The sequence below is a fragment of the Corynebacterium maris DSM 45190 genome (assembly GCF_000442645.1).
GTDB classification, from domain to species: Bacteria; Actinomycetota; Actinomycetes; order Mycobacteriales; family Mycobacteriaceae; genus Corynebacterium; species Corynebacterium maris.
In genome coordinates this window covers 1,134,324-1,191,994 of record NC_021915.1, presented here as the reverse complement: position 1 = coordinate 1,191,994, position 57,671 = coordinate 1,134,324, and the positions used below count along the sequence as shown (strand labels likewise).

Genomic DNA, 57,671 nt, shown 5'->3' with positions numbered 1-57,671 from the left:
GAATCATGGCCGAGGATCATGGAAAAATTCAAGCAGCAGGTGCCTCGCACCGGCGGACCTGACCTTGCTTCCCCACCATTCATCGTTCCGACGACAACAAGAGGAGCCCGGGCAGGCTTCGGGTGCCGTGAAAAATCTTCTTGTAGCCCATCAGTGCGGGAAAGAGTATAAATCCTAGGAATTAGATTCATTCCCTCCAGTGCTAAAGCCAGCCCCCCGCCCAGCCCCACCGCTGAGGGTGGGAAAATTCAGAGGCGCAGCGCGGCAGTCAGCCTCTCAAAAACTCGCCGTTCCCGCACATGAGACCGGCAAAGCAAAGACGAAATAAGGTGTACGCTGGAAGAATCACAGATGTGGTCTGCAGCCATACCGTCCCCACGATTCACCGGCGATCACCTCTCAGATATTTTACCTTGGCACATCAGTGCGTTTCCTTTAGGTGACATTATTGTTACGGTTCTTAGGTTCCTATTTGAGATATTTATTAGATAGAAGGGACCTATTTATGGCTTCCACAGAAGTGGCCCACAAGCGTCGCCCCCCGCTGGATTTTCGCGGTTACGCGGCCATCGTCATGGCAGTGTCGCTCTCTTTCGCCTACGGACTGCAGATGTATGCCACCGTTCCGGCGTTCGGGATACTCCAAGAGGAATTTTCCCTTGATCTGACCCAGATCGGTCTTCTGGTCTCCATCTGGTTCCTCGGCTACGCCGTCGCCCACGTGCCCGCCGGTTTCGCGGCAGCGGCCTGGGGCGTCAAACGGGTCGCCGTTTGGGGCGCATTTGCGCTGGTGATCTCGACGCTCCTGTTCGTCGTCGCCGAAAGCTACACCATGATGGTCATCTCCCGTGGCCTCGGCGGCCTCGCCATGTCGTTTATGGCTGGCGCGGCCTTCCCGTTGGCGACCGCCTGGGCTCCGCCCCAGCACGCCCGCCTCGTCGTGGGCGGGCTCGTCAACGGAGTCGGCTTCACCGGCGGCTCCGCCCTGGGCCTTTACCTCTGGACCATCCTCATCGACTCCTACGGGTGGCGCCAGAGCACCCTGATCGCCGGTGTGATCAGCTTGGTCGTCGCCATCGCCGCAGTCTTCTTCGTCAAGACCCCGGACTATGTCAAGGGGCTCGACGGCGGCCACTTCAGCTGGGAGTCGACCGGCGAGGTGTTCCGGTCCCGCTCCATCTGGGCGATCGGCATCGGCAGCGTCTGCGGCTACGGCGCTCTCTTCACCGTCTCTCAGTTGGGCCCCGGCTATGTGGAATCCGAGTTCGGCTTCTCCGCTGAGTCGGCTGGCCTGCTCGGCGCTTTGATGCTGATTCTCGGCATCCCGGCGGCGCTGGTGAGCGGAGTCATCGCGGACCGTGCCCGTTCCTTCCTCCCCACGTTGTGGGTCCCCGCCGGCCTGCTGGTTCTCCTGCTGCTGGTGCTGCCGTTCATAGAGGGCAGCGCATTGTGGGTTGTTCTCCCGCTGATCGGCATTCTGGGTTCGATGTACTTCTCCCCGGCCACCGTCGCCCACGCCGAATACCCGGACGAGATTTCTCCTCAGAACTACTCCACTGCTTTTGGTCTGGTGTTGTCGCTGGGCAACGTCGGCGCCTTCGTCTTCCCTTACGTTTATTCCGTGAGCGCCGGTTACGTGGGCGAGAGGTGGAGCTGGATGGTGCTGGGCGCCATCTCCGCAGTCGCTTGGTTCGGCTTCTTCTTCGCCAAGGAGCCCCGCGGCGGCAAGCAGAAAAAGATCACTATCGTCGGCTCCACCAAGGCGCCAAAAACCCCGTAGTAGGAGGGTTTCCATCTCCGCCATTGCCTACCGGACATGGCGGGGCACACGTGAAAGCCGCACCGATGTATCTCGGTGCGGCTTTCCGCGACTCCGCCCCGGGAATCGCCGGGCGCGGCCTCTGTCAGCCTTCCAGGGCCAATAGATCGTCGACCGTCTGGCGCCGCAGCATGAGTGTGGCCTCGCCCGCGCGCACGGTGACCACGGCGGGTTTGCTGAAAGCGTTGTAGTTGGAGCTCATCGCGTAGGAATACGCCCCGGTGGCGGCCATGGCGAAGTAATCTCCGGTGGTCACGTCCGCGGGGATCTGCGCGTCGTCGATCAGGATGTCGCCGGATTCGCAGTGCGAGCCCACGACACGAGAGGCGACTGGTTCTTCATCTGTGAAGCGGGAGACGACCCGTCCGTCGTATTCCGCGTCGTAGAGTGCGGGACGGATGTTGTCGCTCATTCCGCCGTCGACGGCGAGGTAGCGACGGGTGAAGTTTTCGCTGACGTCGACGGTTTTGATGGCGCCGACCTCGTAGACGGTGACTCCGGCGGGGCCGGCGATGGCGCGGCCCGGCTCGACGAACACGGCCGGGGCGTCGATGCCCAGGTCGGCGGCGGTCTTGCCGACGGCGGTGAGCAGGTCGTGGGCGACCTTGTCCACGTCCAGGGGGCGCTGCCCCTCGGTGTAGGCGATGCCGTAGCCGCCGCCCAGGTCGAGCTCCGGCAGGCTGACCCCGAGTTCGGCGTGGATGCGCGAGTACAGCTCCAGCACGCGTTCCGAGGCCAGGGCGAAGCCCTCGGCGTCGAAGATCTGGGAGCCGATGTGGCAGTGCAGCCCGACGAGCTCGAGGTTTTCGGCGGTGATCGCGGCGCGCGCCGCATCGAAGGCTTCCCCGGTGGCCAGGGAGAAACCGAATTTCTGATCCTCGTGGGCGGTGGCGATCTTGGCGTTGGTGCGGGCCTCCAGGCTGGGCTTGACGCGGACCATGACGCGTTGCACGCGGTGCTCGCCGCGGGCGACGGCGTCGAGCAAGACGAGTTCTTCGGCGTTGTCCAGCACGACGTGGCCGAGGCCGTCGGCGCCGGCGCGGACGCAGTCGCGCAGGAAGTGCACCGATTTATTGTTGCCGTGGGCGGTGATCCGATCGGCCGGGAAGTCGGCGCGCAGCGCGATCGCCAGTTCGTTGGCGGAAGCCACGTCCAGGCTCAGGCCTTCTTCGTCGACCCAGCGGGCGACCTGACGGGTCAGAAAGGCCTTGGAGGCGTAGTGCACGCGTTCGGGCCCGCCGAAGGCCGCGGCCATGTCGCGGCAACGGGTGCGGAAGTCATCTTCGTCGATGACCATGACCGGGGTGCCGTAGTCTTCGGCGATTTCGGGCAAGGGTACCCCGGCGACGGTGACCACGCCGTCTTCCTGGCGCTGGGCGTTACGCGGCCAGACGTGCGCTGGCAGGTCGTTGAAGTCAGTCATATAACGAGGGGAACCTTCCTACATGCGCTCCGGTGCAGAGACACCGAGCATGCCGAGCGCGTTGGCGAGGGTCTGGCGCGACGCGGTGGCCAGGGCCAGGCGCGCGGAGTGGATGGGGGCGGCCGTCTCCCCTGCCTTGGGCAGGATCTGGCATGCGTCGTAGAAGCGGTGGAACACGCCGGCGAGTTCCTCCGCGTAGCGGGCGACGCGGTGCGGTTCGCGCAGCTGCGCGGCGGTGGTGACCACGCCCGGGAATTCGCCGAGGGTGCGGATCAAGTCGCCTTCCCGCTCGTGGGTGAGCAGGGAAAGGTCGGCGCCGTCGACGTCGACGTCTGCCTCGCCGGCCTTGCGCGCGATCGAGCAGAGGCGGGCGTGGCCGTACTGGACGTAGTAGACGGGGTTGTCGGAGGACTGCGACGTCCACAGCGCCAGGTCGATGTCCAGGGAGGAGTCGACGGAGGATCGGACCAGGGAGTAACGGGCGCCGTCGATGCCGATGGCTTCGACGAGGTCGTCGAGGGTGATGACGGTGCCGGCGCGCTTGGACATGCGTACGGCCTCGCCGTCCTTGAGCAGGTTGACCAGCTGCCCGATGAGCACCTCGACGCGGTCGGAGTCGTAGCCCATGGCGGCGGCCGCGGCCTTGAGGCGCGCGATGTAGCCGTGGTGGTCGGCGCCGAGCATGTAGATGGCCAGGCTGTGGCCGCGGTCGAACTTGTCGGCGACGTACGCGATGTCGCCGGCGATGTAGGCGGCGTCGCCGTCGGACTTGATCACCACGCGGTCCTTGTCGTCGCCGAAGTCGGTGGACCGCAGCCACCAGGCGCCCTCGGATTCGTAGAGGTTGCCGTTGTCCTTGAGCTTGTCGACGGCGCGCTCCACCGCCCCGGACTCGAACAGCGAGTTCTCGTGGAAATAGACGTCGAAGTCGACGCCGAATTCGTGGAGGGAGGTTCTGATGTGCTCGAACATCATGTCCACGCCGGCGGCACGGAAGGTCTCCTGGACGGTGGCGGCGTCGCCGTCGAGGGCGCCCGGCTGCTGCTCGACCACGCGGGTGGCGATCTGTTCGATGTAGTCGCCGCCGTAGCCGTCTTCCGGCGTCGGCTGGCCTTGGGCGGCCGCGACCAGGGAGCGGGCGAAGCGGTCGATCTGGCCGCCGTGGTCGTTGAAGTAGTATTCGCGGGTGACCTCGGCGCCGGCGGCCTCGAGGATGCGGCCGAGGGAGTCGCCGACGGCGGCCCAGCGGGTGCCGCCGAGGTGGATCGGGCCGGTCGGGTTCGCGGAGACGAACTCCAGGTTGATCTTCTCATCGGCGTAGATCTCGGAGGAGCCGAAGTTGTCGCCGGCGGCGATGATTTTGCCCACGATGTCGCCCTGCGCGGCGGCGGCGAGACGGATGTTGATGAAGCCCGGTCCGGCGACGTCGGCGACGTCGATGGCGTCGTCCTTCGCCAGCGCCTCCGTCAGCCAACCGGCGAGCTCACGGGGGTTGACGCCCGCCTTCTTGGCCACCTGCATCGCCAGGTTGGTGGCGTAATCGCCGTGTTCAGGATTGCGCGGGCGCTCCACCGTGACGGCGTCCGGGACGACGCTGGAGTCGAGGTCGTGCGCTTCGAGCACCGCGGTGGCGGTCTCCTTGATCAGTGTGGCGAGGTCTGCAGGTGTCATGGGGCAAAAGTCTAGCGCTCCCCTGGCCTCGACGGTATTTGAGGCCGTCGCCCGCGGCGCCGGGTGCCTCGGCCGGGAGGAGAGGTCAGGATCAGCCGAGGTAAACAGACACCAGGCAGATCGTGACGATGGCTCCGACGAGGTAGTTCAGCCACAGGAACACCCGCCAGGCACGGTTGACGTCCTCGCAGGTCTCGTCGGTGATGTTCCAGAACCGCAGGGTGTTGGCCACGTATCCCAGGCCGGCGACGCCCACCACCCAGGCCGGGGGCGGGATGAAAAAGACGAGCACCGCCGCCACCAGATACGCCGCTGCGGACAGCCGGGTCGTCAGACGGGCGCCGAGGACCGTGGCGATGGAGCTCAACTCGCCCTCGCGGTCGGCCTTGACGTCTTGGACCGCGCCGAGGGCGTGACTGGCCATGCCCCACAGGAAGAAGGCCACGGCGCCGAACCAGAAGTAGAGGCTGACCTCTCCGGCGGTGATCGTGGCGCCGACCAAGGCGGGGGCGACGAAATGTGTCGAGGACGTCACCGAATCCAGGACGGGGCGTTCCTTGAAGCGCAGGCCCGGGGCCGAATAGGCGATGACCGCAGCCATGGCCACGGTCAGCCAGACCGCGGAAGACACGGTGCCGGCCGCATACATCGCCACGAGGAAAGGCACGGTCGTGAGCACGGAGGCCCACAGTAACGGCGCGTGCATCTGCTTGGGCAGCACCGCGCCTTCCACGCCGCCCTTGCGTGGGTTGCGGATGTCGGACTCGTAGTCGAAGACGTCGTTGATGCCGTACATGGCGATGTTGTACGGGATCAGGAAGAACAGGACGCCGACCCAGAACAGCCAGTCCAACGAGCCGCCGGAGAGCAGGTAGGCCGCACCGTAGGGAAAGGCGGTGTTGACCCAGCTGATCGGCCGAGAGGCCGAGAGGACGCCGGAGATGAGGTTCACGAGTCGGCCTTCTTTCTGTCTGGTTTCCGACCCGGCCAGAACGCGGGGACGATCAGCGCGACGAAGACCGGGTAAAAGAAGTCCTCGACGGGCACGAGACCGATCTGCAGGCCGAGGCGCTGCGCGTCGCCGTAGCCGACGAGCTCGGCCCAGATCATGAAGTTGTCGAAGATCGCGGTGAGTACGAGCAGGACCGTCGCGACGATCGCGGTGACCGGCAGTTGTCGGGGCGCAGTGTGGCGCCGCAGCACCCACAGCACCACGGCGACGAAGAGAAAGGGCAGGCTGATCAGCAGATAGGTCATGCGTTCCGCCTCTCACGGAAGTCGAGGATCATGCGCGCACCCGAGGTGAGGTTGATGGTCAGATAGGTCAGGAAAAACAGGAAGATCGGTTCCTCGATCGGCATTTCCGGGGCCAGAATGACCCCCGTCATGTACTCGGAGCCGCCGCGGAAGAAAGAGCCGGTCATGATGCCGAAGGCGTCCCACAGCAAAAACGCCGCCACCATCACGATCGACAGCACCGTGGCGCGGCGGGCGTCGAGAAAGAAGGCGAGTTTCCAGCGCCAGTCGCACAGCACCATGCAGCCGATCGTGACCAGCAGGATGATGAGGTAAGCAAACGGAAGGAGGGACTCAAGCACGGGCGACTCCGTTCTCCGGGAGCGGCCCCGGGCTGGTGTCGCCGTTGATGCGTTTGAGCACGTTTTCCGCGGAGATCAAGCACATGGGGACGCCGACGCCGGGCACCGTGGTGGCGCCCGCATAGTAGAGGCCGGCGACCTTGCCGGAGACGTTCTTGCCGCGGAGAAACGCGGACTGACGCAGTTCGTGGCCCGGCCCGATGGACCCGCCGCGCCAGGCGTGGTAGCGCTCGGCGAAATCCGCCGGTCCAAGAGTTTTCTTGACGACGATGCGCTCCGCCAGGTCCGGGACGCCCGCCCAGTCGGCCAGCTCCGCGATCGCGGCCTCGGCGATGGCGTCGACACGCGGCGAGGCGCCCTCCCGGTAGGCGTCGCCGTGGCCGATCTGCTCCTCTGCGGGAACGGGCACGAGGATGAAGAGGTTTTCGTGGTCTTCCGGGGCGACGTCCGGGTCAGTGGCCGAGGGCATGGAGACGTAGATCGATTGGGAGGCGTCCAGCGGTCGACTGTCGACCGGCCCGTCGAAGACGGCTGCGAAGTCCTCGGACCAGTCGCGGCTGAACAGCAGGTTGTGATGCGCCAGCTGCGGGAGTTTGCCCTTCACGCCCGCCATGACCAGCACCGTGCCCAGGCCCGGGTCGCGGGTGGAGAACCACTTCTCCGGGTAGGTGCGCAGCGCCGGCGGCAGCAGGTGGGTTTCGGTGTGATGCAGGTCCGCCCCGGAGACGACGATGTCGGCGGTGATCTCCTCCACGGCGCCGTCGGCACGCCGCACGCGCACGCCCGTGGCCCGCGCCTTGCGCCCCTCTGCGACGGTGGTGATCGCGGTGACCTCGGTGTCGAGCTGGAAGTGCGCGCCCTGCTCGACGGCCAGCCGGTGGAAGGAGTCGACGACGGCGGTGAACCCGCCGAGCGGGTAGCGCACGCCCTGGACCAGATCGGTGTGGCTCATCAGGTGGTACAGCGACGGAATCTTCTTCGGCTGGGAGGACAGGAACACCGCCGGGTACGTCAGGATCTGCTGCAGGCGATGGTCGGTGAAGCGTTCATTGACGAAGCTCTCCAAAGAACGGGTCAACAATTTGGCCAGCGAACCGAGCCGTTCGCGCACGTCGCGGTGCAGGAGCGGAATCGGCGTGGAGAAGGTCGTGTATAAAAAACGCTCGAGCGCGATGCGGTACGTGTCGCCGGCGCTGTCCAGGTACTCGCGCAGCTTCTGCCCCGCCCCGGGTTCGATGGATTCGAAAAGCGCCGCGGCCTCCTCGACGCCGCTGGGCACGTCCACGGGTTCGTCGCCCTCGGGAAAGAGCCGATACGCCGGGGCGAGGTCCACCAGGTCGAGCTCATCGGCGGTGGTGGTGCCCAGCAGGCGGTAAAAATGGTCGAAGGCGTCCGGCATGAGATACCAGGACGGCCCGGTGTCCCAGCGGAAACCGTCGTGGCCGTCAATGTCCAGGTTGCCGGAGCGGCCGCCGACGGAATCGCCGCGTTCGACGACGGTCACCTGTATGCCTTGCTTACCGAGCAACGCCGCCGTAGCTAAGCCGGCGACGCCGGCTCCGATCACGACGGCCGTGCGCGGGGTGTTCTTCGTCATTGTCTTATCGTCCTTTGGGTGGGGTGAGGCGGGGCGCGGTGGCTGCGGCGCGGGCCAGCAGCACCGCCTTGGTGGGGCCGGGGACGCTGACGCGACGTTCGCTCAGCTCCGCGGCGGGAAGTGCGTCGATGCGGTCGGTCAGCTCGCGGAAAAGCTCCGTGGCTGCGAGGACGCCGATGCGGGCGGACATGGGCAGCAGCGGAATGACCGCGCGGGCGTCGGCGAGGTCCTGGCGGATGTCGGCGACCAATTCGACCTTGCGTTCCTCGGTGAGTTCGCGGCCCTCCAGTCCGGGAAAGTACGTCCGCCCCAGCACGTCGGTGTCCTCGGCCAGATCGCGCAGAAAGTTGACCTTCTGAAAGGCCGCGCCGAGAGAGCGGGCGCCGGCGGTCAACCGCGCGCGGTCTTCGTCGGTGACCGGGTGGTCGGCCAGAAACACCGACAGGCACAGCAAGCCGATGACCTCGGCGGATCCGTACACGTAGTCGTCGAACCCGCCCTGGTCGTAGCTCGCCTGATTCAGGTCGCGGCGCATGGATGAGAAGAAGGCGGCGACGTGGTCCGGGTCGAACCCGCAGCGGCGGGCGGTCGCCGCATAAGCGTGCAGGACCGGGTCGGTGTGGAAACGCTTGCCCGGCGCGGCGAGCACGGCGCGTTCGTAGGCGTCGAGTTCCGCGCTGATGTCCTCGTGGTTGATGTCGGCGGCTGCGGCGGTGCCGTCGACGATTTCGTCCGCGATGCGCACCATGGCGTACAGGTTGCAGATGTCGATCCGGACTTGTTTTGCCAGGGCGCGGGTGGCCAGGGAGAAGCTGGTGGAATACGCGAGGATGATTTCCTGGGCGGCCTTGGCGCAGGCGTGGTCGTAGCGGGAGAGGTAGGCCTCGAAGGCGTCAGGCATGGGCGCGCAGCATCCTTTCTATCTTGTCGGCGACGGAGTGCAGGCCCGTGCGGATGGCGGGATCCAGCTCGGCGCGGTCGATGTGGCTGCGGGCCTCGGCCAGGTGGGTGTCGCCCTCGGCGATGACGTCGTCGACGACGTCTCGGACTCGGCGGGGGTCGTTGACGGCGTCGCCGGTCAGCCGCATGGTCATCAGCGTGTAACGGCCGTGGATGACGTCGCCGGCGGCTTGTTTTCCGGTGTCGCGGCTGTCGCCGATGGCGCCGGCGATGTCGTCGGCGGCTTGGTAGGCGCAGCCGAGCGCCTGCCCGATGGGTTTCATCGGGGCGGTGTCGCGGCCGGCGGCCAGCGCCCCGAGTTTCAGGGGGACTCCGAAGCTGTATTCGCTGGTTTTGAGGTGGTTGCTCAGCCGTACGCTCTCGAGGTCCGGGGCGGGGTTAGCCAAGTGGGCGATGTCGAGGATCTCGCCGGTGAAGGTTTCGTGGGCGGCGGCGGTGAGCAGTCGCAGGCCGTGGCGCACGGTGGCGTCGTCGAGGTCTGAGTCCGACAACAGCCGGAGGGCACCGTTGACGCCGAGGTCGCCGGCGACGATCGCCACGGACGTGCCCAGGTGCTCGTCGCCGAATTCGTCGCGGATGCGGGCGTGGATGGTGCGTTGTCCGCGGCGCATGTCGTCGCGGTCGATGATGTCGTCGTGGATGAGGAAGGCGCCGTGCAGCAAGTCGACGCAGGCGCCGAAGACGGTGGCGGCGTACAGGCCGTCGTCGTCGACGTCGCCGGCGGAGATGTGCACCAACCTGGAGCGCAGGTGTTTGCCGCCGAGGGCGAAGGAGCGCACTCCTTCGTAAGAGATGTCGAGCAGCGGCGATTCCGTCGGCGTTTCCTGCCCCGAGCGGGTGAGGAACTGCGCGATCAGCTCCAGGGAGTCGGAGACGCGCTCGTCGACCCCTTTACGCATCCCGTTGTGCGTCGCATTCATGGTCACATCGCCTCCTTCAGAGTTTTTCCGAGCCGGCCGCGGCGGGCGAGGCGCCGGTGCGGCGGATGGTCCTGCCAGTTACGCACCATCGTATAAAATCCCCGGTAGAACCGTACGGTGATTTGGCGGATTCCACGCAGCGCGCGGTCGTCCATGCCGACGACGAGGTCCGGTTGAAACCAGATCGTCTCGTCTTCGCCGACGGCGAAAGACAGGTGCATGTCGTCGTGGACCAGGGTGTCGCTGAAGTCGACGTCCTCGCGCACCCTCGCCCACCAGTCCGCGCGGATGGAGCAGTTGGTGCCGTAGAGGGGGTGGTGGCCCAGCGCGGAGCCGACTGAGGCCCGGTAGGCGCCCAAGTAGGCGGAGCTGGCGAAGTCTCCGGCCGGGCCGTCGAGGTCGAAGCGGGCGGAGCCGGTGACGCCGACGACGCGGCGACCCGGCGAGGAGTCGGCGGCCTGCCAGACGTCCTGCAGTTTCTGCAGGTAAGCGGGCTCGACGTGGACGTCGGCGTCGACGCGGACGAAGACGTCGCTGACGGCGGCGTCAAATCCTGCTTTGGTCGCCCAGGTGATGCCTTCGCGCGGCTCGTCGACCACGCGCGCCCCGTGCCGTAATGCGACCTTCCGGGTGTGGTCGGTGCTGGCGTTGTCGACGACGATGATCTCGTCGGCGGGGCGCAGTTGGGCGGCGAAGCTGGCCAGACACCGGTCCAGCAGTTCGGCGTCGTTGCGGCACGGGATGACGACGCTGAAGGTGGGGCCGTCGGTGCGGGCGGACTGGTGGGTCATGTCGTGCCGTCCCGTCGTGTGGTCGTGCAGTGGGCGTAGAAGAGCAAGGTGAGTGGGGCGCTTTCGTTCGAGCGGGAGAGGTTGAGGGCTCCCGGGTCATCAACTTAGTTAGCCAGGCTAATTAAATTCTGTCCAGCTCGCCGGATACTCCCTGTGGGGCGGGGGTAGCCCCTCCCCCGCGATAGGGGCGGTTTTACGGCGCCGCCGCGTCCGGCACGGCCAGCCAGCTCCACTTTTCACTGTTTTTGCATGCAAAATATCTAGCCAGACACGGGGGTATCGCGGTCGGGGAAAACTAAGACGAGCGTTCAGGTAACTGTCATTTCTTAACAAAACCCTGTGTAGGCTCAACGGCACGCGGAGCTGGATTTTGGCGCCCCGCAGTTTCCTGATTCTTTTCCGAAAGGCCTTCGACATGCGTACATTCACTAAAATCGCCGCCGCCGCTTTCGCGGCGGCGTTGCTTCCCGCCACCCTCACCGCCGGCGCCCAAGACCTGACCGACGGTGGCCGCGCCTCCAGCATTTCCGCGGACGTCCTTCCCGCCGGCTCCAGCTTCGGCCCCGAGCTGTCCCAGGTCGACTACGTGGATCCGGAAAAGTACGTGGGCGATTGGTACCAGGTGGCGGCCGTCCCGCAGCCCTACACCCTGCAGTGCACCAACGACACCACCGCCGAATACGAGCTGATCGACGACACCACCCTGTCCGTCGTCAACTCCTGCGGATCCCAGATCAGCTCCGACTCCGTGATCGAGGGCACCGCCACCATCCGAGACACCGACACCAACGCCTCTCTGCGGGTGAACTTCCCCGGCGTCCCCTTCCAAAACGAGGACGGCCCGGTCAACTACCGGATCACCTACCTCGCCGACGACTACTCCCTGGCCATCGTGGGCGACCCGCAGCGTCGCTCCGGATTCGTCCTCAGCCGCACCCCGGCGCTCGACGCCGAGCAGTGGAACCTGGTGGAGACCACCGTCTCCGACCGTGGGTACTGGTCCTGCTCCTTCCTGACCACCCCGATGCAGGAAGGCCGCCAGGACATCACCCCGCTCTGTCTGCTGTAGACGACTCTCCCGGTCCCCGGCGCGCGGCCGCGAGAATGTTGCGCGCCATCACCGGGAACACAAAGGCGTGGAAGGGCGCCACCGACCACCAGTACAGCCGGCCGACGAGTCCGGTCGGGGCATACACCGCCCGCTGAGTGTAGGTGCACCCCTTCTCCGTGTCCTCCACCTCCAACGACAGCCAGGCGCGCCCGTCGACCTTCATCTCGGCTGCGAGCACCAGCCGGCGTGGGCGGTCGAGCTCGGCCACCCGCCACCAGTCGACCCGGTCCCCGGTAGACAGCCGGTGCGGATCGCGGCGCCCGCCCAGCCCGGGGCCGCCGATGAGCTTGTCCAGCACCCCGCGAATCCGCCACAGCGCAGGGGCGGAATACCAGCCGTTGGCGCCGCCGATACCTTCGATGACCTCCCAGACCTTCTCTGCGGGTAGGTCGCTGTCGCGCGAGCGCACGTCCTGATAGACGGACGTCCCCGCCCATTCCGGATCGGTGGGCAGGCTGTCCGCCGCGTCCTGGACCTCGGTCCAGCTGCGGTCCCAGGACGTGGGCACACCGCGTTCGCGTTCCGCTTTGATGGCCAAGCGCACGGCCTCCGGGTACGCGATGAGCCCGCCCGGCGGATCCGGGATGACCGCTTCGATGTCGTGTTCCTCGGTGACGGCGTCCTCCGCCATGGACTGCGCCAGGGGCACTGCCAGCTTCGCGGGCACCGGCGTGACCAAGCCGATCCAGCCGCCGGAGAGCTTGTCCATGGGCAAAGGCAGCGGCAGCGAGAAGATCCAGCGGCGCAGCCCGTGTTCTTTCCCGTACATCTTGAGCAGATCGGCGAATTCGTAGGTGACGCCGCAACCGACGTCGAAGGCGCGATTGACCGGTTCCGCCAGGTCCGCCGCCGACACGAGGTAATACAACGCGTCGCGGATCGCGAGCGGCTCGATCTGGTTGCTGATCCACTGCGGCGCCACCATCACCGGCAAACGTTCCGTCAGGTGCCGGATGATCTCGAAGGAGGCCGACCCCGAGCCGATGAGCGTCGCCGCACGCAACACCAGCGCGGGGGTCTCGCTCCCCAAGAAAATGCGGGCGACGTTTTCCCGGGAACGCATGTGCTTGGACAGCTCTTCCAGGGGTTTGTCCTGCGGGTGCAGCCCCGACAGGTACACCATCTGGCGCACGCCGGCGGCGTCGGCCGCGTCAGCGACGGTCCGGGCGGTGCGCTTTTCCGCCTCTTCGAAATCCTCACCCTTGTCACCCATCGAGTGCACGAGGTAAAAGACCACGTCCACGCCCGCCATGATGCGGGCGACGTCGTCTTTCTCCCCCAAGTCAGCCTCGACGAGTTCGGCCTGCTCACTCCAGTCGAAGCGGCGCAGGCTGTCGACGTGGCGGGAGGACGCCCGCACCTTAAAGCCCGCGGCGAGCAGCTCCGTCACGAGGCGACCGCCCACATAACCGGAGGCCCCGGTGACCAGCACGGTGCGGGAGGGATGGCGGGCGGTGTAGTCCAGCGTGGTTGGCACGACGGTAGGCATGGGCCCCACAGTAGAGGCGAAAACTACTTTTTGGTTCCCTCATAAGCCGCCAACGCCATTTCCCGGCTTTCTTTCAGGTCGACGATGGGCTCAGGGTAGGAATCGGTGCCGTGCTCCGGCACCCATCGGGCGATGTAGACGCCTTCGCCGTCGAAACGCTTCGCTTGGGTCTCCGGGTTGAAGATCCGGAAGTACGGGGACGCGTCATCTCCGCTGCCGGCGACCCACTGCCAGTTGAAGGCGTTGCTCGCCGGATCCGCGTCTACGAGCGTGTCCCAGAACCATTCTTCGCCGTGGCGCCAGTGGATGCCCAAGTTCTTGCACAGGAAGGACGCCACGACCATGCGCACACGGTTATGCATGTGGCCGGTCTGCCACAGTTCGCGCATGCCGGCGTCGACGAGCGGGATGCCCGTGGTCCCCGCCCGCCACTCGCCGAGATCGCCCAAAAAGCCCTCGGCGTTCACTGCGCGGCGACCGTCCCTCCCGCCGGCCATGCCCGCAGAAAATTCTTCCGGATCCCACGGCCAGGGGAAGGCGTCGAACTCCTTCCGCATGTTCGTCGTGGCCAGGTCCGGGTGGTAGTAGAGCCGGTGCCACGCGAAGTCGCGCCACATCAGCTGGCTCTGGAAGACGGTCCCGTCCTCGCCGGCGTCGTCGAGTTCTTCGATGGCCGCCCACACCGCGTGCGGGCTGATTTCCCCGAAACGCAGATGCGGAGACAGGCTGCTGGTGGCGGACACCGACGGCACGTCGCGACCGGCCGCGTAGCCCGGGTCGTCGTCCACGCCGTTGATGCGTTCGAGAAAGTCAGCCAGGCGGCGCCGGGCGCCGTCCTCACCCGGTTCCCACACCTCAGCGAGCTTGGCGGTCCAATCCGGATCCCGGCGCGCGGGATGGGACGGCAGCAGGGCCAGTTCAGCCAGGTCGGCGCGGGTGCACTCCAGATCGGCGCCGGGGCCGCGCAGAGTCCGAGGAACCCCGGTCGGCGGCACCAGCCCTTGGACGAAGCTGTTCTCGACGGCGGCCCGCAGTCGGCGCGAGAACGGCGTGTAGACCTGATACGGCCGATCCTGCGAGTTGACCACGTCCGACGGCTCCGCCAGCAGGTGGCCGGCGAAGCTGTGCGCCTGGACGCCTTGCGCACGCAGCAGCTTTTTCAGGGAAGCGTCGAGATCGCGCTGCGGCTGGTGGTAGCGGCGGCTCCAGGCGACATAGGGGGCGCCGATCTGGCGGGTCAGCTCGGGGATCAGCCGGAGCGGATGGCCGTCGAGGACGATCAGCGGCACGTCATGCTCGGCGAGCGAGGCCGCGAGACGCTCCAGGCTGTGGTGCAGCCACCACTGCGTGGCCCGGCCGAGCGCACGTGCCTCGGTGGTCTCCGGGTCTTCCCGCACGTAGACGGCGACCACTGGACCGTGCTCGGCGGCGGCCGCGAGGGCGGCGTTGTCGTGCAGTCGCAGGTCATCGTGGAACACCATGACCGCGGGGCGCTGAGCTGGCAGGTCAGGAAATTTCTCAGTCAGTCGTCCCAGGGTTCGGCTGTTGCTCGTGTCGCTGTCAATCATACCGCCCAACCTAACGCGGTGCGTCCGTTTCCCGCCACGACGCGACCCCGTGATTTTCCCTACGCTGGCGACCAGGAGGTAACCGACATGTCCCACGCACAGACTCAGACCACGCACCCGCCCGCCGCTGACCGCTCGACCGGCGCCGAGACCGGATGGGCGTTACCGGTCATCACGCTGATCGGCACCGCCGTCGCCATCGCCGCCGCTTTCTTAGGCAGCGGCGCGTTAGGCGGCACCCCCATCGCCGAGGCCGCCGGCGGCGCACTGTCGGCCGACGCCACGCCGCTGGCCCCGGGCAGTCCCGCCTTTCGCATTTGGAGCGTGATTTACCTAGGCCTGATCGCCTACGCTATCTGGCAGCTCTTCGGGGTGGCTCGCCGCTCGCCGCGGCAGGCGCAGTTGCGGCCCTGGGCGCTGGCGTCCATTCTGCTCAACTCCGTCTGGATCTGGATGGTCCAGCTCGGTTCCCTCGTCGCCTCCGTCGCGGTGATCCTCGTGCTCTTGGCGGTGCTCATCCGCATCATGTATATCCTCGGCCGCGAGCGGACCGGCGGCTGGGTGGAGTGGCTGGTCAGTGACCTGACCTTCGGCCTGTACTTCGGTTGGGTGCTGGCGGCCACCTTCGCGAACACGTGGGCCTGGCTGGCGGACGCCGGCGCGGACGTCTTCCTCGAAATCCCCATGGGTGTGGTCGGCATTGTCGTGGCTGCGCTGATCGCCGTGACGGCGGCGGTGCTCGACGGCGGCCGGGTCGCGCCAGCGCTGGCCACGGCCTGGGGCCTGGGGTGGATCGCGGCGGCTCGCACGGAGGGCCAGTTCGAGTCCGAGACCCTGGTGTGGGCGGCGGGCGTCGCCGCTGTCGTCGTGCTCCTCTCCCCTGCCCTGGGGCTGCTGCGTCGACAGGGACGGAACACGCAGACGAGCGTGTGACCCAGTGGCGGGAAGCCACGTGATTTCCGGGCATTTCCCGGCGCGCGGCAAGTTTTCTCCCAGAAACCTTCCGTGGTGATCTATCCTCGAGCTGGCCGTCTAATACTCATCGGTTCCGCTGGCCGAATCTTGTCGCCGCCGCGTCGAGGGATGCCCGGAAGTTTGGAGAACATCACTGTGACCACAGTTTTTACCCGGTTACGCCGCGCGGGCGCCGTGACCGCAGCCGCTTTGGGCGCCGCCGCCCTGCTGGTCGCCCCGGCGGGCGCACAAGACGGGGCGGACCCCCTCGCCCCGGACGTCACCTGGGAGGACTGCCCGATCCAGGTCGTGGACCCCGCCGCCGAGTGCGGCCGTATCGAGGTCCCCCAGGAGTACTCCGACCCGGACGACGGGACCATTTCGGTGGGCTTCGTCCGCTACCCGGCCGCCAAGCAGAACGCCAAGCGGGGCACCGTCTTCGGCAACCCGGGTGGCCCGGGCGGCGACGCCTACGGCTACTTCAGCAGCGGCGCCGGCTTCGACTGGCCGCAGGCCATCGTCGACGAATGGGACCGTGTCGCCGTCCAGCCCCGGGGTCTGCAAGGCTCCACGCCGCTGGACTGCACCACCCCGGGCCCCAACGCGGCGGTGGACTACCACTTGTCCTCCGGCGCTTTCCTCCAAGACTCCTGCGAGCAGGCCGACCCGGGCTACACACAATCCGTGACCACCTCGAATACGGCCGAGGACTGGGAGATGGTGCGCCGCGCCCTGGATCTGGACGAGATCTCGATCATCGGGTTGTCCTACGGCACCTACCTCGGCAGCCTGTACGCCACCCGTTACCCGGATCGGGTGGACCGCCTCGTGCTGGACTCCGCGATGGACCCGGCGATTGGCTGGCCGCAGCTGCTGGCCGACCAGAAACCCGGTTACACCCAGGCGCTGCACGACTTCTTCGGCTTTGTCGCCGCACGTGACGACACATACGGCCTGGGTGAGACCCCGTACCAGGTGTATCAGTACTGGGCCGGACTCATTTACCAGGAGTCCGGGCAGACCCCGACGCTGACGCCGCCGCCCATGCAGCCCGGGGAATTGCCCGCAGAGCTGACTTCCGCGCAAAACGAGCAGATCAACGCCGCCGTCGCCGACGCCGTCAACATGACCACCCCGGCTCTGGTGCAGGCCCAGGCGCTGGCCAACCTCGCCGCCAATCCGGAGGCTTCCTTGGTCAACTCGGCCATCTACGCCAACACCTACTCGGTGTTGCCGTGGCCGGCCGAGTGGGACACCTTGGCCCGCCTGCTCAACGGCAGCCTCTTCGACGACCCCGCCTACCAACAGCAGGTCGAGCAGGTCGAGCAGACCGTGCCCAGCGAGGAGCAGCTCCTGCAGATGCAGGCCGACGCCTACAACGCCCAGGCCATGCAGACCATGGTCATCTGCAACGAAACCCGCGGCGAAGGCGACCTGAGCCACCTGCCGTCCTATCTCTGGAACGGTTACGTCATCGTGGATCCGGTCCAGGTCGGCCAGGACGCCTACGCCTCCGGCCAGAGCTGCCGCGGCATCGAACCCTCCAGCCAAATGTTCCCGCTCGACGGCTCCGAGCTGGAGATCACTCCCCTGCAGATCTCTGGCACCGGTGACCCGCAGACCCGTTACCAGGGCCACCGCACCATCGCCGACGCCATGGGCGCCGAAGTCGTCACCGTCAACGGCCCGGGCCACGGTCACCTCGCCCGCGGCAACGAGCGTGTCGACGAGATCGTGGCCGAGTACCTGCGCACCGGCGAAGCAAAATCCACCGAGGTCGAAGGGCTGGGTTAACCCCTCCACCCCGCGACACGCCGGGGCCGGTTAGGCCCCGGCTGCACGCAGGTGCTAAAGTTTCATCCGTTGCGAGTTCGGGTTTTCGGACTTGTCAGTCTCCGTAGCTCAGAGGATTAGAGCACTGGTTTCCGGTACCAGGGGTCGCAGGTTCGAATCCTGTCGGGGACGCAAAATTTTTCAGACGCAAGCCATGAGGCCGGTGCCCACCCGTAGTGGTGGGTGCCGGCCTTTGTCGTGCATTACCCGGCTAGCGGCAGTCATTGCCTACTCCGCGGGCATGATCATCCAGGCCGCCAGGTACATCAGAATCTGCGGCCCGGGCAGCAACATCGACGCCACGAACAAAACGCGCAGCAGGGTGACGTTGATGTTGTAGGTGGAACCGACGCCGCTGAGCACGCCCCCGACCCAATTGTCGGTCCGGTTGCGGCGCAGACGGCGCTGCAGTGCCGGGGTGGTCGGATGAAACTGCGGGTAATCGGTGGTCATGGCCGTGTCTCCTGTCGGTGCGAAAGTCTGTGTCCTCGCCTTTCAGTCAATCCGGCCCGGGGGCGTAAGGGAATCGGGATTGGCCCTGATCCTTCCCTGACTTTTCCGGCCCCGCCCCTTAGGCGTCGGCGGTGAAGCCCGGAGAACCGGGCACGTTGTCGACCTCCATGAGCCCTTCGAAGTAACTTTTCAGCACCGGAGCCACGGCCGGTTCCATGTGGTCGAAGATGACTCGGCGCACGCTCTCGACGTGCTCGGGCGCGGCGCTGGCGAGCCGACGGTGCCCCTCGTCGGTCAGGCGGACGACCACGCCGCGGGCGTCGCCCTCACTCTTGTGTTTGGTCACCAGGCCGCGGCGTTCCATGCGGGTGATCTGATGCGAGGTGCGGGAGCGGTCCCAGTCGAGGCTGGCGCACAAGTCACGCAGACGAAGAGCACAATCGTCAGTCTCGGAGAGCTCCACGAGGACGGAAAACTCAGAGGTGGACAGGTCACTCCCCGCCTGCAGCGTGTCATCCATGGCACGGCTCACTTTGCGGGACGCGGCGAGCATCAGACGCCACAGTTCCTGCTCGTCATCATTTAGCCAACGCGTTTCTGTAGTCATGTCAACAACTATAGCGATCGGGTCCGCCCGAAAGAAACCGCCCCACCCCACAGGGTCACCGTCGATTCACGTTACCCCATCCCCGTTAGCTGCAAAAACACCCGGACGAAAACTACTTGAAACTTTATTGTTGACACGTCACAAAGATCTGTTAAGGTGATATTTGCGAGCGAGACACACGCTCTCAAAAAACTCACTTAGCGGCGTCGGCTGAGATCCCGGACATTAAAGGGATCTACCGACACCACCATCACACAGCAGATTTACAAGGAGAATTCTCATGGCTGACTACAACGGCATCATCGAACTCGACCCCGCCCACACCGCCATCGGCTTCGTCGCCCGCCACGCAATGGTGACCAAGGTGCGTGGCACCTTCTCCGACTGGACCGCCGAGGTCAACATCGACCAGGAGAACCCGTCGAACTCCACCATCAAGGCCGTCATCAAGACCGCCTCAATCAACAGCGGCAACGAGGACCGGGACGGACACGTCCGCGGCGAGGATTTCTTCGACGTCGAGAAGTACCCGGAGATGACCTTCGAGGCCACCGATGTGAAGTTCGACGGCGACCACACGGCCACCGTCACCGGTGACCTGACCATCAAGCAGACCACCAAGCCGGTCACCCTGGACGTCGAGATCGCCGGCTCCGAGGTCGATCCGTGGGGTGCGACCCGCGTCGGCTTCGACGCCTCCACCACCATCAACCGCAAGGACTTCGGACTGGACTTTCACGCCCCGTTGAACTCCGGCGGCGTCCTGGTCTCCGAGAAGATCACGATCGAGATCGAAGGCTCCGGCATCAAGAAGTAAATTCTGACCGCGTCAAAATACTGGACTGACACGACCGGCCCGACACCTTTCTTGGTGTCGGGCCGACCGTGTGTCTGCCGCCTGAAAGCGCCTTCGCTACTTCCCCGCGGACTTCAGTTCAGTGATCGGATACTGCGTCTTATCCGCCACCCAGTCATAGCGCTGCGGGAAACACGTCAGCACGATGACCTGGTTGGAACGACCCATCCGGTCGAACAGCGCGCCCATGCGCTGCAGGCGCGTCGGATCCGTCGACCCCAGCGCATCGTCGACGACCACCGGCATCGAAGTGTCCTCCCCGCCCTCGCCCCGGCTGATCAACGAGGCGACGGCGAAGCGGGTGAGAATCGCCAACTGCTCCTTCGCGCCACCCGACAGCGACGCCAGCGGCACGGTGACGTCCCCGATGGAACGCTGCCGGACGGCGAGGTCGTCGGAGAGGGAGAAATCCACCTCCGGGCCGAAGACCGTCTTGGACAGGGCGATCAGCTCGTCGGCGAAAGGCTGCGCATACCGGGAGCGAGCCGCCTGGTGGTGGCGCTTGATCACGTCCCGCAGCCGCGAGGCGGCCGCCGCCCGGCGCTGGATGCTGTCCCGCAGCCGGGAGGCGGTCTCCTCCTCGGCGACGGCTTGCTGCAGTCGTTCCGCCGCCCCGGCGGCCTGGTCGATGTAGCTGGTCAAGCGCGCCAACGCCAGCGTAGCTTCCTGGTGGCGGCCGTCCAGGGACTTCACCCTCGCCTGCGCGCTGCGCAGCAACTCTTCCTGCAGCTGCGGATCGGCCTCCGCGACCTCTTGATCTGCCTGGTCGGCGGCGGCGCGCGCTTCGGCGAGTGCGGCGTCGGCCTGATCGACCGCCTCTGCCAGCGTCTCGTCCGGGCAGTCGGCAACGGCCTCCTCCAGCTCAGTGCGCAGCTGGGTGAGCTGCTCGTCGAGCACCTCCCGGCGCGCCTGCAGCGTCGCCGTGTCCGTCGCCGCGGTGCTCTCACGCCAGGGCTCGAGGCGGTGTTCCAGCTCGTCGACGAGCTGGTCGGCCTCATCCCGGTCGTCATCCGCCTGTTTCACGGCGTCGGCGGCGGTCTCCGCGTCCAGGTCCTCGGGAAGGTCCGCGTCCTCGAGGGCGTCGGACAACCGGTCGAGTTCCGCGCGAATCTCTGCGGCCGGGCGCCCCGCCAGGGCCCGGTCCAGCTCTTTGTGCGCGTCGGCCAGCGCCGCATCGGCCGTGACACAGCGGTCACGTTCGGCGCGCACCTGCTCGAGGCTGTCGCAGCCGAGGTCCGCCAACAGCTCGTCCACTGCCGCCCGGGCCGCCTCCACCGCCTCGGCGGCATCCGCGCCGGTGGCTGAGCCGGCGTGGTAGACGGCGGTGACGTCGCCGATGCCCAGGGTGGTGCCGTCGGTGAGTTCGACCGCGTGAGCGTCTTCGCCGAGGGGATGTTCCTCCCCGTCCACGGTGATCGTGGTGCCCGCATCGGCGCTCAACTGTAGTTTCGGCACGGTGCGCTCGTGCAGTGCGGTGGCCACCGCCAGGTCGTTGGCGGCCTGCTGCACAGCGTCGACGTCGTCGTCGGTGACCCGGCGACCGCCCGCCTCGCGACGGCACTGGTGGAGGGTGTCCTCCAGTTTCTCGATGTCTGCGAGCTGGTCCCGCAGCTCATCGCGGCGGGTGAGATCGCGCAGCAGCTCCGCGTCCTTCGCGGCGGCGCGTGCCCGTTGCTGGGCGGCGGCGCGCTTTTTCTTGGCCTCGTCCAATTCGCCGGTGAGTTCGGCGACCCGGGAGTGTTCTTCCTCTGCCTTGTCCTTCACTGCGTCGGCCTGAACACGCAGTTCTTCGGCCTGCCCGGTGAGCTCTTCCAGCCGTTCCCGGAGTCCGGAGCGTTCGGCGACTCGTGCCCGGGCGGCTTCCAGGTCGCGGGTGGCCAGTTCCACACGCTGACGCAGTCCGGCGGCTTTTTCTTCTGTGCGGCGGGCGTCGGCGAGTTTCTGCTGCGCGTCCTCGACTGCCGCGTGAGCGCCCGGCAGGGAATCCGCGGCCTCGTCGCGGGAGCGTTCGTGCGTTTCGACCTGCTCGACGAAGCTGTCGAGGCGGGCGACCTCGCTGCGGGCTTCCTCGAGTGCCGCGGCGGCGCGCTCGTGGTCTTTGTCCACTTGCTCGAGGCGTTTGGTGGGTTTTCCGCTTTTGGCCGTGTAGAACAGCTGGTATTCGCGTTCGATGGCGTGCAGCAGGGCGTCGTCCTCGGCGGCCGGCTCCCCGTCGACGTCGTCGTCCTCCCCGCCGACCAGCGCAGACTGCAGGGAGGGGATGCCGGCGGCGGCGATGCCCTCGCCGAGGTCGTCTTGGCGAAGGAAGAGGGTCTGCAGCAGCTGCTTGTCCAGGTGTTCGTCGAGAATTTCGGCGAGCTTGTCCTCCGCCTCACCGCCGGTGAAGCTCTCGCGTCGCGGGGCGGAGATCTTCAGCTCCGCCTTTTTCCGTCGGAGCCACTGCTTGAACACGCTGAAGGTGTACGGCCCGATCGTCATCGTCGCGGACACGGCCGGGGGCTCGTCGCGGCCGACGGGCTGGAAGTCCTTCATTTTCTGCGGTGCGCCGGTGTGCTTGATGGAAAACAGCGCGTCGAGCGCGTCCAGGATGGTGGACTTACCCTGTTCGTTGTCGCCGTGGATGACGATGACGCCGCTGTCCGGCAGGTCCTCGATCTCCAGCCGGTCGATGGCGCGGACGTTGTCGATGGTCAGTGAGTGCAGGCGCATGTTACTGGGCCTCCTTGGTCAGACGGAACAGCAGGTTGACGGCGTCGCGGGCTTCCGTGTCATCCAACTCCTCGCGCAGCAGCTCGGCCATGGCCTCGCCGGCCACGCCCCCGAGCTCCAGGGAGGCCAGTTCGTCGTCCTCCGGTTCCAGGGTCAGCCTGTTCAGCCTTTCCCGGTCGTATAAGGCGGTGAACACCGGGACGCGCTCGTTCAACCCTTCCTCCAGCGCGCGGGTCGCGGTCAACGACAGCGAGCCCTCCAGGGCGTACTTGATGCAGGTGCGGGTCTTGTCCGGGTAAGCGTCCAGCTTGGCCAGGAAGGCGTCGACGTCCTCCTGGGAGTACAGCTCCTCGTGCAGCGCGTCGAAGGTCCACTCCCCGACCGCGACCTTCTTCACCTCCACGCGGGACCGGCCGACGCCGGTTTTGTCCACGGTCACGACCAAGGTGTTGCCCGAATCGTGCTCGCCGCCGGTCTCGTCGCCGACGCGCTCGTGGTAGTCGGTGGTCTCCGGGGAGCCGGAGAACCACACCGCCCCGGAATCGCCCAACGAGGCGGTGGAGTGGGTGTCGCCCAGGGCGAGGTAGTCCAGGGTGCCGTCGATAAGCTTGGTCTCCACGTTGGCCAGGTCGATCAGCCCGGGCGCGGGTTCCCCGCCGAAGGCCTCCACCTGGCCGTGCGCCAGTCCGAGGCGGATCTTGTCGGTCGGCGCCAAGGGCTCCAGCATCGCGCGCACCAAGTCGCCGGTCGGGTGCTTGGAGCGCCACGGCGCACCGACCAGTTCCACGCCCTCGGCGACTTCGAGCGGCTCGGAGTCGACCACGACGTGCACGCCGTCGATGCCGTCGGTGCGGCGGAAGATGGAGTCGGCGACCAGCGGGTCATGGTTGCCGGGCAGCAGGTAGACGGGCACCGGCAGCGCCCGCAGCGCCTCCAGCGCGCGCCCGGTGACGCGGTCGGACAGGGAGTTGTGTTCGAAGACGTCGCCGGCGACGACGATGAACTCGGCGTCGTGTTCCGTCGCCAGCTCACCGAGCCTGGCCACGGCTTTGAGTCGGGAATCGTCGAACAACGCCTGGCCGTCCTGGCCCAGGTACCACCGGATCATGCCCAGCTGGAGGTCGGAGGTGTGGATGAAGGTCACGCGAGTCATGCTTCATCTTTAGCACGTCTGGGCGATCACGCCCGGTCACCTGGTCAGGTAGTCGTACAAGTCCTCGATGTCGGAGACCGCGCGCAGCTGGTCGACGTTGGTGAAAGACACCATCCGCATCGCCTTGTGCAGCAGGTCCAGGTCCGAGTCGTCGAGCGCCGGGGCGACCTGCGGGTCCGGCAGATCCGGCAGCGGACGCCCCTCCCAAAACAGGTCACTGTCCTCGGCCTGGGACTCCTTGGCCACCTCCTGCGCCTGACCCATCACGGCGTGTTCCAGACGGCCCAGATCCATGCCACGCAGCCGGAACACCGCCGGCGGATCCGCGTCGAGCATCTCCGCCAACCTGTCGGCCACCGCGATGACGTGCTTGCACACCGTCACGTAGTCGGGGCAATTGCAGATGAAGCGGAAATCCTCGGCGTCGGCCGCGAGCAGCGTGTCCAGCACCGAGTCACTCAGCTGCCCCCGGCGCGCCCGGGACATCCCGTTGGTGGTGCGCGCGAGTTCCTGCGCCACCTGATCCAGATCGTCGGCCGAGCGGTACGGCAGGGCGATCGTCACCGTGAACGGGTCGTTCTGGGAGCCGGCGACGTGGCCGTGAACCGACCCGTTGCGGATGTCCAAGTCAATGACGTTGCCGGCTTGGTGGTACTGCCGGCCGCGGTTGACCCGCCCCTGGTCGGAGCGGGAGACGGCGGCGTCGAAGACTCGGATCGCCCCGGAAGTGCGGTAGGTGTTCTCGCGCCGCTGCGGGCCGGTTTCCTCCGCGCTGGTCACGCGCGTGCGGGCGCCGAAGTTGGCGTAGATGACGTTGTCGTCCTGCGGGCGTGCGGCCATCAGTTCTCCCTCCCCCGGTAGCTCATCAGCTGCGCCAACTGCTCCGGATCAAGCTCGGTGATCCAGCCCTCGCCTTCGCCGACGACTGCGCCGGCGAGTTGGGTCTTGCCGTCGAGGATGTCCTGGATCGACTCTTCGAGTGTACCTGCCGTGATCATCTTGTAGACCTGCACGTTTTTCTCTTGGCCGATACGGAAGGCACGGTCGGTGGCCTGGTTCTCCACCGCCGGGTTCCACCAGCGGTCCATGTGCACGACCATGGACGCGGCCGTGAGGTTCAGGCCGGTGCCGCCCGCCTTGAGCGACAGGATCATCGCCCGCGGGCCATCGTCGGCCTGGAAGGCTTCGACCATCTTGTCGCGGCCGGTCTTGGTGGTCCCGCCGTGCAGGAAGGGAATTTTCTCCCCGAGCCGTTCCGAAAGATACGGCTGGAGGATGTCGCCGAAGGCGCGGTACTGGGTGAAGATGAGCATGCGCTGCTCCGTCTCCAGCGCGAGCTCCATCAGCCGCATGAGTTCGGCGACTTTGCCGGAGCGGTGCCGCCCCTTGACGGTGACGGCGGACCCGTCGCCGAGGAATTGCGCCGGGTGGTTGCAGATCTGCTTGATGCGCGTCAGGGTGGCCAGCACCAGGCCGCGGCGGGCGATGCCTTCGCGTTCCTCCAGTTGCTTCTGCACCTCGTCGACGAGCGCCTTGTACAGCGACGCCTGCTCGCTGGTCATGTCGACGGTGAGGATCTCTTCGTCCTTGTCTGGCAGGTCGTCGATGATCGCCGGGTCGGTCTTCAACCGGCGCAGGATAAACGGGCTGGTCAGATTCCGCAGCCGCTCGGTCATCTCCCCGTCCTGGTCGCGTTCGATGGCTTTGGCGAAGTGATTGCGGAAAAAGCTCGTCGACCCCAGGATGCCGGGGTTGACGAAGTCGAGGATGGAGCGCAGTTCGCTCAACCGGTTTTCCACCGGGGTACCCGTCAGCGCGATGCGGTGGCGCGACGGCAGGGCGCGGGCGGCCTTGGAGGAACGGGTGGTGGAGTTTTTGATCGCCTGCGCCTCGTCGAGGACCACGCGGTCCCAGGCCGTCTCGGCCAGTTCTTTGTGGTCGCGGCCGACGATGCCGTAGGAGGTGATCACCAGATCCGCCTCGGCGATCGCCTCCTGCAGCTCCTCGCCGTGGAGACGGTCGGTGCCGTGCTGGACGATCACGCGCAGCGACGGCACGAACTTTTCGGCCTCGCGCGCCCAGTTGCCCACCACGGAGGTCGGGGCCACCACCAGCGTCGGGCCGGTGACTTCCCCGCGGTCGTGCTCGACGGCCAACAGGCTCAGCAGCTGCAGGGTCTTGCCCAGGCCCATGTCGTCGGCGAGGACGGCGCCCAAGTTGTTGCGCGACATCCAGTACAGCCAGTCGACGCCGCGGCGTTGGTATTCGCGCAGCTCGGCGTGGACGGTGTCGGGCAAGTCGATGCGCTCGGGGGCGACGGTGGTCGGGTTGCCCAGGAGCCCGGCGTGCCAGGTGGAGCCGGTGAATTCGACCGGTTCATCCGCGGCGGACTCGAGGGCGAGCTGGCGCAGTTCCGCCAGCGTGACTTCGCCGAAACCGGCGTAGCGGTCGTTGAAGCGCTCGTGCAGCTGTTCCGCGTATGCGGCCTTCTCCTCCCAGCCGGGCAGCTGATTGATGCGGGCGAACTCCGCGTCCATCGCCGCCTTGTCCAGGATCGTGCGCTCGCGCTGCCGGGAGGACTCTGCGAGCCGCTCCATGTATTCGTTGATCTTGGCCAGGGAACTCTTGTCCGCCAGCACCCACTCCCCGCGCAACCGGATCAGACCGGTTTTGGAGTTGACCAGCTCGGCCATCTCCTCGTCCGTCAGTTCCACGTCGCCGACGGACAGCCGCCAGTTGTACTCGACGAGCTGGTCCAGTCCGATGTGCGACTGCGTCGCGGACACCGCCGGATCAGTCACCTCGGAGGTCTCCAGCCGGGCGGTGGTCTCTTGGGTGGACCAGGCCCTGGGCAGCATGACGGAAAATCCGGCGGTCCGGAGCTTGGCGGCCTCCTTGGCCACAAAGTCGACGATCTCTTCCGTCGTCAGATACACGTCCCAGTCGCCGCGCTGGGCGGGGGACTCGGGGCCGGGGCCTCCCGCCGGGCGCGGGTGCAGGGCGGCGTCGACCATCGGCGACACCGTGACCGCGCGGCGCAGGGACTGTCGCAACAATTCCACGGTGCCGGAGTCGAAGTTCTCCTCGCGCACCGGGCGCGGGGCGTCCGTCCCCGAACGCACCTGCAGGCGCACCGGCCAGTACAGGCCCGCGGGGTCCGTGCCCCCGCCTTCTTCCGCCTGGCCGGAGAAAGTCATCTCGTCGTCGTTGGGGGGCTGCTCGACGATGAACACCAGCTGCAGGTCGACGGCGGTGATCGAGTTCTTCCAGTCGTTGAGCGCGCGCAGCAGCCCCGCCCCGCCACGGCGGACGGGCGTGGAGTTCAACAACGAGTCCGCGAAGTCGTGCCAGGGGTATGGACGCGGGTCGTCGATGTGTCCGGAGAGGCGGTCGGCGGCGATCCAGTGGACCAGGTTCTCCGCGACGTCCTCGCTCAACAGCGGGTTATTGACGGTGAGGATGCCCGGGGCGGCGGCGATCATCTCCGCCAGCCACCCGCGTTCCCCCAGCCCGGAGGCCAGTTGCCACTGGGGCCACCAGGCGTCGTCGGAATAGGACATTTTGATGGTCACGCGCCCGGCGCGCACGAATTTGCTCAAGCCCGTGTACATGCGCAACAACCAGTACAGGTCCGGGGCGAGCGACGCGCGCTGCGCTTTGGTGGCCGCCGGGTCGGAGCTGTCGAGGAAGGCGACCTGGGAGAGGAAACGCATGAGCTTTTCCGGGCCCAGCGCCATCGTGGGGATGATCAACTCGACGGCCTTGCCTTTGGGCGTCTGGAGCTTGACCTTGGCGCGGTGCCGGAAGGAGTCGTCGTCGAGCATCGCTTCAATCGTCGGGGGGAAAGTGCCGGAGGGCACGGCTGAAGGCAGGACGATGCGCCGTCCCTCAGCCTGCTCGATCCAGAGGTTGAGCCCGGATCCGCCCAACCAGAGACCGTGCAGGAGGAAAGAAGCCATAAAGGTCTTTGTACCACTTGCAGGGGCCGAGGACGAAGGAACGGTCGGGTTAAGGAAACCTTTCAACTTCCTGATGCACCCATATGAGTGGAGAGGATGTGTTCCGAGCCATAAGCACGTAGGGTGAGTCACTGCTTGTGCGCCGGTGTTAGCTGGCGCGCTAGTTTTGCCCGATTTATTCATTCGATTGCAGACGCAAGGAAACTGTCCATGACAGAGCAAACCTGGTTTATCATCGCCATCGTTATCTACCTGGCGATCATGCTGGCCATCGGCTGGTGGGGATACCGCCAGACGAGCCAGTACGACGACTACGTGCTCGGCGGTCGAGGACTCCCCCCGTTCGTCGCCGCACTGAGCGCCGGCGCCTCGGACATGTCCGGTTGGCTGCTGATGGGCCTGCCCGGCGCACTCTTCCTCACCGGCATGAGTGAAGCGTGGATGGCCATCGGCCTGCTGATCGGCGCCTGGGCCAACTGGAAGTTCGTCGCTCCGCGCCTGCGCGCCTACACCGAGGTCGCGCAGAACTCCATCACCGTGCCCAGCTTCTTCGAGAACCGGCTGCGCGACAAGTCTCGTGCGCTGCGCATTCTCTCCGCCGTCATCATCATCTTCTTCTTCACGTTCTACGTGGCCTCCGGCATGGTTTCCGGCGGGCGCTACTTCGAGGCGACCTTCGACGGCAACTACCTGACCGGCATGCTCGTCGTCGCGGCGATCACGATCATCTACACCTTCGTCGGCGGCTTCCTCGCCGTGTCCTACACGGATGTGGTGCAGGGGCTGATCATGCTGGTGTCGCTGCTGGTCGTGCCGATCATGGGCCTGATCGCACTGGACAACCCGGGCGACATCTTCTCCTTCGCCGCCGATAACCCCTACGCGTCGTACACGGAGGACGACCTCAACACGACGTACTTCAGCATGTTCGCGGGCGTCTCCGCCGCCGTGATCATCGGCAACTTGGCGTGGGGCCTGGGGTATTTCGGCCAGCCGCACATCATCGTGCGCTTCATGGCGCTGCGTTCCCCGAGCGAGGCCAAGGCCGGCCGCTTCTGGGGCGTCTCCTGGATGGCGCTGGCCCTTCTCGGCGGTCTGATGACCGCCCTGGTGTCCACGGTCTACTTCGCGCAGAACGACGCCGCGGTCACCGACCAGGTCAACTTCGAGACGGTCTTCCTGGACCTGTCGCGCATCCTGTTCCACCCGCTGATCGCGGGTCTGGTGCTGACCGCCGTGCTGGCCGCGATCATGTCCACCATGTCGTCGCAGCTGCTGGTCGTCTCCTCCTCGCTGATCGAGGACCTGTACAAGATCGTCGCCAAGACCAAGCCGTCCGAGCGCACGCTGCTGCTCCTGTCGCGTGGCGCGGTGCTGGTCGTCGCGCTGATCGCGCTGGCGCTGTCGATCAACCCGAATGACTCGATCCTGGGTCTGGTCGGCTTCGCCTGGGCAGGTTTCGGTGCGGCCTTCGGCCCGATCGTGCTCGCCTCGCTGTACTGGAAGCGACTGAACTCCGCCGGCGCCATCGCCGGTATGGCCACCGGCGCCGTGGTCTCCATTGGCTGGGGCATGTCCCCGCTCTCCGATCTGATGTACGAGATCGTGCCGGGCATCATCGCCTCCACGGTGGTCATGATCATCGTCACCCTGGCCACGAAGCCCCCGCAGCAGGAGATCGTGGACGAGTTCGATGAGGCGGTCACCCTCGCCGAGCGCAAGACCCCCGTCCGCGCGGCCGCCGAGCCCGCCGCAACGGAGCCGAAGACGATCTCATAGCCACGTCTTCCCCTCTGCTTGCCGCTCAAGCCGCCCTCCTCTTCGGAGGGCGGCTTTGGCGTGGAGTGGGTGTGCGCGGGGCCGGATGAGCGCAGAGGGCGTGAAGCGCAAGATTCTTAGCCCTGGCCGGGAAATTGCGCCTTTTCGTCTGCGCATTGCTACTTTTCCGTTAATTTTTGCGTCCTCCGGGTCGGTGACGAGGAAACCCGCCTGCAGGCCACGATAAAAATCTTCCCGCCCCTGGAACGGGCACATCCCTACGCCACGCCCCGCCCCGGGGGAACCCGCCACCCCGGCCGCGCAGTCTAAAGGGGTGTGTCTATCAGACCGTTTCCCGTGTATCTGGCAATTCTTTCTCTCGTGACCGTGGTGGCTGCGGCGTGGACGTGGCTGCCTCGGCAGGCCCCGCTGCAGCAGGAGGACCTGGCGCCGGTGGAGCACTCGCTGGCGGACGTCCCCGAGGTGCCGCAGCGGGTGCGCGTGCTCGGTTATGACCGGGCGGCTTTCGGCGCCGGCTGGCGGCCTGAGGGCGGCTGCACGATGCGGGAGGCGGTGATCAACACGCAGTTCGCCGTGGCGCCCGCCGCTGACTGCGCACTGCCGCATACCGTGGCCCGGGATCCGTACGCGGGCGAGGATCTGGTCGCCGGCGAGGTGGAGATCGACCACATTTTTCCGCTGTCGGCCGCCTGGGATTTGGGGGCGCATTCCTGGGATGACGCCCGCCGGCTGGCGTTCGCGAACGATCCGCGCAATCTGGTGGCCGTGCACCGGTCGGTCAACCAGCAGAAGTCCGACCAACTGCCTGCGCAGTGGTTGCCGCCGGACCCGGCTGCCCGCTGCTGGTACGTCCAGCGCCTGGCGGAGGTGGCGGCCGTCTACGGTCTGGCGTTGCCCGGTGAGGACGCCCGGGTGATGCGCGCGCAGTGTTCCGCGCTGCCCGCCCTGCCGTGATGATCGATGCGAGGCAAGGGCGGGGTTCATTGCCGCCCAGAATACGGAGCTGGCAGAATCCTGGGACAACGGCAAAAACCGCGCCCGCAGCGAGTAGTGACTCCCTCTGTGTTCCGCGGTGAAGTGAAAGGGTGGCGAGCACACGATGACGGGCAACGATTACACGGAAGCGTTCGAGGACTTTTCAGGTTCTCTCTACCAAGACGAGGAGCGGAGCACCTGGTTAGACGTCTTTCCATGGATGGCGGGGCTCGACGACCTGAAATGGGATGTGCGGATCGACCCCGATGACACCGGAAACTATTTCAGCAGGATCGACGACATCGCTTTGCTCGCTGCAGAACAAGCACATATGACGGTCGGTGAGCTCATCCCCGATCTTCCGGCTTCCCTCGATCTTCTCGATATCGCCATAACCGCCAGCATTCAGCGGGCCTTGATCGACAACGGCGTCGTGACCGGCCAGGACCTGGCGACGCTCACCATCGAAGACATCGCCGACTGGCACAAACTCGGCGCGACCCGGCGTGCATCTCTGCTCAGCGCCGTGATCCATCGAAGCTTGGAGGCCGCACCCGAGGTCACGGAAGTCGACGTCGACGAGTTGCTCGAGTGGGACAGCATGGAACCCGCAGCCGATTCCGGACCGGCATGGGTGGCGCATCTGGCGGAGCAGTTGCAGCGGCTGGCGGAGTGGAACGTCGCGATCGGATTGCCGGACGCCCCGTTGTTGGGCCCGCAGCAGCCCTTTACCCCGGCACAGATCACCGAGGTACGGGCCGACATTGAACGCATCAGCGCCGTCGGGGTCCTGCCTCCCGAGCGAGCCTCCAAAGACTTGAGTGTGCTCATCGACGAAGAAATTGCGAAGCTCGATGAGCGCGCTCCCCTGATTCTGCGGAAACGCACCTTCGCCGATACCCCGGCCAATCTGCAATCCCTCGGCGACGAACTGGACCTGACTCGGGAGCGGGTCCGCCAGCTGGAAAATCAGTACAAGGACGCGCTGTTGGCCGCGCTGAACGGCAACACCGTTATGGCCGCGGTCATTCGTTCCGTCAACGCGATGGTCCAGTCGGTGGTGCGCATCGAGGATCTGCAGTTGCGGATCCCGGCGCTCGCCGAAGAAGTCACCTCCGTGGGACAACCCGTCTGGCGGGTGTTGGACCGGTTTGACGACCAGTACGAAATCGTCGACGGGTGGTGTCTGCGCCCCTCCGAAGAAGAAGCCGTCGCCCGCACCATCAGCCAGGTCGAGGAGGCCGCAGATGAGTTCGGCGCGGCGTCCTTCCTAGACGTCGACAAGGTGCCCACCTCTGACGAGTCAGACTCCCTCCTCCGAACGAAGAAATGGCTCATCCGCTGCGGTTTCACCATTCTCGACGATCATGTTCTCGTCCACACCGGTTCAGTGCAGGACTATGGCGCCGCGATTCTCTCTATCGAGGGCACCCCGATGACAACTGCAGAGATCCTCGAGAAATTCGAGGAAGAGCGCACAATCCGCACTGCTCGCAACGCCTTCGCCAAGGATGAGCGTATCGAGCGGACTGACCTCGACACGTGGGGACTGGTGGCTTGGGGTCTCGACTCCTACATGGGAATTAAGCCTGCGATCCGGAAGATTCTGGAGCGTGAAGGCGGCGAAGTTCCGCTGCGTAAGCTCATCGAGGAAATCACCTCCTCGTTCACTGTCTCGGAAAAGAGCGTCATGTCCTACGCCATGCAGCAACCTTTCGAGTCCAACGGCGGGGTCGTCTCGTTGGCGTCGAAGTCGAAGCGCCCGGACCGACAACCCGAGGACACCGCACGTATGTTCCGTCGGTGGAACTCGTGGATCCATCGCATCACCATTAATTCTGAGCACCTTCGCGGCAGCGCTTCACCGTTGCCGACCGCTGCGATCAATCTGCTGGACCTCGATCATGGACAGTCCCGGACATTGCCGTCGCCGATGGGCGGCCAGACTGTGGGCTGGACGGGGCCGCAACCGTATCTGGGGACTATCCGCCGTATCCTGCATGAGCAAGATTTCGAGGAGGGCGACGACGTGTTCCTCGTCTTCCGCAACGACGGGCACTTCGACATCGAGCCGGTCGCAGAGTTGACCGGTGCCCCACTCGATGATGCGCTGCGGTTGGCGGGTGGCCGACCCGCCCGCGCCGTGGCCACCGTGCGTGACCGGCTGGCCACCGCGATCGGGTTGGACGCCGGCGCCGAAGTCACCGATATCATCGCGGCCCTGACCAAACGCGGCGACGACGACATAGTCACGCTGCTGGAACGGCACCGGAACGAAAAAGCGGGAAGTTAGTCTCCGCTATCCGTCGGTGATCACGGCCTCCGGCCTGAGGTCCAGCCGGCGCAGGGTCTGGGCGTTGAGCGCCACAATGATCGTGGACAGCGACATCAGGACGGCGCCGACGGACATCGGCAGAATGAACCCGAAGGGGGCGAGCACGCCGGCGGCCAGGGGCACGGCCAGGAGGTTGTAGCCGGCGGCCCACCAGAGGTTCTGCACCATCTTGCGGTAGGCGGCCTGCGACAGCGCAAACACGGAGAGCACCGCCCGCGGGTCGTCGGAGGCGAGGACGACTCCGGCGGAGGCGATGGCCACGTCGGTGCCCGCACCGATCGCCACGCCCACGTCCGCCTGGGCGAGGGCGGGGGCGTCGTTGACGCCGTCCCCGACCATGGCCACCCGCCGGCCCTGTTCCTGCAGGGAACGCACCGCGGCGGATTTGTCCTCGGGACGTACGCCGGCGAAATAGTCATCGATGCCGAGTTCGGCGGAGACTGAGGCCGCCACTGCTTCGGCGTCGCCGGTGATCATGACGACGCGGGCGCCACGGGAGTGCAGGGCGTCGACCGCCTCCCGGGACTCGGGGCGGACCTCGTCGTCGAGCCGCAGCGCCCCGGCGACGCGGGAGTCGATGAGCACGTGCAGGATGATCGCGCCGTCGGTGCGCCACTTTTCGGCGACCTCCAGTTCCCGCTGGTTCTCCTGTTCCAGCAGATATGGCCCTCCGACTTGGACGAGACGGCCGTCGACGCGGGCTTCGACGCCGACCGCCGGAGACGAGCTGAAGTCGGTGGCGGGCGGGACGGTCAGCCCGCGGTCGCGGGCGGCGCCGACGATGGCGGTGGCCAGCGGGTGCTCGGAGTCGGATTCTGCGGCGGCGGCCACGGCGAGGAGCGCGTCGTCCGACATGTCGACGGATTCGACGCCGTTGACGGTCGGGGTGCCCTTGGTCAAGGTTCCGGTCTTGTCGAAGAGCACGGTGTCCACGTCCCGCATGCTTTCCAGGGCCATGCGGTCGGTGACCAGCACCCCGGCCTGCGCGGCGCGTTCCGTGGAGGTGGAGACCACCAGCGGGATCGCCAGCCCCAGGGCGTGCGGGCAGGCGATGACCAGCACCGTGATCACGCGGGCGACGACCTGTTCCGGGGTGCCGATCAGCATCCACACCGCTGCGGTGACCGCCGCCGCGGCCAGCGCGTACCAGAACAGCCAGCCGGAGGCCCGGTCCGCCAGGCGTTGGGCCCGGGAAGAGGAATTCTGCGCGTCGTCGACGAGCTTGCTGATGCCCGCCAGCGTGGTGTCTTCGCCCAGGGCGGTGACCTCGACGCGCAGGCCGGAGTCGGTGGCCACCGTGCCGGCGACCACGGCGTCACCTTCCCTGCGGCGGACGGTGGCGGATTCGCCGGTGATCATTGACTCGTCCATGCTCGCCGAACCCTGGATGACGTGGCCGTCGGCGGGCAGGGACGCGCCCGGGCGGACGATGACCACGTCTCCGAGGCGCAGTTCCGCCGGGCTGATCTTCTCCACGTCATCGCCGACGACGCGCTCGGCCTCGTCGGGCAGCAGCGCCGCGAGAGAGTCCAACGCGGAGCTGGTCTGCGACAGGGAGCGCATTTCGATCCAGTGGCCCAGCAGCATGATCACGATCAGCAGCGCCAGCTCCCACCAGTGCTCCAGTTCCGGGTTGATCCACCCGAGGGTGGCCGCCCAGGAGGAGAGGAAGGCGACGGTGATCGCCAGGGCGACCAGCAGCATCATGCCCGGTCGGCGCTGTTTGATTTCATCCCACGCCCCTTCCAGGAAGGGTTGCCCGCCCCAGAAGTACATGACGTTGCCCAGGATCGGCGAGACCCACAGGCCGGCGCCGCTGACTTCGTAGCCGAGCAGGTCGCCGAACATCGGCGAAAACAGCACGGTGGGCACGCCCAAGACGAGCATGATCAAGAACAGGCGGCGAAAGACCGCGGCGTGGTCACCGTGATCGTGATGGTCGTGGTGATCTCCGTGCCCCGTATGATCCGCCTGCTTCTCGTGCTGGTGGTGAGCGTGGCGGCCGGTGTCGTGAGCCGCGGCCATAGGATGTCCTCCTCTGCGGGGTGGGTGACGGCGAAGGGGGCGACGCTTCCCCTGCGTGTGCGGTCGGCCCCTCACCCCCACCGTATACCCCTAAGGGGTATATGTCGACGGCGTTTCCGTCCGCACCGCTTCCGCTCAGCTCACCACTCCGCCGGCAACTGCGGGCTGATGCCGCGGAACACGTCCTCGGATTTGTCCACCGCCTCCAGCATGCGCGCCCAATCAAAGCCCTCCGGCAGGGCCTCCTCCCCCATCCCCAGCCGGTTCCACCACGGCCCGCCGGCCCACTGCGGCGCCATGTCCAGGCGTTGGCACACCAGCGCGGCGGCGACCCGCAGCTCACGCAACCCCGCAGCCCCCGTATCACCCTGTGCCTCCGCCACGTCGCTGACGCCCTCCCCCAGCCAGACTTTCGGGTACTGGCCCAGAAACAACGACGCCACGGCGATCGCCACCGAAGAAAACGTCTCCGCGTAGTCCTGCACGGACAACTGCACCAGATACCAGTTCTCCCCCGGCGCCATCCGCGGCCGCGGCGGTGAATCCGGGCGGGCGTCGGCGCCGAGAGACACGGAAAACGCGTTGCCCTCCGGATCCAGGGCCGGCGGCAACACCACCATGCCGATCCGCCATAGGTTCCGCAGGTACTCGATCCCCTGCCCAGAGACCCCGTAGGCCTCCCATCCCTGGTAGCGCCCCACGTTCTCCTCCGACACGACCAGCCGCCGGCTCCACTGCATCCGCTCCGCAGACACCGCGACCAACCCGCCCCAGTCCGCGCCCTCCGGGTCCATGGCGGCGACGTCGCAGTCGCGGAACACGCTGGTCCCGTCCCCCAACACCAGCCCGACCGCCTCCGGCACGACTCGGTAGCCACGCACCGACCACTCGAGCTCACTGGCCCAGACGCCGCGGGCGAGCTCCCCGACCTCGCTGCCGGTCAACGATTCCAACGTGGACTCCCGCCCTGTCAGCTCCGCCACCTGCACCCCCAGCAGCGCTGCGTCATGCGGCGCCCACTGGGGATTGCCCGCGACGGTCTCCGCCGTGAGCCGCTCGGCGGCGCGCCGGACCTCCCCATCGGCGTACAGCGCAAGGGCGGCGCCGACGTAATCTCCGACGTCGGTCACCTCCCTGTCGGTGAGCAGTTCGCGGCCGGGACCCGGGTCTTCGGACGGATCCTCGCCCGCCACCGTGATGTAGTCGTGGAACTCCCAGGTGGCGTCCTCACCCCGCAGCACCGCCTCCATGCATTCGGCGACGATGAAGACCACCGACCACCGGACTGAGCCGGTCACCGGCACGGCAGGGCCATAGAGGTAATCCTCCACCCAGTGGTCTTCGTAGTCCGGCAACCCCAGCCGGCGGGAAACCAGGCGGACGATGAGGCTGGATTCGATCCGCCAGGGCTGCACGGGTGGCCGCCCCTCACCGTCGATCCCCCTGACCGGCAGGTGCGCCGCGACGATCTTGGCCAGGGCATGGAGCACCGTCGGCATGATTTCTTCGGTGTCCGGGGGCAGGAGGATGCGGTAACGGGACTCTGCTTCCCGGTCAGCGGGACTGGGCCCCGCCAATGCGGCGCCGCCGCCATACCCGCGTGTCTGGATCTCACTGACGACGTTGTCCGGAAGTTCCCCGGAGAAATCGACGTAGACGCCGATGCGCCACAGCTGCGCCAGCAACTCCCGGCCGTAGTCGCTGAGGCCGTCGCCCAGGTGCAGGTAATCAGGCGCCCCTTCTGCCGGGGCGGCGTGCCGGAAGAAGAATTCCGTCTGCGGGCCCGCCTCTTCCGCGGCGGGGTCCCGCGGTTCCGGGCCCACGGGGCGGACGTGTTCGGCCGCCCACAAGGTCATCTCGGCGCCACGCTCGACGACCCGGATCGGCGGGGCCCCGGCGTGGGGCACGAAACCGCGGGCGAGCCAGGACCGGGAGCTCTGGATGAGCGGGATCTCTATGGCCGGCCCGGCTTCGACGATGTAGTGTCGCGCGACCTGCACCGCGACGGACAGGGAGAACCGCGGGTTGCTCACGGCGTAGCGCAGAATCCGTCGTTCGACGTCTGCGTGTGACTCCGGGGCCAGCACCTCACGGAGCTCAGCGTCAATTTTCGCGTACACCTCAAAGGCCCGTTCCATGATCTGACTTCCCCGCTTTCTGTCGGCACGACACCGGCGGCAAAAACGCCGGGGCCGTGTTCTCGGAGCACACGTTCGTGCCGTTCCTTCTTCCGCCGTCATCCCCCTTCAGAGGTCTCAATCCCATCGAGCCCGAGACGTTCATTCCAGCGCCGCGGGCTTTCACGTGCTTCCCGCCAGAATACACTCGACTGCGCATGCCAGTGGGAGCGCCGTTCTCCGGATTACCCAGTTAACCAGGAGTTTTACCTTATGGGCGGCGGGCCTTTAAAAAGTTTTCCCGCCTGACGGGCCCCACCGCCCACCCAGACGCCCACCCCGTGCTGAAAGGCGGGCGTCGAAAAGCAAAAAGCGGGTGCGTCACCGAGGAGGGTGACGCACCCGCTCCCGGCTCACGCCGTCACGGTCTCAGGTCAGTCGTTGACTCCATAACGGTGTCCGAGCATCAGCCCTTCCACCGAACCGGCGGCGTCGAAGACCAACGCCCACCGCAACGTCGCCGGAGCGGGGATCGACGGGGAGTCGAACCACTGCGCGGCCGCCAGGCCCGGGCGGGCCTTCTGGCGGAGGCGACGCGCCGCCAACCAGGCGATCAGGTCCAATTCCAGATCGCTGGCCAAGTCGCGGACGTCGACTTCCTCGTCGTCCTCGTCGCCTTCGAAGCCGCCCAGCAGGTGCAGGGCCGTGACTTCCGTGACCATCCCCAGGAGCAGGCCCATCACGGCCTGCGGGGGCACCAGGGGGTTGAGGTCGTAGTGATACAGCACGCCGGAACCGAGGTCGTCCTCTTCCGGCTCATCCAGGTCGAGGTAGCAGGGCGCGTAGTCCGGCAGGCTGAAGTTCCACTGCACCAGGCCGTTGGCTTCGTAGAGTTTGCCGAACATGGCGCGCTCGCGTTCACCGACGCAACCGGCGAACTCCTCGAAGTCCGGGGTCTGGAACTCCGGCTCACCAACGGTGCGCCACCGCACCGGGGCAATCAGTTCGTCGCGGGGCGCGCCCGTGACGTCCGCGGCCAGAAACAATTCCACGTCCTCGCCGTGGGAGCCGGGGACGATGATCGGGCGCGCGGAAGGCCGCGGGAAAGCGTCGTACAGCGACCATTCCAATTCTGTGCGCAACGGGGTGCGGCACAATTCATCCCACATGCTTCTGACGGATATTTTCATGGGCCCATATCGTCGGGCCAACTGTTCTGCCGCGACCATGGCCTGGCACGCGGTCAGCTGAACGTTTACAGCGGCGAATTCGAGCATCCATCGCTCCACCGCCGCCCGCTTGCTCCTGCCCATGATTTGTTTTACTTCATAGGCGGTCTCGCGGAGGATTCGCATATCGCTCATGGAGACTATTCCACCACATGGCGAGGGCATTATGTATATGTGTCCGGGAAGCGGCTCTTTTTCCGCCGCCCGCCAGGGGCCTTCTTTCCACCGAAAGGCGGAAAAGGGGGTCATCCAAAGCTGGAGTGGGGCTAGCGCCCGTCACGGCAGGCGCTTCAGATACCACGCGTCCATGGCCGAATGCCCCGACCCCGGCAGCGGTTCAGGCAGCGACTCGAAGCCGTATTTTCCGTAGAGGACGCACGCGGCCTTCAGCCCGTGCATGGTCTCCAGGTAGCAATGCCGGTAATGTTCGGCGGCGAAAGCCAGGGCCGTGTCCATGAGCTTTCTGCCCAGTCCCCGCCCCTGGACGTCGGGGCGCAGGTACAGCTTCTGGAGCTCGCACACCGCGCCGGCGCCGATAAAAGGGGCGACGCCGACGCCGCCGACGACCTCCCCGGCCACCTCCGCCACCCAATACCGCGCGTGATGCAGCCCGCGGTAGTGCCCGTGCAGATCATCCAACTCGGGGTCGGCATAGGCGGAACCAGGGATCGCCAGGTCATGCGCCACCAGCGATTCCCTGATGATGGCCGCCACCGCCGCGTTGTCTTCGGCGCGTATCTCCCGAACAATCATCCGGCCCCCTTCATGTGCTTTCACCTCAGCGTAGAAGGGGCGGCGCCCGCGCACGAACCCCGGAAAGCAGGAAACGCTGCCTGACACCAAGTGTCAGGCAGCGTCATCGCCGGTCAACGTGGCTGAGCGCTAGTCGCGCCAGCCGCCGCGTCCGCCACGGTCGTCGCGGTCGCGTCCGCCACGGTAGCCACCGCGTCCGCCGCGATCGCCGCCACGGTCACGGCCACCACGGTAGCCGCCCCGGTCGTCGCGGTCGCGTCCGCCGCGGTAACCGCCGCGTCCACCACCGCCGCCGCGCTCACGCGGCGGGTGGGTCGCGCCGGCGTCGCGCTCGATGTTGATCAGCTGGCCGGAGATGCGGGTGTCGCTGAGACGGTCCAGCACGCCGCGGTCCAGGTTCTTCGGCAGTTCGACCAGGGTGTGGTCGACGGCGATGGTGATGCGTCCGAAGTCCTTCGAGTTCAGGCCGCCTTCGTTGGCCAGGGCGCCGACGATGGCTCCCGGACGAACGTGCTGGCGCTTGCCCACCTCGAGGCGGTAGGTCTCGAAGTCGCCATCGCGACGGTCACGGCCACCGCGGTCGCGGTCGCGACCACGACGGTCGTCGCGGTCCCACTTGTCGCGGTCCTGACGGTCGCGGCGCTTGTCCTTCGGTGGTTCCTTCATCAGGAAGTCCGCGCCGGCCTGGGCCTGCGCGGCCAGTGCCGCGGCGATGTCCTCCATGGGCACGTCCTTCTCCTCGGAGTAGGAACGGACCAGGGAGCGGAAGAGCTCGAGCTGCTTGGATTCCAGGGACTCGGTGATGGAGTCCGCGAACTTCTCCTTGCGGGACTCGTTGACCTCGTCGACGGTCGGCAGCGCCATCTCCTCGAGCGTCGCGTTGGTGGCGCGCTCGATGGAGCGGAGCATGCGGCGCTCACGCGGGGTGACGAACAGGATCGCCTCGCCGGAGCGTCCGGCACGGCCGGTGCGGCCGATGCGGTGGACGTAGCTCTCGGTGTCGTGCGGGATGTCGTAGTTGACCACGTGGCTGATGCGCTCGACGTCCAGGCCGCGGGCGGCGACGTCGGTGGCCACCAGGATGTCCAGGCGGCCGTCCTTGAGCTGGTCGACGGTGCGCTCACGCTGGTTCTGCGCGATGTCGCCGTTGATGGCGGCCGCGGAGAATCCGCGGGCGCGCAGCTTCTCGGCCACTTCCTCGGTCTCGTGCTTGGTGCGCACGAAGACGATCATGGCCTCGAACTCGGTGACCTCGAGGATGCGGGTGAACGCGTCCAGCTTGTTGCGGTGCGCGGTCAGCAGGTAGCGCTGGGTGATGTTCGTCGCGGTGCGGGTCTCGCCCTTGACGGCGATCTCCACCGGGTCGTTGAGGTACTGCTTGGAGATGCGGCGGATGCCGTTGGGCATCGTCGCAGAGAACAGAGCGACCTGCTTGTCGTCCGGGGTGTCCTCGAGGATGCGCTCGACGTCCTCCTGGAAGCCCATGTTCAGCATCTCGTCGGCCTCGTCGAGCACCAGGTAGCGCAGGTTGGAGATGTCCAACGTGCCCTTCTTCAGGTGGTCGATGACGCGGCCCGGGGTGCCCACGATGATCTGGGCGCCGCGGCGCAGGCCGGAGAGCTGGATGCCGTAGGCCTGGCCGCCGTAGATCGGCAGGACCTGGATGCCGCCGAGGTTGTCGGCGAAGGACTGGAAGGAGTCGGCGACCTGCAGGGCCAGTTCACGCGTCGGCGCGAGGACCAGGGCCTGCGGGGAGCGCTCCCGCTTGTCGATGCGGGCCAGGACCGGCAGCGCGAACGCGGCGGTCTTGCCGGTGCCCGTCTGGGCGAGGCCGACGACGTCGCGCCCGTCCATCAGGAGCGGAATGGTCTGCTCCTGGATGGCGGACGGCGTTTCGAAGCCGACCTTCTTGACGGCGTCAAGGACGATCTCCGGCAGGCCGAGCCCGTCGAATCCCGACGGGGCATCGGTGTCCTTGTTCTTCTTGGTGTCAGCGTCGGGGGCGGCAGACTCAGCGCTGAGGTCAGCGGCTTCTGCTTCTTCCGAGGCGTTGGTGCGAGTAGTGGTTGCGTTGTCCGTGTCCGCGTTCTGCGCGGTTTCGGAGTCGACTGCCTCAGAAGTGTTCGCTTCCCCGGTGCTCTTCTCCGCCTGGTTGGCGGGGGCAGCTGCTGCTGCGTCACCTTGCGAGTTATTCTGAGATTCCGACTGGTTCAGTTCATCCGGCTCATTCACGCCGCCGGTGGCGTTATCGGTAATGCTCATTGCTTACGCAACAGTAGTGCAAAGCCGCGCTAATATCCATTTCTTATCGGCGCGATCCCCGGAGTACGGTGAACTGGTCATATCTCGACCCATGGACCACACCGTTCGTGTAGAAGGATGCCCCACCCCATGTCTGACAGCACTGCGCGAGCGACGCAGACCACCGTCGTCAAGCGGCCCGGCCTCCGGCACCGCCACATCCACTTCATCGCCCTCGGCTCGGCGATCGGCACCGGCCTGTTCTACGGCTCCGCCGGCGCGATCCAGGCCGCTGGACCGTCGGTGTTGCTGGTGTACCTGCTCGCCGGCGCCGTCGTCTACTTCATGCTCCGCGCCCTGGGCGAGATGAGCGTGCACCACCCGGTGCCGGGCTCTTTCGCGGTGTACACCCGCAAGTACCTCGGCGGCTGGGCGGGCTACATCACCGGCTGGATGTTCGCCTTCGAGATGCTCATCGTGTGTCTGGCCGACCTGACCGCCATCGCCATTTACATGGGCTTCTGGTTCCCGGACACCCCGCAGTGGATCTGGGTGGCCGTCACCTTGCTGATCGTCGGTGCGGCGAACCTGGCCAGCGTGCGCTGGTTCGGCGAGCTCGAATTCGGCTTCACCCTGATCAAGGTCACCGCCGTGATCGCCATGATCGCCGGCGGCGCAGCCATCCTCGCCTTCGGTCTGTCCCCCGAGGGCGCGCAGACGGGCGTGTCCAACCTCTGGAGCGACGGCGGTTTCTTCCCCAACGGCGTGGAGGGCATGATCGCCTCCTTCATCCTCGTGCTCTTCGCCTTCGGCGGCACCGAGATCATCGGCGTGGCCGGCACCGAGGCCGAGGACCCGCAGCGCTCCATCCCGAAGGCCGTCAACACGGTGCCGATGCGCATCCTGTTGTTCTACGTGCTCGCGCTGCTGGTCATTCTGCTGCTGACCCCGTGGAACCAGATCACCGGTGAGGCCTCCCCCTTCGTCCAGATCTTCGAGACTTTGGGCGTCAACTGGGCCGCCGCGCTGCTCAACGTCGTGGTGATCACCGCCGCGCTGTCCGCCATCAACGCGGACCTCTTCGGCGCCGGCCGCGTGCTCACGGGCCTGGCGAAGGAGAACCTCGCCCCGAAGATCATGGGCCGCACCTTCAACGGCATCCCCGTGATGACCACCGTGATCATGCTCATCGTGCTGGTCATCGGCGTGGTACTCAACGCCGTGCTGCCGGAGAACGTGTTCGTGGTCATCGCCGCGCTGGCCACCTTCGCCACCATCTATGTGTGGCTGATGATCCTGCTCGCCCAGGTCGCCTCCCGCCGCCGGATGCCGTACGCGGAAGCGCAGGCGTTGAAGTTCCCGGTGCCGTTCTGGCCGTACGGGCAGTGGTTCGCCATCGCGTTCATCCTTTTCAGCTTCGGCATCATGGTGTGGCTGCCGGAGTTCCACCTGGCGTTGATCGTGGGCGTGGCCTTCCTCGCGCTGATGACCGTCCTGTATTACGTCACGGGCCGACCCAAGGCCATCGCACCGGAGGAACACGCGGCGAACAGGTCTTAAGGCTTGTCCGCTTATCGACGCCCGCCCGCTCCCCACCCGCTCACGCGGGCACGGGAGGGGCGGGTTTGTCGTTTCCCCAGCGGACGCCTCCTCGGTGCCTTAACATGCCGTTTCAGACTCATAGCACCGTAGAGAACTCCGAAAAGAGGTCAGCCCCATGTCGACCGCCGCCCGCATCGCAGCGCTGTCGCTGACGGCCGCCACCGCGCTGGCACTCACCGCGTGTGGCGGGACCGACAGCGAACCGACGTCGGCGGCGCCCACGCCGACGACCGTGGAGACCAGCACTGCGACGACAGCACCGACCACAGAATCAGAGACGTCACCGGAGACGACGCTTCCCGACCAAGCTGCGCTCACCGAAGTCGACGCCGAACGCTTCCTCCACCCCGACACCTACGGCTACATGGTCACCTTCGCCGAGGGCACCACCTGCACCGTCTGGGAAAGCGACTCCGGAGACAACCCGACGGTGGACTGCGACTTCCCCTTCCCGAACGACGTGCTGGTCGAAGCCGAGATCCCGCCGATGGCGACTCATCCGAACAACATGGCCGTGGCCAACACCATCCGCTTCCAACCGAGCACCGGTTTCGTCCCCCGCGCCCTGTATCAGGAAAACATGCCAGGCCAGCCGACCACGTGGGCCGTGCTGAATCCGGGTGAGACCGTCACCGTCCTCGGCGTCACCTTCGAGCACCTGGACGAGTCCACCGTCACCGGTTCCCACGGCGAACACGCTTTTCGCATTGAGGACGGCCAGTTCTCCTCGACGTCCTGGTCCGCCGTCGGGACCGCGTCCGAGGGAACGGAGGCGTCCGGCGGGGAGCTCGACCCCGAAGACTTCCGCGTCAGTCCGACGGCGTTCACCGTCATTTCCGCCGACGACCGGGTCAACTGTCTGATCAACACCGCTGACTCGGGAAACGGCGTCTACTGCGCCACGCTCTTTGATCCCCCTCTCTCCGGCCAAAGCGAGCTCACCGGCCAGGAAGAGCAGTTCAATTCTTTCCACTTGGACGACGACGGAACCTTCCGCCCCTTTCACGCGAGTTCGTCCCTGTCTCTGACCGACGGCAAACGACTGCGCCCGGGTGAGTCGGTGACCATTCACGGCACCAGGTTTTCTCAGCTGGACGACGTCACCTTCGAGACGGTCAACGGCGATGCCCGGACGACAGTCGCGGACGGGGCCTTCACCTCCGGGGCCCGTTAACCTGCTGCCCGGTTCTTACATCCCTGGTTAACTGGGGCCACATCCCCCACCAGAGGAAAGGTTCAGTCATGTCCGTCTCTTCCGACCACCCGTACAGCCCGGCCAAGCGCGTGGGCGATCACATCTACGTCTCGGGCGCACTGTCCGTGGACAAAAACTATGAGCCGGTGAGCGGGCGCCGGGAAGCCCTCGACGCCGCTCTCGCCCGGATGACTGAGCGACTGGCTACCGCTGACGGCACGGTCGACGACGTGGTGAAGCTGACCTACTTCGTCACCGACCTCTCCCTGCGGGAAGAGGCCAACGAGCAGTTCGAGGAGCATTTCGCGCAGGCTCGCCCAGCGCGCACTTTCGTGGAAGCGTCGGCCCTGCCTTACGGCGCGACCGTGGAGATCGACGCGATCGCGTACGTCGGCGAGCGCTAAGCGTCGCTGCATGAAAAATCCGCGCAGTTCAGGGCGGGGATTACTCAACACTGGCCCGCAACCGGGGTCATTGTTCATAGCCTGAACACATGACCTTCAACGACACGCTCCCCGACACGTGGACCGGCCGCACCGACGGCCCCAACCCCCAGCACGCCCTGTGGCACTCCACCATCCGACCGCTCCCCGAGCCTGAAGGCGCCCCGCCCGGCGTCGCGCTGCTCGGCTTCGCCTCTGACGAAGGCATCCGCCGTAACCATGGCCGACCCGGCGCCGACGGCGGGCCCGACGCCATCCGGCAGAGCGTGGCCGGCGCCGCCGTACACGACGAGCACCCCCGTTACGACGCCGGCGACATCCCCGTCACGAACCACGACCTGGACCGCGGACACGTCGAGCTCGCCGCGGCGGTGGCCCGCCTATCGAAGTCCGGCCACCTCCCCATCGTCCTCGGTGGCGGCCACGAAGCCGGCTTCGGCTCGCACCGGGGCGTCTATGAGGCGCTGGGAGACACCTCACCGGCGATCATCAACCTCGACGCCCACATCGACCTGCGCGACATGGACGAGCCCACCAACGGAACCCCCTTCCGCCAGGTAGCCGAACTCGTCGGAGAACAATTCCGCTACTCCGTGCTGGGGGTTTCTCCGCCGAACAACACCCGCTTCCTCTTCGACTCCGCCCGTGAACTCGGAGTCCACATCACCACCGACGACCAGCTGGCGGAGCTGTCCCCCGCTCGCGCCGCTGAGCTGGCATTGCAGCTCGTTGAAGATCAGCCGCACATCCACCTGACTATCGACTTGGACGTGCTGTCCGCCGCCATCGCCCCAGGCGTCAGCTCGCCGGCCGCCGTGGGCGTGCCGCTGGCACATATTCGTGCCATCTGTGTGGCGTTGGCCCGGACCGGCAGGCTTTCTTTGGTGGACGTAGTGGAGCTCAACCCTGAACTGGACGTAGACAACCGCACGGCACGAGTGGCGGCGAGGTTGGTGCATGAGATTGCGGAGGGGTACTTGGGGACGAACTAACTCTATGCTGCAGCTCTCCTACACTTAGGCAAAGCATCAGCGAGTAAATTAAGGAAGTTCGTGGCGAAGATAATAAACGTAGTCGGAGCCGTCATTACGGAAAATAATGGCGACGGTCCTCGAATTTTTGCCACTCGACGCGGGCCAGGAAAACCAATGGCAGGATATTGGGAATTTCCCGGCGGTAAAATCGAAATCGGCGAATCAGCACATGATGCGCTCGTGCGGGAAATTGAAGAAGAACTGCAGTGTACTATCTCCGTAGGCAACGAGGTGACCACCACTGAATATGCTTATGATTTTGGCATCGTGCGCCTAACCACATATTGGTCCACGCTTCACGACACTCGCCCTACCCTCACCGAGCACACCGAAGCCCGGTGGCTCTCTACGAACGACCTCGTCTCTGTGGAGTGGGCTCCTGCCGACATCCCGGCAGTCGAGCTCATCATCCACCAATTGAGCTAACCCCATGAAGCATGAGCCAGACCACACCCATAAGTTGGTTACATGATGTCTGACGATGCTGCGCTTCCCTTTGGCGCTTACGAAACTCCCATCACCCAACGCATTCGTGAACGCATGGATGCGCGCCGAGAAGCCGATCCTGCTGCGGATTTCGGAACAATTTCGGGGAGCGACGAAGACGCTCGCGAACGTTATATTTCTGCATTGTCCTACCAGTTTGCTAATCGCCTAACCTCTCGTCTAGGGAAGACTCGTTCTGCAGAAAAGCGCATCAATCTCATTAATCAGCTTGCTACTCTCCTCGATGAAGACGACATCATTGATGATGAAGAGCTGCTCTATTCCGTGTACAAAGCAACCGCAACCGGCGCTCCCCCACTACCAGATTTGCCGCTCAACAGCGCTGCTCTGCTCACTAATGCACCGAACGAAGCTAACTTCGCTCACGAACTGCAGCGCGAATTAAAAACCGCCGACTCGGTTGACCTGTTGTGCGCTTTTATTAAGAATAGCGGTATCTCTGTTCTTCATAAAGAGCTGATAGACCTCAAGCAACGCGGGATTCCTCTTCGTGTTATTACGTCCACATACTGCGGCGCTACTGATTCGGAAGCTTTACGACGTTTGGTCGAAGTATATGGTGCTGAGGTTCATGTCGGCTATGAATCCAAGACCACAAGACTTCATGCCAAAGCATGGCTGTTTCGCCGCAACTCCGGCTTCGATACTGCCTTTATTGGTAGCTCCAATTTATCGAATTCTGCTCTGGTGGATGGCATTGAGTGGAATGTTCGCACCTCCAAGCTTCTTACTCCTGCGGTTATTTCGAAGTTCACTGCAACATTCGATACTTATTGGAATGATCCTCACTTTGGCCCCTTCGACCCCAGAGATGACATGCAGCTTCTTGAAGATGCCCTGGATAGTGCGAGCTGGTCCGGTAATGGGATGCAGGTGAAACTAAGCTCCCTCGAGGTACGCCCTTATCCTTATCAAGAGGCCATGCTTGAGGCTTTAGACGCTGAGCGTACTGTTCATGATCGTCACAAGAACTTACTCGTAGCTGCGACTGGCACAGGGAAGACGGTGGTGGCGGCGCTGGACTATCAGCGACTTGTTCGAGCCAATGATAATGTTCTTCCTTCATTCCTATTTGTCGCGCATCGAAAAGAAATTCTGGAGCAAGCGCTACGTACCTACCGAGAAGTACTCAAAGAGCCAGATTTTGGTGAGCTACTCGTCGGAGGCGATACCCCTCGTCAATGGAAACATGTTTTTGCCAGCATCCAATCGCTCAGTGGTAAACGACTAGCAGGATTACCGGCTGATCATTTCGAGGTCATCGTGATCGACGAATTTCATCATGCTGAAGCAGCATCATACAAGCGTTTAATATCTCATCTTCGCCCCCAAGAACTCTTAGGTCTCACAGCTACGCCTGAACGTGGGGACGGTCTGAATGTTGAATCTTTCTTTGACTACCGTGTTGCCTACGAGCTCCGCCTGTGGGATGCCCTGCAGCTGCAGCTACTTACGCCAATGCACTATTTCGGCATCAATGATGACACTGACTTAAGTGGCATTAGGTGGAGCAGAAGTTCTAAAGACTATCAACTATCGGAACTTGGCGATTTCTACATCAAAGCTGGCGACCGTCGAATCAAGTTCATTCTTAGAGAGATTGATAAAAGAATTTTCGACATGGATGTCATGAAAGCCTTAGGGTTCTGCGTAAGTGTCTCACATGCAGAATACATGGCGGCGCGATTCAATGCATTCGGGGTCCCCGCCGCAGCCGTATCGGGCAACACATCCGTGCATGATAGAAAAACGGCTCTCTCTCATCTTCGTGATGGGAAAATCAAAGTGATTTTCTCTGTCGATGTTTTTAATGAGGGTATTGATATCCCTGAAGCCAATACCATTTTATTGCTCCGCCCTACTCAAAGTCCCACAATTTTCGTCCAACAGCTAGGACGCGGCTTACGGCTTTCACACGGAAAAGATGTCTGCGCCGTCTTTGATTTCATTGGACAGCAACATGAGCAATTTAACTTTCAAGAAAAATACGCCGCCCTGACAGGTAAACGGGGGAAATACTTGATCGATGCTGTCCAGGAGGAGTTCCCACAACTTCCTCCGGGAACAAGCATCCAGCTTGATCAGGTAGCACAGGATCAGGTTCTTAAAAACATTCGGAAAGTTTCCAACAGCAGCCGTCGAAAGCTCAAAACTTTAATTAGCAATGAAAAGACGACTGATCTAGGAAAATTCTTGCGCAATACTGGTGTGGCGGTAGAAGATATTTACCGTTCGGCGGATACCAGCTGGGCGGTATTACTCCGCGAAGTTGGATTACTTGAACCAAACACTGCAGATCCAGCACTTGAAAAACGTCTCATCAAGCGCTTACGTAGTTTCATCCATGTTAACGATCCAATCCGGGCAGAGGCTTACACTCGCCTCACCGATCCAGAAGGACCTGATTACGAAAGCTTGTCCGCACAAGACCAAGCATTCAGCCGCATGCTCTGTCTTATGTTTTGGAGTAACGTTAAAGAAAACGTACCGAGCAGTTTCGCAGACGGGATCAATACTCTGCGGAAGTGCCCGGTAATATTCTGGGAACTTAATCAACTTCTGCAGTACCGAGTCAATTCTTCGCGTCGCATTCCCGGTCCGGTTCCTTCATCGGCTGGGCATAGAGTGCTTTATACTCACGCGGAATATGCTCGCGCTGAACTGGTCGGGGCGATTAGCGACGAGGCGTTGCCCTCAGCAATCAACCTATTCCGCGAAGGCGTGAAATACTACGAAGAAGCTAATCTAGATCTTTTCCTCGTCACGCTAGATAAAAACGACGACAGCTTCTCATCAACCACCAGTTACCAGGACTATCCGATTACGCCTGACCGCTTTCATTGGGAGTCTCAGTCGAGCACGACACTGTCTTCAGCTACCGGGCAACGTTACATTCATCACCAGGAATTGGAGTCTGAAATACTTCTTGCCGTACGACTGGGCAAGCTCAATAGTATTGGCGCCACCGCCCCTTATACTCTGCTCGGCACCATAGATTACCTCGCTCACCGAGGTGAGAAACCAATCCAACTCGAGTGGAAGCTAAAACGCGCTATGCCTCGCGATCTTTATCTACAAGGACGCGCTGTGGTGTAGATACTTAACCGATTGATCCTCACTCTTAAGCCCCAGAAATTCTGCACGTGCAGAATTTCTGGAACAGGTTCCGCGCTCATTACTCCGCAAGTACACGCATCTCCACCACCCCATACTCCCCTACCTCCCCCATAAATCCTGGATCATGGCAGGTCATCACCACCGCCCTCCCGGCGCGCAAGGCATTGGCAAGCATTGCGTGAAATTCTGCACGTGCAGAATCATCGAGCCCAACGTCGGGCTCATCCAGCAGCACCACCGCACGCCCCTGGGCGAACACGAAAGCAGCCTGCGCCAGCCGTAGCTTCGCCGCCGGCAGGTCCAGCGGGTGTTCCTCCGCGTCTAGCCCCAGTTTCTCCACGGCATCGGCGTCACCGACGAACTCCCCCACCGTGGGGTTGACCACCTGGTCCTCCGGTCGTTGCAACATCAGCGACACCCCGGGCTGCGGTGCCGGGGCCCCGTCCAACCCGGCGATCGCGCGCAGTAGCGTCGTCTTGCCGGAACCGTTTGCTCCCTGCAACCACAGCACCTCGCCTCGTCGCAGCGACAGATCCACCGGTCCGACGGTGAACTCCGGCACCTTCTCCCCACCAAAGCGCCACCACCTGGCCCGTCGTCCACCCCGATCACCAACCACCTCCCCAAGCTCAATCACTTCACCGAACGCGCCTCGTACCGGCTCCGGCAACGCAACCTTCGCAGGCCCCGGCAGTCCAGGAATCAACGATCCGTCGATAAGCGTGAACACCTCCCCCGGCAGATCTTGTGCTCGGTTGCCCAGCACGACCACTGCCCCGCTGTATCCGGTAAGCGCCCGCACCAACGCCTCCGCCGAGCCAGCGTCCAGCCCCGCAAAGGAGTCATCGAGGATCAACACCTCGGGTTCCAGCACCATCACGGCGGCCACGGCCAGCCGTTTACTCTGCCCGCCGGACAGTTTTGTCGGATCGCACTTGGCCAGATGATCCAGGCGCAGAGCAGTGAGCACGGCGTGGACACGGCGCCGCATCTCCGCGCGGTCTGTGCCACGCTGTTCCAGCCCGAAGGCGACCTCCTCGGCGACGGTGCGACGCAGGAAGGTGATGTGGGCCAGCGCGTCCTGGATGACCACCACCGCACCGGGGTGTTTTCCTCGCAGCTGTTCCGCCAGCCGGCTCAGCCCAGACCCGGACTGTCCGATGACCTGGGTGATCGTCCCGGCGCGCAGATCCAACCTCTCAAGGTTCAGCTCAGCCATGCGATCACCACCGCGGCCACAACCAGGATCGGCACGATAATGCGCGCGACCTGCTCGGCGCGGGTGTCCGGCACGGGGATGAGCACGGTGCGGCGGCCGGGGAGGTCGAAGCCGGCGGTTTCCAGGGCCACTCCCCTGCGGGCGCCGAGGGTGAGCAGGTGCGTCATCACGGGTACGGTCAGGCGCGGCACGGAGTTGAGCGGACGGAGGCGCGTCCCGGCGAGGCGATGGGCGTCGCGCACGGTCTGGACGGTGCGCCTGCCCTGCGGCAGGAGTTGTAGGGCGGCGCCGAGGATATAGGCCAGGCGGTGTCCGACGCGGGAGGTCTGCAAGGTCTTGACCAATTCGTCGATGCGGATATTCGCCATGGCGGCCAGCAGCACGGCGATCAGAGCGGCGAAGCGCAGCGTGAGTTCCCCGGCGATGTCCAGCCCGTCGGCGGTGACCGGGCCGAAGAGCGTCTGGGTGCCGTGCGGGGCGTGGATCAGCAGCATGGATAATCCCGTGGGTATGGCCAGGGCGAGGGTCGCCAACGCGGGCGTAAGCGAGCGGGTTCCCCACACGCCCACGGCCAGGCTCACCGTCAGCACCGTCGCGGAGAGCCACGGCTGGTTCACGCCGATGATCAGCACCATCAGCGAGAGCGCCCCGACCAGCCAAGACAGAGGGTTAAGCGTGGGCATGGGGGTGGTTTGCCTCTGGTCGCAGGCTGGCCAGGGTCTTTTTCGGCAGGGATTTCACGGCGGCCCACACCAGCAGCAGGACGATGACCTTGTCCAGCGGGTCGGAGATGAACGCCTGCAGCGTGACGGAGCCGAGTAGTGAGTTGCCCATCTCCCGCAGCAGCGACACCAGCGCACCCGTTCCCCCCCCCGGCGGTGCCGCCGTAGACGAAGGCGGCGACGGGCGCCGACAGCGCCCCGGTGACAAGTCCCAACACCATGCCGCTGAGAATCACGCGCAGGAGGGTGGTGAAGCCGCCGTGTTTGATCATCAGCCCAGCGAGCCAGCCGGTGGCGGCGGCGACGGCGGCAAACGGTAGGGCGGCCGGGTTGAACAGCCCCCACACCACCGAGGACAGCGTGCCGGTGGCCAGTCCCGCGATGGGTCCGGCGAGTGCCGCGATAAGGACGGTGCCCACGGAGTCGAGGTAGAGCGGAATACCGATGGCGCCGATGATCTGTCCGATGACGATGTTGAGCACCAACGCGATGGGGATCAGCCCGATGGTGCGCGCCGGCAGGGCGGGCAGCACGGCGATCAGCAGCAGTGCCGCGCCGCCGACGTAGCCGGCCAGGGTGAGCAGCGCTTCGGTGCTGCCGCCGACTGCCGACCAGTCGGTGGGGCGCACGAGCACGAGGTAGAACCAGGTGGCGGCGACGATGAGGCCGCCAATGATGGCGAACGCCCGGCGCGCGGGCGTGAGTGGGATCAGTGACATGGGGGAGGTCTTTCTGCGGGTGGAAAGCATGTCGCGCGCCGTTGTCCCCTATGTCACCTCGGGGCGGGTCGTCGCGAACCTGGACGGGTTCAGAATCTTAGCGCGACGCCGCCGCCTGGGCCAGTGTGCGGGCGGCGGCGTGGAACTCGGCCCAGGCCGCCGGGATGTCCGCCTCCGTGACCAGGTGCGCGTTGGCGGGGCGTTGCCAGTGGCCGCGGTGGTCGGCGAGGCTGGTGCCGCGGGTGAGTTCGGAGTCGGCTTCGACGTCGACAGTGGTTTCCGTGGTGCGGTGTGCCACGGTTCCCAGCGCGATCATGCAGGTGAGTAGGTCGTGGATCTGGGCTTGGTAGCCGGCGCCGGTGGCCTCGTGGAATTCGAAGTAGAAGCGCAGGATCTCCGGCAGGTCGGCCGCGATCGGGGTGCCGCCGAGGGCGGCGATGAGTGTTTCCAACCCCAGTGGGTCCAGCAGCATCTGCTCGGTGACGTTCAGCGGGGCGAGAGTGACCGGCAGTTCCGGGCTGGCCTGGGCGAAGACGTCTTTGGCCGCGTCCGGGTCGACCCAGAAGTTCCACTCCGCGGTCGGCGTGGTGTTGCCCTGATACAGCACGGCCCCGCCCATGATCGTGACTGAGTCGAAGGCGGCGGTGGTTTGGCTCCCCTCCCCCAGCCAGGCGGCGAGGTTGGTGCAGGGTCCGGTGACGATGAGCTGCAGGCTCTCGCCGTGCTCCGCGCAGACCTTGTCCCACAGCGTCTCCCAGTGCGTGTCCACGTCCTGATCCACCGTGGGGGTGACGTATCCCATGCCGTGCTCGCCGTGGGTTTCTGGGGTGGTCACCAGCGGCGCCTTCAGCGGCTCGGCGCGCCCGGCGGCGACGGGCACGTCGGTGATCCCGCAGCGGGCGAGCACCCAAGCGGCGTTGACGGCGGTGCGCCGCGTGGTGGTGTTGCCGGCGGTGGTGGTCACCCCCACCAGCCGGATGTCGCCGCGAGTGTGCAGTCCGGCGAGATAGATCAGCGCCAGGGCGTCGTCGATGCCGGGGTCGCAGTCGAGGAGAACCGGAGGAGGGGTCATGAGACCTGAGTCTAGGCGGATCCCTCCCGGCGCGGTTCCTGGTGGACGCGGACCTTAAGGGTGCTGCGGGAACGCTTCGCGGCGCGGCGTTTTTTCACCCGCTTGTAGATGACGAAGCCGGCGAGCAGCAGCAGCCAGGCCCCGATGAGCCACGGCAGGATCGGCCCCAGGACGTCGATGACCAGCGGTCCAAACAGCGCACCGCCGCCGGTCCACACGATCGACCACAGCAGCGAGCCTAAGACGCTGGCGGTGAAAAAGCGCCGGTACGGAATGTGCGCCGCCCCGCACGCCGCGGAGACCAGCGTGCGCACGCCGGGCAGTTGCCGGGCCAGGACCAGCGGCAGGACACCCTGCTTGTCGACGAATCCCATCGCCTTGTCCCAGTTGTCCACGCCCATGTTCGCCACCAGTCGGGAATGGCGCAGCGGCGGGCCTGCCTTGCGCCCGATCCACCAGCCCAGGTGATCGCCCGTGCTGGCGCCGACGGCCACGACGAGAATGCCGAGGAGGATCCACGCCAGGCCCGCGTCGGCGAGCACGGTCGCGCCGAGCACCACGACGGTCTCCCCCGGGACCACGGCGCCAAGGCCCAGGCCGGCCTCCAGCAGGGAGGAGACGCCGATGAGGGCCACGACCAGTGGGGCGTGCGCGGCGATGGCGTCGACGAGGCCCGGGACATCGAAATTCATGAGACAGCCATTCTCGTCGATCGTGGCGGGCGGGCCAAACCCTGCCGCCGGCTCACGGGCGTTTGTCGGGCCGGAAGTTGGACACCGCCAGGAAACCGACTATCAGCAGCGCAACCGGAAGCAGCATGGCGGTGCCTGCCGCCACCCCGATGCCCAACGGCTCGAGCATCTGCATCACGGCGCCCACCGCGGCGGCGCCGATGACGGCGCCGACCTGGCGGGAGGTGTTGTACACGCCGCTGCCCGCCCCGGAGAGGCCCCCGGGCAGCGCGCGCATGGAAATCGTCGAGTTCGGCGACCACACGAAGGCGTTGGCCGCGCCCAGCGCGCAGATCGGCAGCAGCAGCCACCACATGCCGAAGTCGTTGCCCATGAACACCGCGAACATGACCATCGCGGCGATCAGACTGGCATACCCGGTCTTCGACAGCACCCCGGGTTTGAGCACGTCCGTAAGCCGGCCCGCCACCGGGGCCAGCACCACCGACAGCACCCCCATGGGCACCAGCAGCAGGGCGGCGACCTCCGGGTCGAGGCCCACCTGGCCCTGCAGGTACAGCATGATGGGCAGCTGGATCGGATAGACCGCGAAGCCCAGGGCGAACACCGAGACCGCGCCGTAGGAGAAGTTGCGGTGGCGGAACAGCTCCAGCGGCATGAGCGCCTTGTCACCCATGCGCCGCTGCCGGTCAAGGAAGGCAATGAGCACCACCACACCGGCGATGAGGATGGACCAGACCAGCACGTCCCAGCCGATCTCCGGGCCCTGCTGCAGGGCGAAGACGATGCCGAACACCGCCAGCAGAGAAAACAGGCCGGACAGCGCGTCGATGGCGGAGGCGGAGTTCGCCAGATTGGGCACGAACGTCGCGACCGAGATCAACGAGACTATCCCGATGGGCACGTACAGGGCGAAGATCCAGCGCCAGTCGAAATAGCCGACGATGACCCCGCCGAGCACGGGGCCGAACAGTCCCGCCGAGCCGGCGACGGCGCTCCACACGCCCATCGCGGAGCCGCGACGGTGATACGGGAAGATGCGGTTGATGATCGCCAACGGCTGCGGGTTGATCAGGGAGCCGCCGAAGCCCTGCAGCGCACGGAAAACGATCAGCCAGGTGATCGACGGCGCCAGCGCGCACGCCAGGGCGCCGAGGGTGAAGACCGCCATGCCGATCAGGTACATGCGTCGTTGGCCGTAGCGGTCGCCGAGCCGGCCGGTGACCAGCAGCGGCACCGCGAAGGTCAGCAGGTAGGCGGCGCTGACCCAGAAGACTTGGTTGATGCTCGCGTCGAAGTCCTGCCGGATCCGCGGCAGGGCGACGGCCACGAAGGACTGGTCCATCAGCGTCAAAAACAGCCCGACGCACAGCGCGAGCAACGCGCGCCAGGAGGTGCGCGCGTCCGAAGTGGGCGTGGTCGAGGTCGTCACCCTATTCCCCACCTTGATCGGACGCGGCCCGCTTGCGCGCCGTGTCCAGGGTTTCCCGGCCGAACGACCAGAACGCCACGGCCACCAGCGCCACGATCGCGCAGACGCCGAAGGCGACCCGGAAACCGTAGAGATCCGCGAGCACGCCGACCAGGATCGGGCCGACGATCTGACCGAGATCCATGGACATCTGGTACGCCGACAGCACGCTGCCGCCGGAACGGTCGTTGCCGATGACATCCGCCAGCACCGCCTGCTGCGAAGGGTTGAGCATGCCCGCCGAGGCGCCCGCCAGCGCAGAGAACAACAGCAGCGACCACACCTCGTCGGCGAAGCCCATGCCACCGGTGAAGATGGCGGAGCCGATCAACCCGGCGATGATCAACGGTTTGCGCCCGATGGTGTCCGCTAGCCGCCCGGAGAACTGCAACACGACGGCGTTGCCCGCCGCGTAGATGGCCAGGGCGAAGCCCGCGACGGCGGTGCCATCGTTGAACACGGCCGCCGCGAACAGCGGCAGGGTGGCCACGCGCACCCCCATGTTCACCCAGCCGTGGGTGAAGTTGGACACCAGCGCGCTGCGGTAGGCGGAGTCACGCAGGGCCTCCCGCACGTGCATCTTCTCCGGCTCCGCGGACTCCGGTGCGGCGTCCTTGGCGGCGGCGTGGTTCTGCTCGATGCGGTCGATCTTGCGGTTGGGCATCAGCCACCACACCACAAACGCCGCCAGCAGCACGCCGGTGCCGTAGATGACAAACGGCCACCGCATGCCCAAAAAGCTCATGGCCGCGCCGGCGACGGGCCCGATGACGTTGCCCAGCAGGAAAGCCGAGCCGTAGAGCGCGGAGGCTCGCCCGCGACGCTCCGGCGGCGCGAGCCGGACGATCAACCCCATCGCCGAGATCGTGAACATCGTGGAGCCGAGGCCGGCGATCGCGCGCAGCACCAGGATCTGCCAATAGGCCCCGACCAGCGCGATCATCCCCGTGGTCACGGCGACGGTGATCAGGCCGGTCAGATAGACCTTGCGGGCGCCGAAACCGTCGATGAGGCGTCCCGCGCCGGGGGCGAAAATCAGGCGGGAGACGGAGAAGATGGAGACCACGGCGCCGGCCGCGGCGATGGAGACGTCGAAAGTGACCACGAACTGCGGCAGGATCGGCGCGATCAGTCCGTAGCCGACGGCGATGAGGAAGGCCGCGGCGACGAGCACCCAGATTTCGCGGGGCATCGCCGAGGATCTGGGTTCCTGGGGTTCTTGAGTTGTCGTTGACATGTCGTTCATACCTGTGACCAGGGTATCCTCTTCCGGCGCAACTGTCCCATCGCCCTTGCGTGTCGAAAATGTGTTCTATATAGTGTGGGCCGTACGTTCGAGCCGTCTTCTAGTGTGTCAAGACATGGAACGAAGCATGCACAACCTTTCCCGCCGACCAGCTTCCCCGACTTCCGCCGACCACACCACCCCTGCCGCAGCCTGGGAGATCGCCGACGACCTCCGCCGCCGCGAACCCGCCACGCTCCACGACCTGGATTCCATCATCCACCATCCGCGCTCTCTGGCCCGTCCGGTGGCGTCGTGGCGCCCGCCGTCGAAGGTGACGCCGCGCGCGCCCGGCGTACCGCCGCTGAGTATCACCGTCACTCGGCACCGGGTGGGCGAGGTGGCGCGTCAACGCGTGCTGGAGTACGGCTCGGCGCGGACACCCGCCTACCTGATCAGCCTGCGCATCACCGACCCGCGGGGCGGACGGGTCGCCTCCCTCGCCGCCGAGGCGTGGGTGCGGGCGCTGATCGGCGAAGGCCACGTGCGCAGCGTCCATGAGATCGGCGAGGGCCAGTCGCCCACGTACGTGTGGATGGCGGACGGGGAATTCACGCCGGTGCGCTCCCCCGCCTCGTTGTACGCGGGGTTTTCCGCCGCCGCGTGACCGTCCGGGCCCCTAGCCGGTGACGCCCTCTGTGACCCGGAACCACAGAGAAAACTCTGTGGCCGCCCTTTCCACGACTTCTCGGGCCGAGCCCGACGTGAGGTCGTGGAAACTGTCGCGGACGCCGCCTCGGCGGGGTGCGGCGGTTTCCCGGGGTCGCCGGAATCCCATCCGCCAGTCCGGGAACCGTCGCCGGTCCACGGGCTCTTCGATGATCACCTTGACGTCGGTGTGCCGCTCATCCCGGCGGATGCTGGCAAGCAACTGGTCTATGTCTTCGGCCGTGCCTTCCAAGAACTGCACGAACATGCCGCCGCGCAGCAGCAGCAGGCCAGTGATGTCGGCCGAAGCGTTGTGCCGCCTGGCGACTGCGAGGATCGCGTCCAGGTCGTCGTCGTTGAGGCCGGGGGCGGCCACGCTCGTGTACACGAGGTACTTCAGCTTGCCCGCGTACATCACGCCGTCTGGGCGGGGGCGGTCAGTGTGCGCCATGTCCCTCACACCTCTTCTTCTGATCGAGACAAAAACAGCGCCGTCAGGCTCTCCATCGCCTCTTCCAACGTGGAAAATTCACCGATGACGTGCGACGTCATGTCGTGCGCGACGAAAATTCCCCGCAGATTCTGGTCGATGTAGCCGAGGAAATTTCCGGCACAGCTTCCGGCGTAGAAACCCGGTTCGACTTCCGACCACACAAACTGCTGGCCGTCTGCGTCTCTTAATCCGGGCGTGTCCGCCTCCGGGTGTGTTTTCATGCTCTCCTCATGCAACCGGAGACGAGCGTCATTCGGGGTGACGCGGGAAATCATGGAAAAGACGGCGCCGCCTCTCCGAAACGGCCGTCTCTCAGCACGGAATGCCGTGACTGGTCAGACCATAGGATAGCAGAGCCCCATATGGCATTCTCCTTATGGGGCGGGCCCGACGCTCACAGGCCCGTCAGCGACCGGCTCAATCAGCGCTCGTCCTGGACCCCGGCGTCTTCGTCCTCGTCGACGTCCACGAGCTCCAGGTCATCGACGACGTCCTCCACGTCAAGGTCGTCTTCGTCCTCATCCTCG

The 57,671-nt window shown here is 65.6% G+C and carries 46 protein-coding genes, 1 tRNA gene and 1 pseudogene (1 of these 48 only partly in view); 16 read left to right on the top strand and 32 right to left on the bottom strand.

What is annotated here, in order from left to right:
• Positions 1-505: 505 nt before the first annotated feature.
• The gene (locus B841_RS05660) at positions 506-1,780 is read left to right on the top strand and encodes an MFS transporter (RefSeq protein WP_020934528.1); all 1,275 of its coding nucleotides are present in this window, start codon (positions 506-508) and stop codon (positions 1,778-1,780) included.
• 124 nt (positions 1,781-1,904) lie between these two features.
• On the opposite strand, the gene lysA is transcribed toward B841_RS05660, so the two are convergent.
• From lysA to B841_RS05615, 9 genes are all read right to left on the bottom strand, one after another.
• Positions 1,905-3,242, bottom strand: a complete 1,338-nt coding sequence (lysA, locus tag B841_RS05655) for a diaminopimelate decarboxylase (RefSeq protein WP_020934527.1) — start codon at positions 3,240-3,242, stop codon at positions 1,905-1,907.
• 18 nt (positions 3,243-3,260) lie between these two features.
• Positions 3,261-4,913, bottom strand: coding sequence for an arginine--tRNA ligase (gene argS / locus B841_RS05650; RefSeq protein ID WP_020934526.1), 1,653 nt, complete (start codon positions 4,911-4,913; stop codon positions 3,261-3,263).
• A 91-nt stretch (positions 4,914-5,004) separates the two neighbouring features.
• On the bottom strand, positions 5,005-5,865 hold the full coding sequence (locus B841_RS05645; protein ID WP_020934525.1) for a prenyltransferase: 861 nt from the start codon (positions 5,863-5,865) through the stop codon (positions 5,005-5,007).
• Entirely contained in the window at positions 5,862-6,170 is a 309-nt protein-coding gene (locus B841_RS05640) for a lycopene cyclase domain-containing protein (protein WP_020934524.1), read from the bottom strand. Before B841_RS05640 ends, B841_RS05645 begins: the two co-directional genes overlap by 4 nt.
• A complete protein-coding gene (locus B841_RS05635; RefSeq protein ID WP_020934523.1) occupies positions 6,167-6,511 on the bottom strand; it encodes a lycopene cyclase domain-containing protein in 345 nt (114 codons plus the stop codon). Before B841_RS05635 ends, B841_RS05640 begins: the two co-directional genes overlap by 4 nt.
• A complete protein-coding gene (gene crtI, locus B841_RS05630) occupies positions 6,504-8,108 on the bottom strand; it encodes a phytoene desaturase family protein (RefSeq protein ID WP_020934522.1) in 1,605 nt (534 codons plus the stop codon). Before crtI ends, B841_RS05635 begins: the two co-directional genes overlap by 8 nt.
• Before the next feature lie 4 nt (positions 8,109-8,112).
• Positions 8,113-9,009: a phytoene/squalene synthase family protein gene (locus B841_RS05625; protein ID WP_020934521.1), complete on the bottom strand. Its 897-nt coding sequence runs from the start codon at positions 9,007-9,009 to the stop codon at positions 8,113-8,115.
• Positions 9,002-9,988, bottom strand: a complete 987-nt coding sequence (locus B841_RS05620; RefSeq protein ID WP_041631770.1) for a polyprenyl synthetase family protein — start codon at positions 9,986-9,988, stop codon at positions 9,002-9,004. The genes B841_RS05625 and B841_RS05620 overlap by 8 nt, the downstream gene beginning before the upstream one ends.
• 2 nt (positions 9,989-9,990) lie before the next feature.
• Positions 9,991-10,779, bottom strand: coding sequence for a glycosyltransferase family 2 protein (locus B841_RS05615; RefSeq protein ID WP_020934519.1), 789 nt, complete (start codon positions 10,777-10,779; stop codon positions 9,991-9,993).
• A gap of 415 nt (positions 10,780-11,194) precedes the next feature.
• On the opposite strand from B841_RS05615, the gene B841_RS05610 reads away from it, so the two are divergent.
• Complete coding sequence (locus tag B841_RS05610; RefSeq protein WP_041632120.1) at positions 11,195-11,848, top strand: lipocalin family protein; 654 nt, start codon at positions 11,195-11,197, stop codon at positions 11,846-11,848.
• On the opposite strand, the gene B841_RS05605 is transcribed toward B841_RS05610, so the two are convergent.
• Together B841_RS05605 and B841_RS05600 are read right to left on the bottom strand one after the other, a co-directional pair.
• Positions 11,826-13,379: an SDR family oxidoreductase gene (locus B841_RS05605; RefSeq protein WP_041631769.1), complete on the bottom strand. Its 1,554-nt coding sequence runs from the start codon at positions 13,377-13,379 to the stop codon at positions 11,826-11,828. The genes B841_RS05610 and B841_RS05605 overlap by 23 nt on opposite strands.
• A 23-nt stretch (positions 13,380-13,402) precedes the next feature.
• Positions 13,403-14,947: a cryptochrome/photolyase family protein gene (locus B841_RS05600; RefSeq protein ID WP_020934516.1), complete on the bottom strand. Its 1,545-nt coding sequence runs from the start codon at positions 14,945-14,947 to the stop codon at positions 13,403-13,405.
• A gap of 87 nt (positions 14,948-15,034) precedes the next feature.
• Here B841_RS05600 and B841_RS05595 point away from each other — a divergent pair, with 87 nt between their 5' ends.
• The 3 genes from B841_RS05595 (at position 15,035) to B841_RS05585 (ending at position 17,866) form a co-directional block, all read left to right on the top strand.
• Complete coding sequence (locus B841_RS05595; protein WP_020934515.1) at positions 15,035-15,880, top strand: TspO/MBR family protein; 846 nt, start codon at positions 15,035-15,037, stop codon at positions 15,878-15,880.
• Between the two features lie 177 nt (positions 15,881-16,057).
• The gene (locus tag B841_RS05590) at positions 16,058-17,695 is read left to right on the top strand and encodes an alpha/beta fold hydrolase (protein ID WP_245561065.1); all 1,638 of its coding nucleotides are present in this window, start codon (positions 16,058-16,060) and stop codon (positions 17,693-17,695) included.
• A gap of 97 nt (positions 17,696-17,792) precedes the next feature.
• Positions 17,793-17,866, top strand: a tRNA-Arg gene (locus B841_RS05585).
• A gap of 96 nt (positions 17,867-17,962) precedes the next feature.
• On the opposite strand, the gene B841_RS05580 is transcribed toward B841_RS05585, so the two are convergent.
• On the bottom strand, positions 17,963-18,187 hold the full coding sequence (locus B841_RS05580) for a PspC domain-containing protein (protein WP_020934513.1): 225 nt from the start codon (positions 18,185-18,187) through the stop codon (positions 17,963-17,965).
• A gap of 118 nt (positions 18,188-18,305) precedes the next feature.
• Positions 18,306-18,794, bottom strand: a complete 489-nt coding sequence (locus tag B841_RS05575; protein WP_041631768.1) for a MarR family winged helix-turn-helix transcriptional regulator — start codon at positions 18,792-18,794, stop codon at positions 18,306-18,308.
• 280 nt (positions 18,795-19,074) lie between these two features.
• On the opposite strand from B841_RS05575, the gene B841_RS05570 reads away from it, so the two are divergent.
• On the top strand, positions 19,075-19,611 hold the full coding sequence (locus B841_RS05570) for a YceI family protein (RefSeq protein ID WP_020934511.1): 537 nt from the start codon (positions 19,075-19,077) through the stop codon (positions 19,609-19,611).
• Positions 19,612-19,707: 96 nt separating this feature from the next.
• Here B841_RS05570 and B841_RS13320 read toward each other — a convergent pair whose 3' ends face one another.
• The 4 genes from B841_RS13320 to B841_RS05550 are packed head-to-tail and all read right to left on the bottom strand — an operon-like array spanning position 19,708 to position 27,471.
• Complete coding sequence (locus B841_RS13320) at positions 19,708-22,359, bottom strand: AAA family ATPase (RefSeq protein ID WP_020934510.1); 2,652 nt, start codon at positions 22,357-22,359, stop codon at positions 19,708-19,710.
• A gap of 1 nt (position 22,360) precedes the next feature.
• Positions 22,361-23,512, bottom strand: a complete 1,152-nt coding sequence (locus B841_RS05560) for a metallophosphoesterase family protein (RefSeq protein ID WP_020934509.1) — start codon at positions 23,510-23,512, stop codon at positions 22,361-22,363.
• Positions 23,513-23,548: 36 nt separating this feature from the next.
• Positions 23,549-24,352 (bottom strand): SWIM zinc finger family protein, encoded by an 804-nt coding sequence (locus B841_RS05555; RefSeq protein WP_020934508.1) that lies wholly within the window; start codon positions 24,350-24,352, stop codon positions 23,549-23,551.
• Entirely contained in the window at positions 24,352-27,471 is a 3,120-nt protein-coding gene (locus B841_RS05550; protein ID WP_020934507.1) for a DEAD/DEAH box helicase, read from the bottom strand. Before B841_RS05550 ends, B841_RS05555 begins: the two co-directional genes overlap by 1 nt.
• Before the next feature lie 210 nt (positions 27,472-27,681).
• Between B841_RS05550 and putP the strand changes: the two genes are divergently transcribed.
• The 3 genes from putP (at position 27,682) to B841_RS05535 (ending at position 32,518) form a co-directional block, all read left to right on the top strand.
• On the top strand, positions 27,682-29,250 hold the full coding sequence (gene putP, locus B841_RS05545; RefSeq protein ID WP_020934506.1) for a sodium/proline symporter PutP: 1,569 nt from the start codon (positions 27,682-27,684) through the stop codon (positions 29,248-29,250).
• Positions 29,251-29,610: 360 nt separating this feature from the next.
• Entirely contained in the window at positions 29,611-30,204 is a 594-nt protein-coding gene (locus tag B841_RS05540; RefSeq protein ID WP_020934505.1) for a GmrSD restriction endonuclease domain-containing protein, read from the top strand.
• Positions 30,205-30,349: 145 nt separating this feature from the next.
• A complete protein-coding gene (locus tag B841_RS05535) occupies positions 30,350-32,518 on the top strand; it encodes a sigma factor-like helix-turn-helix DNA-binding protein (RefSeq protein ID WP_020934504.1) in 2,169 nt (722 codons plus the stop codon).
• 6 nt (positions 32,519-32,524) lie between these two features.
• Here the strand turns inward: B841_RS05535 and B841_RS05530 are convergent, their stop codons facing one another.
• The 5 genes from B841_RS05530 to B841_RS05510 form a co-directional block, all read right to left on the bottom strand.
• On the bottom strand, positions 32,525-34,585 hold the full coding sequence (locus B841_RS05530) for a heavy metal translocating P-type ATPase (RefSeq protein ID WP_020934503.1): 2,061 nt from the start codon (positions 34,583-34,585) through the stop codon (positions 32,525-32,527).
• Positions 34,586-34,725: 140 nt separating this feature from the next.
• Positions 34,726-36,723: a hypothetical protein gene (locus B841_RS05525; protein ID WP_020934502.1), complete on the bottom strand. Its 1,998-nt coding sequence runs from the start codon at positions 36,721-36,723 to the stop codon at positions 34,726-34,728.
• 413 nt (positions 36,724-37,136) lie between these two features.
• The gene (locus B841_RS05520) at positions 37,137-38,066 is read right to left on the bottom strand and encodes a hypothetical protein (RefSeq protein WP_156844719.1); all 930 of its coding nucleotides are present in this window, start codon (positions 38,064-38,066) and stop codon (positions 37,137-37,139) included.
• A 141-nt stretch (positions 38,067-38,207) separates the two neighbouring features.
• Positions 38,208-38,684, bottom strand: a complete 477-nt coding sequence (locus B841_RS05515; protein WP_020934500.1) for a GNAT family N-acetyltransferase — start codon at positions 38,682-38,684, stop codon at positions 38,208-38,210.
• Between the two features lie 129 nt (positions 38,685-38,813).
• The gene (locus tag B841_RS05510; RefSeq protein WP_020934499.1) at positions 38,814-40,946 is read right to left on the bottom strand and encodes a DEAD/DEAH box helicase; all 2,133 of its coding nucleotides are present in this window, start codon (positions 40,944-40,946) and stop codon (positions 38,814-38,816) included.
• 129 nt (positions 40,947-41,075) lie between these two features.
• On the opposite strand from B841_RS05510, the gene B841_RS05505 reads away from it, so the two are divergent.
• The 6 genes from B841_RS05505 (at position 41,076) to B841_RS13600 (ending at position 48,802) form a co-directional block, all read left to right on the top strand.
• Entirely contained in the window at positions 41,076-42,485 is a 1,410-nt protein-coding gene (locus tag B841_RS05505; RefSeq protein ID WP_020934498.1) for an amino acid permease, read from the top strand.
• Between the two features lie 157 nt (positions 42,486-42,642).
• Positions 42,643-43,701, top strand: a complete 1,059-nt coding sequence (locus B841_RS05500; RefSeq protein WP_020934497.1) for a hypothetical protein — start codon at positions 42,643-42,645, stop codon at positions 43,699-43,701.
• Positions 43,702-43,769: 68 nt separating this feature from the next.
• Positions 43,770-44,126 carry a RidA family protein gene (locus B841_RS05495; protein ID WP_020934496.1) on the top strand — a complete coding sequence of 119 codons (357 nt, stop codon included), beginning with the start codon at positions 43,770-43,772 and terminating at the stop codon, positions 44,124-44,126.
• A gap of 89 nt (positions 44,127-44,215) precedes the next feature.
• Positions 44,216-45,157, top strand: coding sequence for a formimidoylglutamase (hutG, locus tag B841_RS05490; protein WP_020934495.1), 942 nt, complete (start codon positions 44,216-44,218; stop codon positions 45,155-45,157).
• A gap of 60 nt (positions 45,158-45,217) precedes the next feature.
• Positions 45,218-45,625, top strand: a complete 408-nt coding sequence (locus tag B841_RS05485) for a (deoxy)nucleoside triphosphate pyrophosphohydrolase (RefSeq protein WP_041631766.1) — start codon at positions 45,218-45,220, stop codon at positions 45,623-45,625.
• A gap of 42 nt (positions 45,626-45,667) precedes the next feature.
• Positions 45,668-48,802, top strand: coding sequence for a DUF3427 domain-containing protein (locus B841_RS13600; protein ID WP_211215549.1), 3,135 nt, complete (start codon positions 45,668-45,670; stop codon positions 48,800-48,802).
• Between the two features lie 79 nt (positions 48,803-48,881).
• Here the strand turns inward: B841_RS13600 and B841_RS05480 are convergent, their stop codons facing one another.
• The 7 genes and pseudogenes from B841_RS05480 to B841_RS05450 all read right to left on the bottom strand — a co-directional run bounded on the left by B841_RS05480 (position 48,882) and on the right by B841_RS05450 (position 55,955).
• Entirely contained in the window at positions 48,882-50,042 is a 1,161-nt protein-coding gene (locus B841_RS05480; protein WP_020934492.1) for an ATP-binding cassette domain-containing protein, read from the bottom strand.
• Positions 50,030-50,725 carry an energy-coupling factor transporter transmembrane component T family protein gene (locus B841_RS05475; protein WP_041631765.1) on the bottom strand — a complete coding sequence of 232 codons (696 nt, stop codon included), beginning with the start codon at positions 50,723-50,725 and terminating at the stop codon, positions 50,030-50,032. Before B841_RS05475 ends, B841_RS05480 begins: the two co-directional genes overlap by 13 nt.
• Positions 50,712-51,483: pseudogene (locus tag B841_RS05470) on the bottom strand (ECF transporter S component). The gene B841_RS05475 and the pseudogene B841_RS05470 overlap by 14 nt, the downstream one beginning before the upstream one ends.
• 97 nt (positions 51,484-51,580) lie before the next feature.
• A complete protein-coding gene (locus B841_RS05465) occupies positions 51,581-52,555 on the bottom strand; it encodes a nucleoside hydrolase (protein WP_020934489.1) in 975 nt (324 codons plus the stop codon).
• A gap of 11 nt (positions 52,556-52,566) precedes the next feature.
• Complete coding sequence (locus B841_RS05460; protein WP_020934488.1) at positions 52,567-53,247, bottom strand: DedA family protein; 681 nt, start codon at positions 53,245-53,247, stop codon at positions 52,567-52,569.
• Between the two features lie 52 nt (positions 53,248-53,299).
• On the bottom strand, positions 53,300-54,679 hold the full coding sequence (locus B841_RS05455; RefSeq protein WP_020934487.1) for a DHA2 family efflux MFS transporter permease subunit: 1,380 nt from the start codon (positions 54,677-54,679) through the stop codon (positions 53,300-53,302).
• A gap of 1 nt (position 54,680) precedes the next feature.
• Positions 54,681-55,955 (bottom strand): MFS transporter, encoded by a 1,275-nt coding sequence (locus B841_RS05450; RefSeq protein ID WP_404825471.1) that lies wholly within the window; start codon positions 55,953-55,955, stop codon positions 54,681-54,683.
• A gap of 124 nt (positions 55,956-56,079) precedes the next feature.
• Here B841_RS05450 and B841_RS05445 point away from each other — a divergent pair, with 124 nt between their 5' ends.
• Entirely contained in the window at positions 56,080-56,610 is a 531-nt protein-coding gene (locus B841_RS05445) for a hypothetical protein (RefSeq protein ID WP_041631763.1), read from the top strand.
• A 12-nt stretch (positions 56,611-56,622) separates the two neighbouring features.
• Here the strand turns inward: B841_RS05445 and B841_RS05440 are convergent, their stop codons facing one another.
• The 3 genes from B841_RS05440 to B841_RS14040 form a co-directional block, all read right to left on the bottom strand.
• A complete protein-coding gene (locus B841_RS05440) occupies positions 56,623-57,102 on the bottom strand; it encodes a BLUF domain-containing protein (RefSeq protein WP_020934484.1) in 480 nt (159 codons plus the stop codon).
• 5 nt (positions 57,103-57,107) lie between these two features.
• Complete coding sequence (locus B841_RS05435; protein ID WP_020934483.1) at positions 57,108-57,365, bottom strand: hypothetical protein; 258 nt, start codon at positions 57,363-57,365, stop codon at positions 57,108-57,110.
• Positions 57,366-57,565: 200 nt separating this feature from the next.
• Positions 57,566-57,671 carry the final stretch of a hypothetical protein gene (locus tag B841_RS14040; protein ID WP_020934482.1) on the bottom strand. Its footprint extends 737 nt past the window's final position, so only the last 106 of its 843 coding nucleotides appear in the window; its start codon lies off the right edge, out of view; it ends in the stop codon at positions 57,566-57,568.

Bases quoted from the DNA above. Each gene is read 5' to 3' on its own strand.
- B841_RS05660 (WP_020934528.1), top strand. From the start codon at position 506: ATGGCTTCCACAGAAGTGGCCCACAAGCGTCGCCCCCCGCTGGATTTT.
- lysA (WP_020934527.1), bottom strand. From the start codon at position 3,242: ATGACTGACTTCAACGACCTGCCAGCGCACGTCTGGCCGCGTAACGCC.
- argS (WP_020934526.1), bottom strand. From the start codon at position 4,913: ATGACACCTGCAGACCTCGCCACACTGATCAAGGAGACCGCCACCGCG.
- B841_RS05640 (WP_020934524.1), bottom strand. From the start codon at position 6,170: ATGACCTATCTGCTGATCAGCCTGCCCTTTCTCTTCGTCGCCGTGGTG.
- crtI (WP_020934522.1), bottom strand. From the start codon at position 8,108: ATGACGAAGAACACCCCGCGCACGGCCGTCGTGATCGGAGCCGGCGTC.
- B841_RS05625 (WP_020934521.1), bottom strand. From the start codon at position 9,009: ATGCCTGACGCCTTCGAGGCCTACCTCTCCCGCTACGACCACGCCTGC.
- B841_RS05620 (WP_041631770.1), bottom strand. From the start codon at position 9,988: ATGAATGCGACGCACAACGGGATGCGTAAAGGGGTCGACGAGCGCGTC.
- B841_RS05615 (WP_020934519.1), bottom strand. From the start codon at position 10,779: ATGACCCACCAGTCCGCCCGCACCGACGGCCCCACCTTCAGCGTCGTC.
- B841_RS05610 (WP_041632120.1), top strand. From the start codon at position 11,195: ATGCGTACATTCACTAAAATCGCCGCCGCCGCTTTCGCGGCGGCGTTG.
- B841_RS05605 (WP_041631769.1), bottom strand. From the start codon at position 13,379: ATGCCTACCGTCGTGCCAACCACGCTGGACTACACCGCCCGCCATCCC.
- B841_RS05600 (WP_020934516.1), bottom strand. From the start codon at position 14,947: ATGATTGACAGCGACACGAGCAACAGCCGAACCCTGGGACGACTGACT.
- B841_RS05595 (WP_020934515.1), top strand. From the start codon at position 15,035: ATGTCCCACGCACAGACTCAGACCACGCACCCGCCCGCCGCTGACCGC.
- B841_RS05580 (WP_020934513.1), bottom strand. From the start codon at position 18,187: ATGACCACCGATTACCCGCAGTTTCATCCGACCACCCCGGCACTGCAG.
- B841_RS05575 (WP_041631768.1), bottom strand. From the start codon at position 18,794: ATGACTACAGAAACGCGTTGGCTAAATGATGACGAGCAGGAACTGTGG.
- B841_RS05570 (WP_020934511.1), top strand. From the start codon at position 19,075: ATGGCTGACTACAACGGCATCATCGAACTCGACCCCGCCCACACCGCC.
- B841_RS13320 (WP_020934510.1), bottom strand. From the start codon at position 22,359: ATGCGCCTGCACTCACTGACCATCGACAACGTCCGCGCCATCGACCGG.
- B841_RS05560 (WP_020934509.1), bottom strand. From the start codon at position 23,512: ATGACTCGCGTGACCTTCATCCACACCTCCGACCTCCAGCTGGGCATG.
- B841_RS05555 (WP_020934508.1), bottom strand. From the start codon at position 24,352: ATGGCCGCACGCCCGCAGGACGACAACGTCATCTACGCCAACTTCGGC.
- B841_RS05550 (WP_020934507.1), bottom strand. From the start codon at position 27,471: ATGGCTTCTTTCCTCCTGCACGGTCTCTGGTTGGGCGGATCCGGGCTC.
- putP (WP_020934506.1), top strand. From the start codon at position 27,682: ATGACAGAGCAAACCTGGTTTATCATCGCCATCGTTATCTACCTGGCG.
- B841_RS05535 (WP_020934504.1), top strand. From the start codon at position 30,350: ATGACGGGCAACGATTACACGGAAGCGTTCGAGGACTTTTCAGGTTCT.
- B841_RS05530 (WP_020934503.1), bottom strand. From the start codon at position 34,585: ATGGCCGCGGCTCACGACACCGGCCGCCACGCTCACCACCAGCACGAG.
- B841_RS05525 (WP_020934502.1), bottom strand. From the start codon at position 36,723: ATGGAACGGGCCTTTGAGGTGTACGCGAAAATTGACGCTGAGCTCCGT.
- B841_RS05520 (WP_156844719.1), bottom strand. From the start codon at position 38,066: ATGAGCGATATGCGAATCCTCCGCGAGACCGCCTATGAAGTAAAACAA.
- B841_RS05515 (WP_020934500.1), bottom strand. From the start codon at position 38,684: ATGATTGTTCGGGAGATACGCGCCGAAGACAACGCGGCGGTGGCGGCC.
- B841_RS05510 (WP_020934499.1), bottom strand. From the start codon at position 40,946: ATGAGCATTACCGATAACGCCACCGGCGGCGTGAATGAGCCGGATGAA.
- B841_RS05505 (WP_020934498.1), top strand. From the start codon at position 41,076: ATGTCTGACAGCACTGCGCGAGCGACGCAGACCACCGTCGTCAAGCGG.
- B841_RS05500 (WP_020934497.1), top strand. From the start codon at position 42,643: ATGTCGACCGCCGCCCGCATCGCAGCGCTGTCGCTGACGGCCGCCACC.
- B841_RS05495 (WP_020934496.1), top strand. From the start codon at position 43,770: ATGTCCGTCTCTTCCGACCACCCGTACAGCCCGGCCAAGCGCGTGGGC.
- hutG (WP_020934495.1), top strand. From the start codon at position 44,216: ATGACCTTCAACGACACGCTCCCCGACACGTGGACCGGCCGCACCGAC.
- B841_RS13600 (WP_211215549.1), top strand. From the start codon at position 45,668: ATGATGTCTGACGATGCTGCGCTTCCCTTTGGCGCTTACGAAACTCCC.
- B841_RS05480 (WP_020934492.1), bottom strand. From the start codon at position 50,042: ATGGCTGAGCTGAACCTTGAGAGGTTGGATCTGCGCGCCGGGACGATC.
- B841_RS05475 (WP_041631765.1), bottom strand. From the start codon at position 50,725: ATGCCCACGCTTAACCCTCTGTCTTGGCTGGTCGGGGCGCTCTCGCTG.
- B841_RS05465 (WP_020934489.1), bottom strand. From the start codon at position 52,555: ATGACCCCTCCTCCGGTTCTCCTCGACTGCGACCCCGGCATCGACGAC.
- B841_RS05460 (WP_020934488.1), bottom strand. From the start codon at position 53,247: ATGAATTTCGATGTCCCGGGCCTCGTCGACGCCATCGCCGCGCACGCC.
- B841_RS05450 (WP_404825471.1), bottom strand. From the start codon at position 55,955: ATGTCAACGACAACTCAAGAACCCCAGGAACCCAGATCCTCGGCGATG.
- B841_RS05445 (WP_041631763.1), top strand. From the start codon at position 56,080: ATGGAACGAAGCATGCACAACCTTTCCCGCCGACCAGCTTCCCCGACT.
- B841_RS05440 (WP_020934484.1), bottom strand. From the start codon at position 57,102: ATGGCGCACACTGACCGCCCCCGCCCAGACGGCGTGATGTACGCGGGC.
- B841_RS05435 (WP_020934483.1), bottom strand. From the start codon at position 57,365: ATGAAAACACACCCGGAGGCGGACACGCCCGGATTAAGAGACGCAGAC.